This is a genomic window from Rossellomorea sp. RS05 (assembly GCF_039822645.1).
Taxonomy (GTDB): Bacteria; Bacillota; Bacilli; order Bacillales; family Bacillaceae_B; genus Rossellomorea; species Rossellomorea marisflavi_B.
On record NZ_JBDKWY010000001.1, the window covers coordinates 1,203,570 to 1,259,956 of the forward strand.

General features: G+C 49.3%; 61 protein-coding genes and 1 other annotated feature (2 of these 62 cut by a window edge). Of the genes, 13 read left to right on the forward strand and 48 right to left on the reverse strand.

Features of this window, described 5'->3' with window-relative positions:
- From ABJ225_RS06285 to ABJ225_RS06295, 3 genes are all read right to left on the reverse strand, one after another.
- On the reverse strand, positions 1-705 hold the 5' portion of the coding sequence (locus ABJ225_RS06285) for a D-alanyl-D-alanine carboxypeptidase family protein (RefSeq protein ID WP_373921191.1). 453 nt of this gene lie to the left of the window's left edge; only the first 705 of its 1,158 coding nucleotides appear in the window; the start codon lies at positions 703-705; the stop codon falls past the left edge of the window.
- A gap of 123 nt (positions 706-828) precedes the next feature.
- On the reverse strand, positions 829-1,413 hold the full coding sequence (scpB, locus tag ABJ225_RS06290) for an SMC-Scp complex subunit ScpB (protein WP_056535605.1): 585 nt from the start codon (positions 1,411-1,413) through the stop codon (positions 829-831).
- On the reverse strand, positions 1,400-2,164 hold the full coding sequence (locus ABJ225_RS06295) for a segregation/condensation protein A (RefSeq protein WP_053426690.1): 765 nt from the start codon (positions 2,162-2,164) through the stop codon (positions 1,400-1,402). Before ABJ225_RS06295 ends, scpB begins: the two co-directional genes overlap by 14 nt.
- A gap of 156 nt (positions 2,165-2,320) precedes the next feature.
- Between ABJ225_RS06295 and ABJ225_RS06300 the strand changes: the two genes are divergently transcribed.
- Positions 2,321-2,845 (forward strand): DUF309 domain-containing protein, encoded by a 525-nt coding sequence (locus ABJ225_RS06300; RefSeq protein WP_218246123.1) that lies wholly within the window; start codon positions 2,321-2,323, stop codon positions 2,843-2,845.
- Positions 2,846-2,867: 22 nt separating this feature from the next.
- Here the strand turns inward: ABJ225_RS06300 and ABJ225_RS06305 are convergent, their stop codons facing one another.
- The 18 genes from ABJ225_RS06305 to ABJ225_RS06390 all read right to left on the reverse strand — a co-directional run bounded on the left by ABJ225_RS06305 (position 2,868) and on the right by ABJ225_RS06390 (position 17,904).
- Entirely contained in the window at positions 2,868-3,221 is a 354-nt protein-coding gene (locus ABJ225_RS06305) for a GNAT family N-acetyltransferase (protein ID WP_053426688.1), read from the reverse strand.
- A 331-nt stretch (positions 3,222-3,552) separates the two neighbouring features.
- On the reverse strand, positions 3,553-4,857 hold the full coding sequence (lysA, locus tag ABJ225_RS06310; protein ID WP_148984524.1) for a diaminopimelate decarboxylase: 1,305 nt from the start codon (positions 4,855-4,857) through the stop codon (positions 3,553-3,555).
- Positions 4,858-4,940: 83 nt separating this feature from the next.
- Positions 4,941-6,410 (reverse strand): spore germination protein, encoded by a 1,470-nt coding sequence (locus ABJ225_RS06315; protein WP_347319017.1) that lies wholly within the window; start codon positions 6,408-6,410, stop codon positions 4,941-4,943.
- Complete coding sequence (gene spoVAEA / locus ABJ225_RS06320) at positions 6,403-6,975, reverse strand: stage V sporulation protein SpoVABEA (RefSeq protein ID WP_347319019.1); 573 nt, start codon at positions 6,973-6,975, stop codon at positions 6,403-6,405. Before spoVAEA ends, ABJ225_RS06315 begins: the two co-directional genes overlap by 8 nt.
- Positions 6,976-6,999: 24 nt before the next feature.
- Positions 7,000-7,422: a stage V sporulation protein AB gene (locus ABJ225_RS06325; protein WP_056535587.1), complete on the reverse strand. Its 423-nt coding sequence runs from the start codon at positions 7,420-7,422 to the stop codon at positions 7,000-7,002.
- On the reverse strand, positions 7,412-8,032 hold the full coding sequence (locus ABJ225_RS06330; protein WP_079516762.1) for a stage V sporulation protein AA: 621 nt from the start codon (positions 8,030-8,032) through the stop codon (positions 7,412-7,414). The genes ABJ225_RS06325 and ABJ225_RS06330 overlap by 11 nt, the downstream gene beginning before the upstream one ends.
- Before the next feature lie 139 nt (positions 8,033-8,171).
- Positions 8,172-8,939, reverse strand: coding sequence for an RNA polymerase sporulation sigma factor SigF (gene sigF, locus ABJ225_RS06335; RefSeq protein WP_053426683.1), 768 nt, complete (start codon positions 8,937-8,939; stop codon positions 8,172-8,174).
- A 12-nt stretch (positions 8,940-8,951) separates the two neighbouring features.
- On the reverse strand, positions 8,952-9,395 hold the full coding sequence (spoIIAB, locus tag ABJ225_RS06340; protein WP_048005938.1) for an anti-sigma F factor: 444 nt from the start codon (positions 9,393-9,395) through the stop codon (positions 8,952-8,954).
- Entirely contained in the window at positions 9,396-9,746 is a 351-nt protein-coding gene (spoIIAA, locus tag ABJ225_RS06345; protein WP_053426682.1) for an anti-sigma F factor antagonist, read from the reverse strand.
- A gap of 107 nt (positions 9,747-9,853) precedes the next feature.
- Positions 9,854-11,020: a D-alanyl-D-alanine carboxypeptidase family protein gene (locus ABJ225_RS06350; protein ID WP_056535584.1), complete on the reverse strand. Its 1,167-nt coding sequence runs from the start codon at positions 11,018-11,020 to the stop codon at positions 9,854-9,856.
- Positions 11,021-11,159: 139 nt separating this feature from the next.
- On the reverse strand, positions 11,160-12,467 hold the full coding sequence (locus ABJ225_RS06355; RefSeq protein WP_079516329.1) for a pyrimidine-nucleoside phosphorylase: 1,308 nt from the start codon (positions 12,465-12,467) through the stop codon (positions 11,160-11,162).
- Between the two features lie 27 nt (positions 12,468-12,494).
- Positions 12,495-13,310: a purine-nucleoside phosphorylase gene (locus ABJ225_RS06360; protein WP_056535578.1), complete on the reverse strand. Its 816-nt coding sequence runs from the start codon at positions 13,308-13,310 to the stop codon at positions 12,495-12,497.
- A 76-nt stretch (positions 13,311-13,386) separates the two neighbouring features.
- Positions 13,387-14,574 carry a phosphopentomutase gene (gene deoB, locus ABJ225_RS06365; protein ID WP_347319023.1) on the reverse strand — a complete coding sequence of 396 codons (1,188 nt, stop codon included), beginning with the start codon at positions 14,572-14,574 and terminating at the stop codon, positions 13,387-13,389.
- Positions 14,575-14,761: 187 nt separating this feature from the next.
- Positions 14,762-15,655 (reverse strand): site-specific tyrosine recombinase XerD, encoded by an 894-nt coding sequence (gene xerD, locus ABJ225_RS06370; RefSeq protein WP_053427755.1) that lies wholly within the window; start codon positions 15,653-15,655, stop codon positions 14,762-14,764.
- A gap of 6 nt (positions 15,656-15,661) precedes the next feature.
- Complete coding sequence (locus ABJ225_RS06375) at positions 15,662-15,889, reverse strand: YqzK family protein (protein ID WP_048005944.1); 228 nt, start codon at positions 15,887-15,889, stop codon at positions 15,662-15,664.
- 150 nt (positions 15,890-16,039) lie between these two features.
- Positions 16,040-16,486 (reverse strand): ferric iron uptake transcriptional regulator, encoded by a 447-nt coding sequence (gene fur / locus ABJ225_RS06380; protein WP_048005945.1) that lies wholly within the window; start codon positions 16,484-16,486, stop codon positions 16,040-16,042.
- A gap of 111 nt (positions 16,487-16,597) precedes the next feature.
- Entirely contained in the window at positions 16,598-17,251 is a 654-nt protein-coding gene (gene spoIIM / locus ABJ225_RS06385; protein ID WP_053426677.1) for a stage II sporulation protein M, read from the reverse strand.
- A gap of 104 nt (positions 17,252-17,355) precedes the next feature.
- A complete protein-coding gene (locus ABJ225_RS06390) occupies positions 17,356-17,904 on the reverse strand; it encodes an NUDIX hydrolase (protein ID WP_079516331.1) in 549 nt (182 codons plus the stop codon).
- Between the two features lie 85 nt (positions 17,905-17,989).
- On the opposite strand from ABJ225_RS06390, the gene mciZ reads away from it, so the two are divergent.
- Positions 17,990-18,115 carry a Z-ring formation inhibitor MciZ gene (gene mciZ / locus ABJ225_RS06395; RefSeq protein WP_222115160.1) on the forward strand — a complete coding sequence of 42 codons (126 nt, stop codon included), beginning with the start codon at positions 17,990-17,992 and terminating at the stop codon, positions 18,113-18,115.
- Between the two features lie 66 nt (positions 18,116-18,181).
- A complete protein-coding gene (locus ABJ225_RS06400; protein WP_053426674.1) occupies positions 18,182-19,102 on the forward strand; it encodes an aldo/keto reductase in 921 nt (306 codons plus the stop codon).
- A gap of 42 nt (positions 19,103-19,144) precedes the next feature.
- Here ABJ225_RS06400 and ABJ225_RS06405 read toward each other — a convergent pair whose 3' ends face one another.
- The 4 genes from ABJ225_RS06405 to ABJ225_RS06420 form a co-directional block, all read right to left on the reverse strand.
- The gene (locus tag ABJ225_RS06405; protein ID WP_079516333.1) at positions 19,145-19,381 is read right to left on the reverse strand and encodes a YqkE family protein; all 237 of its coding nucleotides are present in this window, start codon (positions 19,379-19,381) and stop codon (positions 19,145-19,147) included.
- 175 nt (positions 19,382-19,556) lie between these two features.
- Entirely contained in the window at positions 19,557-20,219 is a 663-nt protein-coding gene (locus tag ABJ225_RS06410) for a CoA transferase subunit B (protein ID WP_053426673.1), read from the reverse strand.
- Between the two features lie 17 nt (positions 20,220-20,236).
- A complete protein-coding gene (locus ABJ225_RS06415; RefSeq protein ID WP_053426672.1) occupies positions 20,237-20,926 on the reverse strand; it encodes a CoA transferase subunit A in 690 nt (229 codons plus the stop codon).
- Between the two features lie 17 nt (positions 20,927-20,943).
- Entirely contained in the window at positions 20,944-22,134 is a 1,191-nt protein-coding gene (locus tag ABJ225_RS06420; protein ID WP_347319028.1) for an acetyl-CoA C-acetyltransferase, read from the reverse strand.
- A 169-nt stretch (positions 22,135-22,303) separates the two neighbouring features.
- Between ABJ225_RS06420 and ABJ225_RS06425 the strand changes: the two genes are divergently transcribed.
- The 4 genes from ABJ225_RS06425 (at position 22,304) to ABJ225_RS06440 (ending at position 25,837) form a co-directional block, all read left to right on the forward strand.
- Positions 22,304-23,194 (forward strand): hydroxymethylglutaryl-CoA lyase, encoded by an 891-nt coding sequence (locus ABJ225_RS06425; RefSeq protein WP_053426670.1) that lies wholly within the window; start codon positions 22,304-22,306, stop codon positions 23,192-23,194.
- Between the two features lie 120 nt (positions 23,195-23,314).
- Positions 23,315-24,232, forward strand: coding sequence for an alpha/beta hydrolase (locus ABJ225_RS06430; protein ID WP_079516335.1), 918 nt, complete (start codon positions 23,315-23,317; stop codon positions 24,230-24,232).
- A complete protein-coding gene (locus tag ABJ225_RS06435) occupies positions 24,229-25,134 on the forward strand; it encodes an aminoglycoside phosphotransferase family protein (protein WP_290032308.1) in 906 nt (301 codons plus the stop codon). The genes ABJ225_RS06430 and ABJ225_RS06435 overlap by 4 nt, the downstream gene beginning before the upstream one ends.
- Positions 25,135-25,153: 19 nt before the next feature.
- The gene (locus ABJ225_RS06440) at positions 25,154-25,837 is read left to right on the forward strand and encodes a YjjG family noncanonical pyrimidine nucleotidase (protein ID WP_056535566.1); all 684 of its coding nucleotides are present in this window, start codon (positions 25,154-25,156) and stop codon (positions 25,835-25,837) included.
- A gap of 42 nt (positions 25,838-25,879) precedes the next feature.
- On the opposite strand, the gene ABJ225_RS06445 is transcribed toward ABJ225_RS06440, so the two are convergent.
- Positions 25,880-26,209 carry an iron-sulfur cluster biosynthesis family protein gene (locus ABJ225_RS06445; protein WP_056535564.1) on the reverse strand — a complete coding sequence of 110 codons (330 nt, stop codon included), beginning with the start codon at positions 26,207-26,209 and terminating at the stop codon, positions 25,880-25,882.
- A gap of 115 nt (positions 26,210-26,324) precedes the next feature.
- Between ABJ225_RS06445 and ABJ225_RS06450 the strand changes: the two genes are divergently transcribed.
- Positions 26,325-26,540, forward strand: coding sequence for a CDGSH iron-sulfur domain-containing protein (locus ABJ225_RS06450; RefSeq protein WP_048005959.1), 216 nt, complete (start codon positions 26,325-26,327; stop codon positions 26,538-26,540).
- On the opposite strand, the gene ABJ225_RS06455 is transcribed toward ABJ225_RS06450, so the two are convergent.
- The 6 genes from ABJ225_RS06455 to ABJ225_RS06480 all read right to left on the reverse strand — a co-directional run bounded on the left by ABJ225_RS06455 (position 26,541) and on the right by ABJ225_RS06480 (position 31,669).
- Positions 26,541-26,873, reverse strand: coding sequence for a YolD-like family protein (locus ABJ225_RS06455; RefSeq protein WP_056535561.1), 333 nt, complete (start codon positions 26,871-26,873; stop codon positions 26,541-26,543).
- Between the two features lie 20 nt (positions 26,874-26,893).
- The gene (locus ABJ225_RS06460; protein ID WP_056535558.1) at positions 26,894-28,156 is read right to left on the reverse strand and encodes a Y-family DNA polymerase; all 1,263 of its coding nucleotides are present in this window, start codon (positions 28,154-28,156) and stop codon (positions 26,894-26,896) included.
- A 456-nt stretch (positions 28,157-28,612) separates the two neighbouring features.
- Positions 28,613-29,164 (reverse strand): ribonuclease FAU-1 family protein, encoded by a 552-nt coding sequence (locus ABJ225_RS06465; protein WP_148984528.1) that lies wholly within the window; start codon positions 29,162-29,164, stop codon positions 28,613-28,615.
- 82 nt (positions 29,165-29,246) lie between these two features.
- Positions 29,247-29,771 carry a hypothetical protein gene (locus tag ABJ225_RS06470; RefSeq protein WP_347319032.1) on the reverse strand — a complete coding sequence of 175 codons (525 nt, stop codon included), beginning with the start codon at positions 29,769-29,771 and terminating at the stop codon, positions 29,247-29,249.
- A gap of 141 nt (positions 29,772-29,912) precedes the next feature.
- Positions 29,913-30,707 (reverse strand): SDR family NAD(P)-dependent oxidoreductase, encoded by a 795-nt coding sequence (locus tag ABJ225_RS06475; protein ID WP_347319034.1) that lies wholly within the window; start codon positions 30,705-30,707, stop codon positions 29,913-29,915.
- A gap of 14 nt (positions 30,708-30,721) precedes the next feature.
- Positions 30,722-31,669, reverse strand: coding sequence for an MBL fold metallo-hydrolase (locus tag ABJ225_RS06480; RefSeq protein ID WP_347319036.1), 948 nt, complete (start codon positions 31,667-31,669; stop codon positions 30,722-30,724).
- Between the two features lie 188 nt (positions 31,670-31,857).
- Positions 31,858-32,067 (forward strand) — a binding site (T-box leader).
- A gap of 54 nt (positions 32,068-32,121) precedes the next feature.
- On the opposite strand from ABJ225_RS06480, the gene proC reads away from it, so the two are divergent.
- Together proC and namA are read left to right on the forward strand one after the other, a co-directional pair.
- Positions 32,122-32,937 carry a pyrroline-5-carboxylate reductase gene (gene proC / locus ABJ225_RS06485; RefSeq protein WP_347319038.1) on the forward strand — a complete coding sequence of 272 codons (816 nt, stop codon included), beginning with the start codon at positions 32,122-32,124 and terminating at the stop codon, positions 32,935-32,937.
- A 103-nt stretch (positions 32,938-33,040) separates the two neighbouring features.
- The gene (gene namA / locus ABJ225_RS06490; protein ID WP_347319040.1) at positions 33,041-34,057 is read left to right on the forward strand and encodes an NADPH dehydrogenase NamA; all 1,017 of its coding nucleotides are present in this window, start codon (positions 33,041-33,043) and stop codon (positions 34,055-34,057) included.
- A gap of 106 nt (positions 34,058-34,163) precedes the next feature.
- On the opposite strand, the gene ABJ225_RS06495 is transcribed toward namA, so the two are convergent.
- Both ABJ225_RS06495 and rnz read right to left on the reverse strand, forming a co-directional pair.
- On the reverse strand, positions 34,164-34,916 hold the full coding sequence (locus ABJ225_RS06495; protein ID WP_056535538.1) for a GNAT family N-acetyltransferase: 753 nt from the start codon (positions 34,914-34,916) through the stop codon (positions 34,164-34,166).
- Positions 34,913-35,854, reverse strand: a complete 942-nt coding sequence (rnz, locus tag ABJ225_RS06500; protein WP_347319316.1) for a ribonuclease Z — start codon at positions 35,852-35,854, stop codon at positions 34,913-34,915. The genes ABJ225_RS06495 and rnz overlap by 4 nt, the downstream gene beginning before the upstream one ends.
- Positions 35,855-36,102: 248 nt before the next feature.
- On the opposite strand from rnz, the gene zwf reads away from it, so the two are divergent.
- Together zwf and ABJ225_RS06510 are read left to right on the forward strand one after the other, a co-directional pair.
- Positions 36,103-37,599 carry a glucose-6-phosphate dehydrogenase gene (gene zwf, locus ABJ225_RS06505; RefSeq protein ID WP_347319042.1) on the forward strand — a complete coding sequence of 499 codons (1,497 nt, stop codon included), beginning with the start codon at positions 36,103-36,105 and terminating at the stop codon, positions 37,597-37,599.
- Between the two features lie 27 nt (positions 37,600-37,626).
- A complete protein-coding gene (locus tag ABJ225_RS06510) occupies positions 37,627-38,247 on the forward strand; it encodes a cyclase family protein (protein WP_309516581.1) in 621 nt (206 codons plus the stop codon).
- 602 nt (positions 38,248-38,849) lie between these two features.
- Here ABJ225_RS06510 and ABJ225_RS06515 read toward each other — a convergent pair.
- From ABJ225_RS06515 to mce, 5 genes are all read right to left on the reverse strand, one after another.
- Positions 38,850-40,100, reverse strand: coding sequence for a DNA polymerase IV (locus ABJ225_RS06515; RefSeq protein ID WP_290032307.1), 1,251 nt, complete (start codon positions 40,098-40,100; stop codon positions 38,850-38,852).
- 15 nt (positions 40,101-40,115) lie between these two features.
- On the reverse strand, positions 40,116-40,583 hold the full coding sequence (locus tag ABJ225_RS06520) for a chemotaxis protein CheW (protein WP_056535521.1): 468 nt from the start codon (positions 40,581-40,583) through the stop codon (positions 40,116-40,118).
- A gap of 141 nt (positions 40,584-40,724) precedes the next feature.
- A complete protein-coding gene (locus tag ABJ225_RS06525; RefSeq protein ID WP_218246142.1) occupies positions 40,725-41,849 on the reverse strand; it encodes a tripeptidase T in 1,125 nt (374 codons plus the stop codon).
- 292 nt (positions 41,850-42,141) lie between these two features.
- Positions 42,142-43,689 (reverse strand): acyl-CoA carboxylase subunit beta, encoded by a 1,548-nt coding sequence (locus ABJ225_RS06530; RefSeq protein WP_347319045.1) that lies wholly within the window; start codon positions 43,687-43,689, stop codon positions 42,142-42,144.
- The gene (mce, locus tag ABJ225_RS06535; protein WP_347319047.1) at positions 43,689-44,108 is read right to left on the reverse strand and encodes a methylmalonyl-CoA epimerase; all 420 of its coding nucleotides are present in this window, start codon (positions 44,106-44,108) and stop codon (positions 43,689-43,691) included. Before mce ends, ABJ225_RS06530 begins: the two co-directional genes overlap by 1 nt.
- 176 nt (positions 44,109-44,284) lie before the next feature.
- Between mce and prli42 the strand changes: the two genes are divergently transcribed.
- Positions 44,285-44,380 carry a stressosome-associated protein Prli42 gene (prli42, locus tag ABJ225_RS06540; protein WP_148795406.1) on the forward strand — a complete coding sequence of 32 codons (96 nt, stop codon included), beginning with the start codon at positions 44,285-44,287 and terminating at the stop codon, positions 44,378-44,380.
- A gap of 17 nt (positions 44,381-44,397) precedes the next feature.
- Here the strand turns inward: prli42 and ABJ225_RS06545 are convergent, their stop codons facing one another.
- The 9 genes from ABJ225_RS06545 to ABJ225_RS06585 all read right to left on the reverse strand — a co-directional run.
- Positions 44,398-45,387, reverse strand: a complete 990-nt coding sequence (locus tag ABJ225_RS06545) for an aromatic acid exporter family protein (protein WP_347319049.1) — start codon at positions 45,385-45,387, stop codon at positions 44,398-44,400.
- A gap of 173 nt (positions 45,388-45,560) precedes the next feature.
- Complete coding sequence (locus ABJ225_RS06550) at positions 45,561-46,277, reverse strand: amino acid ABC transporter ATP-binding protein (RefSeq protein ID WP_218246146.1); 717 nt, start codon at positions 46,275-46,277, stop codon at positions 45,561-45,563.
- Positions 46,270-46,929, reverse strand: coding sequence for an amino acid ABC transporter permease (locus tag ABJ225_RS06555; RefSeq protein WP_218246147.1), 660 nt, complete (start codon positions 46,927-46,929; stop codon positions 46,270-46,272). The genes ABJ225_RS06550 and ABJ225_RS06555 overlap by 8 nt, the downstream gene beginning before the upstream one ends.
- Positions 46,930-46,977: 48 nt before the next feature.
- Positions 46,978-47,754, reverse strand: coding sequence for a transporter substrate-binding domain-containing protein (locus tag ABJ225_RS06560; protein WP_218246148.1), 777 nt, complete (start codon positions 47,752-47,754; stop codon positions 46,978-46,980).
- Between the two features lie 175 nt (positions 47,755-47,929).
- Positions 47,930-48,367, reverse strand: a complete 438-nt coding sequence (locus tag ABJ225_RS06565) for a BrxA/BrxB family bacilliredoxin (RefSeq protein ID WP_053426643.1) — start codon at positions 48,365-48,367, stop codon at positions 47,930-47,932.
- Between the two features lie 70 nt (positions 48,368-48,437).
- Positions 48,438-49,463, reverse strand: coding sequence for a methylmalonyl Co-A mutase-associated GTPase MeaB (gene meaB, locus ABJ225_RS06570; protein WP_218246149.1), 1,026 nt, complete (start codon positions 49,461-49,463; stop codon positions 48,438-48,440).
- Complete coding sequence (gene scpA, locus ABJ225_RS06575; RefSeq protein ID WP_347319053.1) at positions 49,463-51,619, reverse strand: methylmalonyl-CoA mutase; 2,157 nt, start codon at positions 51,617-51,619, stop codon at positions 49,463-49,465. The genes meaB and scpA overlap by 1 nt, the downstream gene beginning before the upstream one ends.
- Entirely contained in the window at positions 51,603-53,342 is a 1,740-nt protein-coding gene (locus ABJ225_RS06580; protein ID WP_347319055.1) for a methylmalonyl-CoA mutase family protein, read from the reverse strand. Before ABJ225_RS06580 ends, scpA begins: the two co-directional genes overlap by 17 nt.
- 152 nt (positions 53,343-53,494) lie before the next feature.
- Positions 53,495-56,387, reverse strand: the 3' portion of a protein-coding gene (locus tag ABJ225_RS06585; protein ID WP_347319317.1) for a S8 family serine peptidase. It continues 1,433 nt past the right edge of the window; 2,893 of the gene's 4,326 nt are visible here — the last part of the coding sequence; its start codon lies beyond the right edge, outside the window; the stop codon is at positions 53,495-53,497.

The following is a 56,387-nucleotide window of genomic DNA, read 5'->3' on the forward strand; positions in this document are numbered from 1 at the left end:
CCGTTTCGCCCTCTTGGTGAAGCCTGTTTTTCCTCCCGTGCTGTATTTATAAAGCTCCGTCAAAAGCCTGTTCTTGTTCTTCCACTTCCTGTCCCATTTCTCTTCGGGATTGGGCGCTGTATGGAGCTTGGTCCCGGCAATCTCGGCATAGCGCTCATTTTTCATGGCGTACCTGGTCAGGATGGCCATATCCCTTGCGGTGGAATAGTGGTCCTCATGATCATCCAACCCATGTGGATTCGCAAAATGGGTGTTTTCCATACCAATTTCACGGGCTTTTTCATTCATCATATAAACGAAGCCATCGAGACTGCCGCCTACGTAATCTGCAATGGTAACGGCCGCATCATTCCCCGATCTCAGCATCAGCCCGTACACGAGGTCTTCCAATTTGATTTTTTCCCCCGCTTTCAGGTACAGCGAGGATCCTTCTGTTCTGACGGCATCATCCGGCACCGTTACATCGCGGTCAAGCTTCCCAGATTCCACGGCCAGGATCGCTGTCATGATCTTGGTGATACTCGCAATCCTGCTTTTCTCATCTGCATCTTTTTCATACAGGACCCTGCCTGTTTCCTGATCCATCAGGATCGCCCTCTGCGAGCTCACAGATGGAGCAGCCTGTACCTTTCCTGAAACCAATGAGAACAAGAGGACAACGATCAGGAGGCTGTATATGTAGACTTTCCGATTATTCCCCTTCACCTGCATCTACTCCTTGTCATGACTATTTGTACAAGTTTATGCGGGACAACGGGTAATATGATTGAATACTCCCTTGCGCTTGCCATAAAAAAACACCGCCCACTTCAGGACGGTGTTTCAGAATCATTCATTGTTATCCAGCGTTTCCTGGAATTTTTCAAAAAACAGATCTGCTTCCTCATCTGCAAATTCTTCTTGTACATGATCGGGCAGGGGTGGAAGCTCCTCTATGCTCTTCAACCCGAAATAATCGAGGAATTCTTTGGTCGTACCGAACAGGTAGGCCCTGCCTGTTCCCTCGGCGCGCCCCACTTCTTTTACCAGCCCTTTCGATGTGAGGGTTTGTACTGGACGTTCCGTCTTGACCCCCCGGATCTGTTCGATCTCAGCACGTGTGATGGGCTGCTTGTACGCGATGATAGCCAAGGTTTCAAGTGCCGCCTGGGAAAGGAGGCTCACATTTGGTGATTCCACCAGCTTTTTAAGGTATTCAGCATGTTCTTTTTTAGTAGCGAGCTGATAGGCACCCGCAATTTCAACGACTGCGATCCCGCGGTCGTCGTACCATTCTTTCAGTTCATTCATTCTGTTCAATGCTTCGTCTTCTGGTATCTCCAAAACCGAACAGACCTGTTTCAGGGAAAGACCTTCGTCTCCGGCTGCGAAAAGCAGGCTTTCGAGGATGGCTTTCCAATTACGTTTGTCCAACTAGTCCTACCTCCTCACTTGCTTCCACAAAAATTTCCGTGAAATTCTCTTCCTGGTCGACGATGATTTTTTGACGTTTCATCAATTCAAGGACGGCCAGGAATGTGACAACCAGATGATCTTTTTGATTGGAGGGGAAAAGGCTGGTGAAGGTAGTTCGCTTCCTCAAACTTTGCAGGCTCACTAAAATTTCATCCATTCGTTTTTCTATGGAAATCTCCTGCCTGGTAATTCTCGTTGACACAGGCTTCTGGAGCTTTTTGCGTCGCAATAATTTATTGAATGCACCGAGCATATCATAGACTGTGACCTGGCCGATGCTGTCTTTCAGGTTTGAATCCTCTATGTATTCAGATAGGTCGCTTGGCGGCTTCGTAAAGACCTGTCCCCGCTCTTCTTCCCTGCTCCGTAGTTCTGTGGCAGCTTCTTTGAATTTGCGGTATTCAATCAGTCTTTCCACCAGTTCGTCCCTCGGATCCTCTTCCTCGAATTCGATTTCTTCATCGAGGGAATCTTCATCGTATTTCGGCAGGAGCATCTTGCTCTTGATCGCAAGGAGCGTCGCCGCCATCACAAGATATTCACTCGCAACGTCGAGCTTCAGATCCTTCATGGCGTGCACATAGATCATGTATTGCTCGGTAATCTGTGCCATGGGGATATCATAGATATCAATTTCAAGTGAATTGATCAGATGCAGTAGAAGATCCATCGGACCTTCGAACGCTTCAATTTTCACGTTATATTCCATTTCATCACCAATTTCCATTGTACAGACTTAAAAAAGAGCTACTTATTAGTATAGTAGATTGACTACCATTCTCCAATAGAAATTTTACCCCCTGCTCAATTCGTTTCACCACACGGGTGAGTATGCTACACTAACCCTATTGAAAGGAGCGGTTGAATGACACAACATCCCATCCCCTATATCGAATTCCTCGCCCACTTTAATGGGAGCAGGGATTACTTTGAGTGCCATGAGGTCCTAGAAGAATACTGGAAAGACATCGATCCCGGCAACAGGGACTCCCACTGGGTCGGCCTCATCCAGATTGCCGTCGGGATGTATCATTATCGCAGGGACAACCTGAAGGGTGCAGGACGAATGATCCGTAAGGGTACGGAGAATCTGAAGCGTCACCGTTCGGTCATGAGAGATTTAGGTCTAGATGAAAGCAGACTGTTTTCCATCCTTTCAGAAACAGAGGAAAGCATTGTGAAAGAAATGCCCTATCGCAGTGTCAGCCTCCCAATACAGGATCCAGACCTTCTCCGATCTGTTCAGCAGTGGTGCACTCATAACGGATACGGCTGGTCTCTCCCGAGTGACTTGACCGATCACGAGCTCATTCATCGCCATTCACGCAGGGATCGCTCCCAAGTGATCCAAGAACGTGAAGAAGCCCTTCTCAGAAAAAAAAGAAACTAGCCTCAGGGCCAGTTTCTTTTTTTCATTCATTCATTTCCCCTTCGCATCTTTCAAAAAAGGAAGCGGTTTCTTCGTTGGGTTTGACGTCTAGCTCAGAGTACATGTCCTTCAGATGTTTCACCATCGCCTTTCCGATTCCCTCATGACGATGTGACGGATTGACGGAAATGTGATGGATTTCCATGGCGCCTTCTTCTTTCTGCACTCCGATCAGTCCAACTATGTCTTCTTCTTTCCATAAAAAAAGCTGCCAATTTTCATCCGTTTCATACTGCTTCATCGTTTGCTGAAGCTTCTTCAGATCTTTTTCACTTGGCATGAAAGATAATAATCCCATTGCGATCTTTTCAAAAGCCTTTTTATATCGGATTAACATATTTACCCCTCGTTACGTTTATATCCAGATACTTGTATCATGGACAAAACAATCATTTTAATAAGCGAATGTTTTACTATCTTACTAAAACTGTTCTTTTTTATCAACTACCGTTTAGTTTCCCGCTAAGAAGAGCCAGTAAACCACTCCCCACGCCAAACCAACTGCCAAAAGAAGGAAAAATAAGCGCGTGTTATTTTTCGACATAGCATCCCCCCCCGATTCAACACCCGATCTATGAATGTATCTGGTAGACTCGCACTCTATCAAGTATAACAGGTCATGGGAATATCCGGCACCTTCGGCCAGGAGATTCCCATGAACGTCACATTCAATCGAGTGGGAGGTCAAGGGAGAGGATATCCTCATAGGTTTCCCTTTTCACTACAAGGCGATCCTTCCCTCCTTCCACGAAAACGACGGGCGGACGTGGAATACGGTTATAGTTATTCGCCATGGAGTAACCGTATGCGCCTGTGCAGAAGACGGCCAGGAGGTCACCAGGTTCTGAAACCGGTAACGGCAGATCCCAGATCAGCATGTCACCTGACTCACAGCATTTCCCTGCAATGGATACGGTCTCTTCCACAGGTGTTCCTGCCTTATTGGCAAGTACCGCCTCGTATTTCGCGCGGTACAGAGCAGGGCGGATATTATCACTCATCCCTCCGTCGATGGCGACATATTTCCTTACTTCCGGTACGACCTTGGTCGATCCGATGCTGTAAAGGCTCGTCCCCGCATCGCCCACCAGTGAACGACCCGGCTCGATCCAGATTTCCGGCATGTCCAGTCCATGACGCTCCACCTCTTCCTTCACCACTGTGATCATGTCTTTTACATACTGTGCAGGTGGGATCGGCTGATCTTCGTTCGTGTACCGGATACCGAAGCCTCCTCCAAGATTGATGACCTGAGGAACGAACCCGTGCTGCTCCTTCCACGATGCCACGGTGTCGATGATCTTCCTTGCGGCCAAGATGAAGCCAGTCGTTTCAAAGATCTGCGACCCGATATGACAGTGGAGTCCAAGGAGTTCGATGCCCTCCATGGCCACTGCCTTTTTCATCGCCTCTTCGGCTTGGCCGTTTCCAAGATCGAAGCCGAACTTCGAATCCTCCTGACCCGTCAGGATATAATCATGGGTATGGGCCTCGATCCCAGGAGTGACACGGAGAAGCACCCTCGTCGATCCTCCACGTTCAGCGAGTATGGCGCCAATCAGCTCAAGCTCGTGGAAGTTATCGACCACAATGCAACCGATCCCAAGTTTGAGTGCCATTGCAAGCTCTTCATACGATTTGTTGTTTCCGTGAAAATGAATCTTCTCGACAGGAAAACCCGCTTTGATTGCCGTATGGAGTTCCCCTCCGGAAACCACGTCCAAGGATAACCCTTCTTCTTTCATCAATTGAAAGATCGCAATGCTTGAAAAGGCCTTGCTCGCGTAGGCAACCTCCGCTTTGACGCCCAGCTCTTCAAACGTATCCTTAAAGCCGCGTGCGCGTTCCCTGATCAGTGATGTATCATATATGTACAGGGGGGTACCGTATTGTTCCGCGAGCTTTACGGTATTGACCCCACCTATGGTCAGTTGACCCTGTTCGTTAATTTCCTGAGATCCATGAAGTTCCATTCTCTGCTCATTCCCCTCTTTAATCCTTTACTAATTAAAAGTAATTTACCATAGAATGAGGGGGCTTGCAATCCTTCCAGGATTCAGCTCGGCTGTTTGTGCCGGTTCCGTGCATGGACGATGCTTGGTCTGATTTTGGCACCCGGCACCGAACGCCTGATGAGGATCTGTAGGAACGCTCTCGGACTGAATGGCAGCAGGGGCCACATATAAGGAGTATTCAGTGACTTGATATTGGTGACGAATAGGACGTAAAGGGTACATCCAATCACGAGTCCCGGAATATGGAACAACGCCACGAAAATTAAAATGACCAATCGTGCCATCTTGTTGGCGACGCTTAATTCATAACTCGGGGTGGCAAAGGTACCGATCGATGCAACCGCTACATAAAGGATGACCTCCGGTTGGAAAAGCCCAACATCGATGGCAATCTGACCGATCAGGACCGCCGCGATCAGACCCATTGCCGTTGATAGCGGCGTTGGCGTGTGTATGGCCGCTATCCTGAACATCTCCACCCCTAGATCTGCGATGAAGAGCTGGGCGATCACCGGGATATTGGTCTGTTCATCGGGACCGACATACTTGATAGCTTCCGGCAATAATGATGGATCCAAGACAAATAGATACCATAAAGGCAGAAGGAATAACGACGCCAGGACACCCAGGAATCTCGTCCAGCGGACAAATGTCCCCACTGCTGGAGATTGGCGATATTCTTCCGCATGCTGGAGATGATGAAAATACGTGGTCGGGGTGATGATCACACTCGGTGAGGTATCCACGAAGATCAGGACATGGCCTTCCAAAAGGTGAGTCGCCCCGACGTCCGCCCTTTCCGTGTACCGCACGAGGGGGTACGGATTATATCCTTGTTTGACAAGGAATTCCTCGATTGTTTTATCGGCCATCGTCAGGCCGTCGATTTTTATGCTTTGAAGCTCCTGTTTGACGATTTCGATCAGGTTCGGATCGGCCACGTCTTCGATATAGGCGATGGAAATGTCCGTTTTGGACCGTTCACCTATCCTGAAGATCTCAAACCGGAGTCTCGGATCTCGGATCCTCCTGCGGGTCAGGGCTGTGTTGACGATGATATTTTCCACATAGCCATCACGTGAACCCCTTACCACCTTTTCTGTATCCGGCTCCGACGGTTGCCTTCCGGGATAGCTCCTCACATCAACGATCAGGGCTTCCGGGGCCCCTTCCACAAAGACGGCAATCAACCCTGATAGGACTTCATCCACCGCTTCCTCCACCGTTTTGACAGGTTCGACGGACTGGTGGACCAGACGATTGTGTACAATATCATAAATCTTACTGGTTGCCCGTTCATTATCATTCACTTCAACGAGTTCTTCAACGATATGAATGACATACGATGCATCAGTCAATCCATTGATATAGTAGATATGGACACCTTTCTTCAGGATCATCAGCTTACGTACGCCCAAGTCGAAGCTTTTATTCAGTCCAACATGGTTTTGCATATACTCTTCGAGTTTCCCCAAGTCCTTTGGAATCGGGGTCTTCCTGATTTCACCCATTGTACCCACTCCTCTCTAAGATGATTTCCACTGCTTTTTTCGTGATGGGACTGCCTTGGGAGTAGTGATCCCGCTTCGCCATTTTCCCTATGTCCCCTACACCGACGATTACCGGCACGTCCAGTTCATCCAGACAATACACCGTATCACCCGTCAATCTTCCCATTTCCATTTCCGGCACGCCGAATTTATCGACTCCATAGGGGGTGAGCTCTCCGAATTTATCAATGCACACGTCGACCCTCGTCCACTCCGCATGCCTTGTATGACTGGCAACAGCTATAACACCCAGCACTTCAATATCATCATGCTGCGCTACGTACTTCATGGCCCTCTCTCCCGACCCTTCCCCAAGGAAGCCGCTATCATCGAACATGACAAAAACAGGGTCGCATTTGGCCTTTTTGATCAACTTGACCACTTCCGGCCCGGAAAGGACGGTCGGATTCCCCTTCGTACTGGAAATACAACGTCCCCCGAACTCCTTGGCCACGCATTCAACGGCCTTTCTCGCATATTCGTCACCGTCGGTTACAAGGATGACCTTCCGTTTCGTGTCTGTCATTTCAACGACCGCCTCTGCTTATGATTACGGCTGTACCAAGTACAGCCAATGGAATAGGGACCCTGCAATCTTGCCCAGGACAATGGCCATGATGAGCGTGATGATCTGGCTTTCGATCCCGATCCTTTTTGCCAGGATGGGAAATACATTGAGCACCTCCGTCAGAGCGGCTGCCATCAGACCGATGAAAATGCCACTTGCTGCACCGATGGGAATCAGGATGATGGCCGCTGTGTGAAGCGTAAAATCATTCAATGAGATGAACGTGCCTGAAAGCGCCCCCGTCACGACTGCCCATTCATAGGAATGGATCATTTTCATCGTTTTCGTCAACTGTGTAAGCCTCGGGATGATTCCAAGAACCGTCAAGAATGCCACCAGCCCCGATCCTACTGCAAGTCCCCCTCCGAACCCCACAAACAGTGCCAGGAGGATTTTAATGGTCATCGAGCTTTTTCTGACTTTCTTTGTTTTCATGCATGATGACATACTGATCAAGGTCCTGCTGGTAGTTGAACATCTCTACTTCTAAGGGGCTTGGCTCTTCATTGATCCGTTTTTTGAACACATGATTGAAGAACAGAATCATCCCGAGTCCCAGACCGATGGAATAGGGGATCTGATAGATCAACGGATGTGGATCTATTCGGCCTGTAATGAAAAAATACATGCGCTGATGTACTTCCCTCATGCTCACATCTTCATGGAAGTTGATGATAGCTAGCGCCGTTCCGATGAATAAGAGGAGCCAGACGCCTGCGAAAAGGGGAAGGGATACCTTTTTCTTTTCATACACCACTTCGATGATTGTTTGGACTGGACCGATCGTTTGGATATCGAGAGAGGGATGGACGGCGTTAATGCGCCTGATGGCCGTCATCACATCCACGACGATGATGTTTTTATCTTCCACGGTAACATGATGGACAGGTATGTCTCTTATGCTTTCCAAAATCGGCTCCGGTGCGATGAGCTGGGCGATCTGCCCCAATTTCACTAAACTCTCTTCCCTCACTTGGATCCGGTGGCGCAATCGGATATACAGAACGTTCTCCAACATACTCACTTCCTGATTTCCTTGATTTTCACCTTGTTACACATAGTATGGATGTTCAAAAATTATTTATGTAAACGCCCTGTATCCTCTCCACACCAAAAAGCCCGCAGGCCCCTTTATTCAAGGGTCCTGCGGATTTTCATTCTGTATTCATTTGTTCCTTCATCGACTTGAGGATTTTCTTTTCAAGCCGTGATACTTGCACCTGTGAAATGCCGAGCCGCTCGGCCACCTCCGACTGGGTTTGATCTTTGTAATAGCGCAGGTACACGATCAGGCGCTCTCGTTCATCCAGTTCCAATATCGCTTCTTTTAGGGCGATTTTATCAAACCATTTATAGTCGGTCTGATCGGCGATCTGATCCAGTAATGTGATGGGATCCCCATCGTTTTCATAGACCGTTTCATGGATGGAAGAAGGAGCCCTGCTGGCTTCTTGCGCCATGATGACTTCTTCCGGGGAATACTCCAGATGTTCGGCCAGTTCGTTAACAGTCGGCACCCTTCCGAACGTCTTTGAAAGCTCGTCTTTTGCCTTGCGTATTTTATTCCCCATTTCTTTTAGGGAGCGGCTTACCTTGACGGTGCCATCGTCCCTGATGAAGCGCTGGATCTCCCCGATGATCATAGGGACCGCATAGGTGGAGAATTTCACATCATAACTCAAGTCAAATTTATCAACGGATTTAAGAAGGCCGATGGAACCGATTTGGAACAGATCATCCGGCTCGTACCCCCGATTGAGGAACCGCTGGACGACAGACCAGACCAGCCGCATATTCTTCTGGACAATAATGTCCCTCGCTCCCTGATCACCATCTTGACTGAGTTTTATCAGTTCCTTGACCTCGTGATCCTTTAAGAATGGCTGCGCCTTTTCCTTTTCATTTTTCACTTCGACATCCATGGGCACGACTCCTTAATTGCATAGCGTTTTACTATTGGTTAAGTGCTTTTTCAGCCTTACCGTGGTGCCTGTACCTGGGTGTGAGGATATTTCGATTTCATCCATGAAGTTTTCCATGATTGTGAAGCCCATGCCAGAGCGTTCAAGTTCCGGCTTTGATGTATATAAGGGCTGGCGTGCTTCATCCACATCCCCGATTCCGATCCCTTCATCGCGGATGGTCATATCGATGTAGCCATCTTCTTCCATGATGACAGAGATGAATACCTGACCCGTCGGTTTGTTTTCGTAGCCGTGGATGATGGCATTTGTGACGGCCTCGGAGACGACGGTTTTAATTTCCGTAAGTTCATCCATCGTCGGATCAAGCTGTGCGATGAAAGATGCCACGGTTACACGGGCAAAGGATTCATTCTGACTCACTGAACTGAACTGGATACTCATTTCATTCCTCATTCAAGCGACCCCCAATCGTTGCAATGCATTTTCTTCAGATGGTTCAAGACGAATGATCTTGAATAGACCTGACATCTCAAAAAGGCGGTTGACTGAATGAGAAATGGCACAAACGACCATCTCTCCATGTTTTTGCTTAATTTGTTTGTAGCGGCCAAGGATCACACCCAAGCCGGAACTATCCATGAAGCTCAGTTCTTCAAGGTTCAGGATGATATGGCGGATATTTTCATTCTCGATCAGGGCGGATGCCCTTTCCCTTAATTCATCGGCGGTATGATGATCCAACTCCCCGCTCAGACGGATGCACAGGACGTCACTCTTCACTTCTAGGTCAATAGCAAGACTCACTATAGAAAGCCTCCTTCTCTGTCTTATAGTGAGTGATTTCGCTATTCTTTTTCAAGAATCCTTCCTGATGACAAAACTAGAAGGAATTCGTCATAATTAGTCAATGTTTATTGATCGGTCTTGGTGAACATGCTCATGCTTCGTTTGTAGAAATCCCACCAGCTTGCCTTCTTCACATCGCTCTTTGCCACAAGTGGTGTTTCAAGTACCTTCTTCCCTTTGTTCATGATGACGAGCTTACCGATTTCGTCCCCTTTCTTGACCGGGGCCTTCACCTCATCTGCGATGCTCACCTTCTGCTCTACCTTATCAAGTTTCTCACCTTTTTGAGTCAGGATTGACACAGGCTCTTGTGTGACGGCTTGGAGTTTGCGATCCTTCCCTTTCGACACTTTGGCTTCGCCTATGTCGTCACCCTTTTTGTAGAGGGGCTTGGTTTGATATTGATTGAAGGCGTAATCCAGCATGGTGCTCACTTCGTTGTTGCGGTCCTTAGGTGACGGCGCACCGAACACGACGGCGATGACCCTCATATTGCCTTTTTTCGCCGTGGCGGTGAGACAATATTTCGCCTCATTAGTGAAGCCGGTTTTGAGACCGTCCACTCCATCATAGAAACGGACAAGTTTATTGGTATTCACCAGCCAGAACTTCTTATCTGTATTCTCCCTGAGATACGATTCATAGCTTCCGGTGAACTTCGTGATCCCTTCATATTTCAGTAATTCCTTTGCCATCATGGCCATATCATGGGCAGAACTATAATGGCCTTTTGACGGAAGTCCGGTCGGATTTTTAAACTGGGTGTCCTTCAAGCCCAGTTCCTTTACCTTGGCATTCATTTTCTCAACGAACCCTTTTTCACTGCCTGCGAGATGCTCCGCCATGGCAACGGATGCGTCATTGGCAGAACCTATGGCGATTCCTTTCAGCATTTCCTCCACAGACATTGTTTCACCTGGCTCAAGGAAGATCTGTGACCCACCCATCGATGCTGCATGTTCACTGGTTCGAATCTTGTCTTTCCAGTCGATCTGGCCATTCTCGATCGCCTCCATGATCAGGATCATGGTCATGATCTTTGTCATGGATGCCGGAGCCAAGCGTTCATGACTGTTCTTATCGTAAAGGACAGAGCCCGTATCCCTTTCGATCAGGACCGCTGATTTTGCTACTTCAGCAAGTTCGGACTTCTTCTCCTCAGCAAATCCCGATACGGGGGTCAATGAAAAAATAAAGAAACATAGCGTCAGGATAGACAGTACACGTTTCATGTTAAGATCCTCCATTCATCTTCAATATTCAAAACTTCTATCACCATTTTTTCCAACATAGACCTTTTTATACAAAGGCTTCCGAAAATTCTCTGCACAAAAAAACCACCTTCCGTTTTCAGGAAGGTGGTGCTAGTAATCAATGTGTGATTTCTGTGTGGATCAGGGTAGGTGCTGCTACTTTCTCAGGAGAAAGCTTGATGCTTTCATATAGCTTTTCTTTCACTCGTTCCAGTTCAGTTTCATCATTGCTGTATATGGTCACCAATGATTCCCCTGCCTCTACGCGATCACCGATCTTTTTCCTGAGCTCGAGCCCGACGGCAAGGTCGATGACGGAATCCTTCGTCGCCCGTCCCGCTCCGAGCCACATGGCTGCAGTTCCGACGGCATCTGCGATGATCTCGGATACATATCCTGATTCCTTGGCAAGCAGTTCACTCACGTGAGCAGCCTGAGGGAGTTTTGACGGTTCATCCACGATGGATGCGTCCCCTCCTTGAGAGGCGAGGAAGACCTTGAAGCTCTCAAGTGCGGATCCATCCTTCATGGCTTTAATCAATCTTTCCCGTGCTTCTTCAATGGAATTCGCCTGTTCGGCCAGGTAGACCATGTGACTTCCAAGGGTCAAACAAAGTTCAGTCAAGTCTTCCGGTCCTTCACCCTTCAGCGTATCGATTGCTTCCTTCACTTCGAGGGCATTCCCGATGGCAAACCCGAGTGGCTGACTCATATCAGAGATGACGGCCATCGTTTTCCGACCAACATTATTCCCGATATTGACCATGGCACCAGCGAGCTCTTTGGAATCTTCAAGGGTCTTCATAAAGGCGCCTGCTCCGGTTTTGACGTCGAGTACGATGGCGTCGGCTCCTGCTGCGATCTTTTTGCTCATGATGGAGCTTGCGATCAGCGGGATGCTATTCACCGTCGCCGTCACGTCACGAAGCGAGTACAGCTTTTTATCGGCAGGGGTCAGGTTTCCACTCTGTCCGATGACAGCCAGCTTGTTTTTGTTCACAAGACGGATGAATTCGGCATTTTCAATTTCCACATGGAAGCCTTCGATGGCTTCAAGCTTATCAATGGTCCCTCCGGTATGCCCGAGTCCGCGGCCGCTCATCTTCGCCACAGGTACTCCAACGGCCGCTACAAGGGGGCCGAGTACGAGGGTCGTCGTATCACCGACGCCACCCGTCGAGTGTTTATCCACTTTGATGCCTTCTATGGCGGAAAGGTCGATCTGATCCCCCGACTCCACCATCGCCATGGTTAAATCGGCACGCTCCCTTTCGGTCATATCCTTGAAGAAGATCGCCATGGTCAAGGCGCTAACCTGATAATCCGGAATGGATCCTTCTGTATATCCATTTACGATGAAGTTGATTTCCTCCGTCGTCAGTTCTTTTCCATCACGTTTTTTCTCTATTAGGTCAACCATTCTCATCACTTTCACCCACTTATACGTATTAGCTTACAATGACTTGACGATTTCTTTTACATAAGAAAGGAAGTTGGCACGGACCATTTCGGTTGTCTCCATGACCTCATCATGGGACAAGGGTTGATCCAGGATTCCTGCAGCCATATTAGAAATACATGAGATTCCGAGAACCTTCATACCGCCGTGACGGGCCACAATGACTTCGGGAACGGTGGACATTCCGACTGCATCGCCTCCTAGAACGCGTGCAAGGCGGACTTCTGCTGGTGTTTCATACGTAGGACCTGTATTGCCAACGTACACTCCTTCCTGCACATCGATGGAAAGCTTACCTGCAATTTCCTTGGCAAGCTGGCGAAGATCCCTGGAATAAGCTTCCGACATATCCGGGAAGCGGGGACCCATGCGGGAGTCATTCGGGCCGATGAGGGGATTCCCACCCATATTGTTGATATGATCCGTAATGATCATAAGGTCGCCTGCCTTGAAGCTCTCATTGACACCTCCAGCCGCATTCGTCACGATCAGAATCTCGACTCCAAGCTCCTTCATTACGCGCACCGGGAAGGTTACTTTATCAAAGTCATATCCTTCGTAGAAATGGAAGCGTCCTTGCATCGCCACGACTTCCTGACCTGAAAGTCCGCCGTACACGAGCTGACCCGCATGTCCTTCCACTGTGGAAACAGGGAAGTCGGGTATTTCGTTGTAGGGGATCTTAACGGGCTCTTCGATCTCATCTGCCAGGACTCCGAGTCCGGAACCCAAGATCAAGCCGATTTTCGGTGTCTTGGTGAATCGTTCGTTCAGGTAGCGTGCGGCTCTTTCAATTTGTTCGTATTTCATGGTCACCTCTCCTTTACCTCTCTATATTGGTGGCGGCAACTGCTGCCCCGCCATCTACCATTTGACGTGTTGAACCTTATTTAAGTGATGTCAGGAAGCTTTCCCCGAACTTTGGATGTTTCACATTGAAGTTATCGGCAACCGTAGCACCGATATCGGCGAATGTCTTCCTCACAGGAAGCTCTTCACCCTCTCCGCTGAATCGCTTTGAATAAACAAGAAGCGGCACATATTCACGCGTATGGTCCGTTCCAGGGGCCGTCGGATCATTCCCGTGATCAGCCGTGATAATCAGAAGATCTTCCTCGGTCATTTTCTCAAAAACCTCTGGTAGCCTGGCATCGAATTCTTCCAATGATTTCCCATAACCTTCAGGATCGCGTCGATGGCCGAACTGGGCGTCAAAGTCGACTAGATTCAGGAAGCTTAAGCCGGTAAACGGCTGGTCCATCGTGCGGAGGAATCCATCCATTCCGTCCATATTGTCCTTTGTCCGAACTGAATCCGTGACCCCTTCCCCGTTATAGATATCGGAGATCTTCCCGATGGCGATCACATCATATCCTGCATCCTTCAGTTCGTTCATGACGGTGCGATTGAATGGTTTCAATGCATAATCATGTCGATTCGATGTTCTTTTGAAAGCACCCGGCTCACCGATGAACGGGCGGGCGATGACACGTCCAACGAGGAATTCATCATCCTTCGTGAGTTCCCTTGCAATTTCACATATGCGGTATTGTTCTTCAATGGGAATGATGTCTTCATGTGCAGCAATCTGAAGGACGGGATCGGCGGATGTGTACACAATCAGGGCACCGGTCTCCATATGTTCTTTCCCCAGCTCATCAATGATGGCCGTTCCGCTTGCAGGTTTATTCCCGATGACGGTCCTGCCCGTTTCCGCCTCCAATTTCTGGAGGAGTTTTTCCGGGAAGCCTTCCGGATAGGTTTTGAACGGCGTATCAATATTCAAGCCCATGATTTCCCAGTGGCCTGTCATCGTGTCTTTCCCTACGGATGCCTCCTGCATTTTCGTGTAGTGGGCAAGGGGCTTTTCAGCCTTGTCGATCCCCTTGATTTCACGGATGTTGCTCAGACCCAGCTTGGCCATATTGGGCATATGAAGCCCATTCATATGTTCCGCGATGTGACCGAGAGTATCGGCCCCTTTATCATTGAATAGGTCCGCATCGGGTGCTTCCCCTATTCCCACTGAATCCATCACAATCAGGTGGACCCTTTTGTATGTATAGCTACTCATATTATCTGCCTCCTGTAAACAACCGTCTTTAAAACGGTTACATTTTCATCAATGCTAGTAGTGTACCCTCTGCCACTGAGCGTGAATCAGAACGATACAACGTCAGAAGTCTGACATCTATATTCTACTTTCCCCTTCAAAAAAATACAAGGGAGATCCCGCAAATTTTGCGGGATCTCCCCCTACCCTAAGCCCTTGGGTGGAATTTCGTATACACATCCTTCAGGCGGGTCTTTGTCACGTGCGTATAGATTTGTGTGGTGGAAATATCGGCATGTCCGAGCATTTCCTGAACCGCCCGCAGATCGGCTCCATTTTCAAGGAGATGCGTGGCGAATGAATGCCGTAATGTATGAGGCGTGAGTTCCTTCTCAATATTGGCCTTTTTCTGTAGGGCCTTGAGATTTTTCCAGAACCCCTGCCTGCTCATCCCGCGGCCATGATGGTTCAGAAAAAGGTGATCATCCCGTTCTCTCCCCGACCTGAGCTTCAGACGAGAATGTTCTAGATAATCCCCGAGTACATTCATGGCCGTCTGGCCTATTGGGATGATCCTTTCCTTATTCCCCTTTCCTATACAGCGGATGAAGCCCATATTGAGGTGAAGATCATCGAGCTTCATACCAATGAGTTCACTTACGCGGATACCCGTTGCGTACAAGAGCTCAAGCATGGCCTTATCCCTCATGCCGAGAGGGGTCGAGGCATCGGGCGCCTCCAGGAGCGCTTCCACCTCGGATAAGCTCAGGATCTTGGGAAGCTTGCGTTCGGTCCGCGGTGTTTCGAGATGGACCGTCGGATCCTGCTCCACGGCCTTCTCCCTTAAAAGGAACTGGTGGAATGAGCGGATCGAAGCGACATGCCTTGCCACAGTCTTCGACGATTTCCCCTGATCACCAAGATGACCGAGGAACTGGACGATGTTCACACGTGACACTTCATTCCAGCCTTCCATCCCTTCTACATTCTTAATATAGAGGGAGTAGCTCTTCAGATCGCGCTTGTAGGAATCGATCGTGTTCTTCGAAAGCCCTTTTTCCACTGTTAAGAAATGCATGTAATCTTCTATATGGTCTTCCAACATCCATTACTCCCCGTTCGTATAAAAAAATAATAATCGATCATACCAGTGTGCTTCCTCGTCTGCAACCGCCGAGGAAACTTTCACGGCCGACCCCTCCGGTTCATCGTATCGGTGATACCCTTCGTATTCTTCACCGATCCACATGATGCCATAATAAAAAAGGATCGTCGATCCCGTAAAAAGGATAAACACCTTCAGCGTCTGCCAGATCATCCGGACTCCTTTACCCATCTTCCATCCTCCCCGTCATCTATTAATACAAGCTATGACGGTTTTCCTTCATTTTATACCTGAACGGATGAAAGTTTAGGGGGTTTCCCGGCAAAAAGCCCCGAAGATTATGTATATCGCATGCTTGCGACGGGATCCCCGGGGCTTCGATTACTCTTCATTATCCTGGCATCTTGAGCAAATGCCATGAAAGGTCAATCTGTGGTCTTTTATTTTAAACTTCCAGTCACGTTCCACAATGTTTTCAACGTCTTCCAATAGATCTTCCTGAATTTCATCCACTGCTCCACATTCAATGCATACGAGATGATGATGGAAGTGGGCAGCTCCTTCTTGGCGAAGATCATAACGTGATACTCCATCGCCAAAGTTGATTTTATCCACAATTTTCAGCTCGGACAACAGCTCCAGGGTGCGGTACACCGTGGCAAGTCCGATTTCCGGAGATTTTTCCTTAACGAGGAGGTATACATCTTCGGCACTGAGGTGGTCTTCTTCATGTTCGAGCAGCACCCGCACAGTCGCTTCACGCTGGGGTGTAAGCTTGTAACTGGCTGAGTGAAGGTGCTTTTTAATTCGTTCGATACGGCTTTCCATGGTCCCTTCCTCCCCCGTCAATATCTAGTTTATTATAACAAAAAGGGAGGAATAAGCAAAATAAAATTATTACAAACAAAAAAGTAGAATGATTCTTATATAAGAATGGATTTACTTAATTTTTGAAATAACCGTTTCCATCAGACTCGGAGAAAGGTACGCCTCCACTCCCGCTGCCACCGTAATGACGGCGATGGCTGCCACAAGGAATACCACGTATCGTGAAAAGAACGGGATCATGGGCAACTGCATGGACGTTTGTCCCCTCATGAAAATCTTCCTGATCAACGTGATGGAAAAACTTGCGCTCACTGCTCCTATGAAGATGAAAGCCGGGATGATGATGATGTTTTGTGGAAGGATGCTGACGAATGACAGCAGGAAGCCACTCCAGCCCATCTGGTTCACGAGAAAGCCTACGGAAAAACCGACCACGACCCCCTTCATGAACACGAGAACGAAGATCAGCGGAAGTCCGATGATCGAAATCCCGAGCAACCAAAGGATGCCAAGCGACTTCACATTATGAAGGAAGCTTTGCCTGAACATATCTTCGGAAGAAGTCATCCTCCCCCCTTCTATCTCGGTGAAGAATTTCCCCAGATAAAGATACAGATCTTCTTTCTGGGCGAAAGACAGGGAATTGACGACGATGGCACCGAAGATCACACCCATGAGGAATAATGTAATCATGAATAAATAGATCGAGGAATGGGCTTGTACATGTTGGATTAGTGGATTGGATTGGGAAAATTTTTTACGCATCACTGTGCTCCTCCTAGACATCGATTACTAATCTATATGAGGGAGCACCCAGACATATGACAAGATCCCTCCCGGATGACCGAAAGGGACCTGTATGGAAAGGATCAGCGCGCTGCCGCCTGTAGTTCGAGATACTGAATGGCGTACGCCGTCTTGGCGTCATAGATTTTCTTTTCCTTCATGAGTGCCTTCGCTTCCTCCAGCCCCACTTCCAAGAGCTCGACGAATTCATCTTCATCCGGACCCTTCGCATCTTCCATTTTATACAGATCCTTTGCGACGTACATATGCACTAGTTCATCAGCGAATCCCGGGGAAGTGTAGAAGGAAATCAAATGCTCAAGCTTTCCGCATCCATATCCCGTTTCCTCTTCAAGCTCCCTCTCTGCTGTAAGGGCAGGCTCTTCACCAGGCTCAAGCTTACCTGCAGGGATTTCAATAATGGCTTTCTCCAAGGCTTTGCGGTACTGCTCGACCATGACGATCTTTCCTTCTTCCGTGAGGGCGATTACTGCCACCGCGCCAGGATGCTTGATCAGTTCACGTTTGGAGGTCTTTCCGTTCGGGAGCTCCACTTCATCAATCTGAAGGTTGATGATCTTTCCTTCGTATACGGTTTCCGACTGGATCGTTTTTTCTTCGAATTTACTCATTTGCGACTCTCCTGTTCTTTCAACGCTGGATTCTTCATACATTCTACCATACTTCCGAATCGGGGTGGAATTCTTGGAGATTCTGGTGGATAAAGATCGTGTCATCCTTAAAGGCAAGGCGTGGGAGATCAGAAGGAAGTTGAAGGAATACAGTCTCCGGTTCGATACGGTCCATGATTGGATCAAAGCGATGCATTCCGAGTCCCGTTAATTGTTTATCCCGTCCCCCATCCGTTAATATAATAGAGGAAAGAGTATCGGAAGGGATGGATGAATAGTGGATAAGAGAGAACTTGGAAACTCCGGTCTATATGTATCAAAACTCGGACTCGGATGCATGTCCCTCGGGACGGAGGAACAATCGGCGGTGGAGATCGTCCGCTATGCACTGGACCATGGCGTGAACTATCTAGATACCGCCGATTTATATGATTTTGGACAGAATGAAAAAATTGTGGGACAAGCCTTGAAGGGGCGCAGGGACCAAGTAATCCTCGCGACCAAAGTCGGGAACCGCTGGGACGATGTGGATGATGGGTGGCGCTGGGATCCTTCCAAAAGCTACATAGAGAAAGCCGTAAAGGACAGCCTTCGCCGCCTGGGTGTCGACTATATCGATCTGTATCAGCTTCACGGTGGCACGATCGAAGACCCTTATGAAGAAGCCATCGAGGCTTTTGAAACGCTGAAAAAAGAAGGCTTGATCCGGGCGTATGGAATTTCGTCCATCCGTCCGAATGTGATCAAACGTTTCCTTTCACACGCCGATATCCAGAGCATCATGATGCAGTACAGCCTCCTCGACCGCCGCCCTGAAGAATGGATGCCCCTCCTTGAGGAGCATGGTGCAAGCATTGTGGCGAGAGGGCCCCTTGCCAAAGGGATGCTTTCAGAGCGGATGCTGGCAAAAGCCTCGGAGAACGTCCGGGAGAAGGGCTATCTGGACTATTCTTACGGTGAACTGGAACAAACGCTTTCGTCCATTAAAGAGAGACTGGACTCTAGAAGCATGAATGAACTTGCCCTTCAGTACGTGCTCTCCCACCCGTCGGTCGCTTCGGTCATCGCAGGAGCAAGCTCAAAGGAGCAGCTCGCTCAAAACATCGACGCGGTGAATGCTGATCCGCTCACGGATGAAGAAGTCAAGCTCCTGAAGGATTTGACCACATCTTCTAGATATGATGCCCATAGGGACTGATCCATAGGAAAGGGACGGCTATCCATAGCCGTCCCTTTCTCTTTATCCTCGATCTTTGAACTCTTTCCAATTCATGCTGCTCTCATTCAAGAGCTCCTCGAAGCTTTTATTCTTTTCCCGACGCTTTTCCTCTTCTGCCTTCAAGCGCCGTTCTTCGGCTTTCTTGTCGGCCTCTTCGTTCTCAAGCTCCTGCTTCTTATGTTTAAGCTGCTCGAATAGATCGGCATTGATGGAATGTTTGAGCGTCAGTTCTGCTTCCTGTTTCTTTTTCTTTGACATCTCGATCCCTCCCCACCCCTTAGTTATAAAACGTCCGACCTCATAAGTCCACTATCTTGCAACAATTCGTTCAGGAAAAGGGGGTTCGGGTGTCAATTAAAAAAAGACCGGGTATCGAAAACCCGGTCTTCCTAATCCACGACTCTCTTTCATTCGGAATCTCTTTCATTCGGAATCAATAGGCCTCAAGCTTTACATCATCATGGACGATGAGGTCCGCAGCCGTTGATGACTTGATGTCGTCCACGCTGAACCCGTTGGCCACTTCCCGGAGAACCAGCCCTTCATCTGTGACGTCCATCACGGCACGATCGGTGATGATGCGATCCACGACGCCCCTGCCTGTAAGCGGAAGGGTGCATTCCTTGAGGATCTTGCTCTCCCCGCTCTTATTCACGTGCTCCATGATGACGATGATGCGTTTTGCCCCGTGGACAAGGTCCATGGCTCCGCCCATCCCTTTGATCATCTTGCCGGGGATCATCCAGTTGGCGAGATCACCATTTTCCGCCACTTCCATTCCACCGAGGATGGCGATATTGATATGTCCTCCCCGGATCATGGCGAAGGACTCCGCACTATCAAAGTACGCTGACCCGGGAATGGCCGTCACGGTTTCTTTCCCTGCGTTGATGAGATCTGCATCTACTTCCTCTTCTGTCGGATACGGTCCTATACCGAGTAATCCATTCTCTGATTGAAGGACCACCTGTTTATTCTCCGTGATGTAGTTGGCTACGAGCGTCGGCATCCCGATGCCCAGGTTGACGTAGAAGCCATCCTCGATTTCTTTTTCCGCACGTCTGGCAATCCGCTCCCTCATACTTCCTCGATCCATTTCCTCCACTCCCTTTCTTATGATTTTACCGTTCTTCGCTCGATCCGCTTTTCTTGATCGGCTTGAATGAGCCGTTGGACGTATACGCTCGGCGTATGGACCTCCGCCGGGTTCATGCTGCCCGTTTCCACAAGCTCTTCCACCTCGGCGATGGTCACCTTACCGGCAGCGGCAATCATAGGATTGAAGTTTTGGGCGGTTTTATTGTAGATGAGATTCCCCATCTTATCTCCCTTCCAAGCACGGACAAGTGAAAAATCGGCGGTGTAGGCCTCCTCGAGGAGGTATTCCTTCCCATTGAAGGTGCGCGTCTCCTTGCCTTCTGCCACAGGGGTACCGACGCCTGCCGGAGTGTAGAATGCCGGGATGCCGGCTCCGCCCGCACGGATTTTCTCAGCAAGGGTCCCCTGCGGGACGAGCTCTACTTCCAGCTCTCCAGAAAGGACCTGACGTTCGAACTCTTTATTCTCGCCTACATACGAACCGATCATCTTGTCGATCTGTTTGTTCTTCAATAGTAAGCCTAGTCCCCAGTCATCCACCCCGCAGTTATTCGAGATGACAGTCAGGTTCTTGACACCTTTCTTTTCAAGGGCCAGGATCAATTTCTCCGGGATCCCACACAGGCCGAAGCCTCCTACCATCAATGTGGCCCCGTCCTGGATATCGGCCACAGCTTCATCATACGATGTGTATACGGTTTTCATCTCGTTCCCTCCTTATTCTATTGATTCAGCTCAACGATCGTCGCGACGCCCTGTCCTCCACCGATGCAAAGCGTGGCAAGACCGTGGGTGACATTTCTCTTCTTCATCTCGTGAATGAGGGTCACAAGGATCCTGGTCCCGCTCGCACCGATCGGGTGGCCGAGGGCAATCGCCCCACCATTCACATTCAGGCACTCCTTATCGAAATGAAGCTCTTTATCAACAGCGAGCGATTGGGCCGCGAAGGCTTCATTCGCTTCGACGAGCCCCATACCTTCAAGGCTCATCCCTGTCTTCTCCATAACCTTCTTCACCGCCGAAACCGGTCCGATCCCCATCACACTCGGATCGACGCCTGCACTGGCATTCCCTTTGATCACGACAAGGGGGCTGATTCCGAGCTCATCCGCCTTCTTCTTCGACATGACCACCACTGCTGCTGCACCGTCGTTGATTCCCGATGCGTTTCCTGCCGTGACCGTCCCCTCTTTTTTGAAGGCCGGACGGAGCTTGGATAGTCCTTCGGCCGTCGAGCCTTTCCTCGGAAACTCATCCTGACGGAATACGACTGCTTCCCCTTTTCGCTGCGGAATCTCCACCGGTACGATTTCATCGTCGAATCTTCCTTCTTCGATGGCTGACACAGCTTTTTGCTGACTCCATGCGGCGAATTCATCCTGCTCTTCCCTCGTTAACCCATACCGATCACACAGATTCTCAGCCGTGACGCCCATATGGTAATCATTGAAGGCACACCAGAGGCCATCAGAAATCATGCTGTCGACCACTTTTTGATCCCCCATCTTATAGCCGTCCCTTGCCCCTTTTAATAAATAGGGGGCCATGCTCATATTCTCCATCCCTCCGGCAACGACGATATCCGCATCCCCCGCAAGGATGGCCTGCGTTGCCAGGTGGACGGTTTTAAGGCCGGAGCCGCATACTTTATTGATGGTCATGGCGGGGACGGTTTCCGGCAGTCCCGCCTTGATGGAAGCCTGACGTGCTGGGTTCTGCCCAAGGCCGGCCTGAAGCACATTCCCCATGATCACTTCATCAACCTGATCGGGATTCACCCCCGCTTTATTCAATGCTTCTTTGATCACAATGGCGCCAAGGTCCGGCGCCGATACGCCCTTCAGTGAACCGTTGAATGTCCCGATTGCTGTCCGGACTGCACTGACGATGACTACTTCATTCGACATCATTCTTCCTCCCTTTCTTACAATCTGGTGTGTTTTTAAGAGAGTTCGACCATAAAAACATTCCCATCATACAGTTTTCGATGAAAGCGCTTAAAACCCTCTAAATTTGACGAAAAATTTTTAGTTGATTTATATATTAGAATATTTCTACAATAGAAGCAGGAGGGAGATTATGAAACTACCTAAACAAGTGACCATCATCGAAGTCGGTCCCCGGGACGGACTTCAAAACGAACAGAACTTTGTGCCGACTGAAGTAAAAGCCGCCTTCATCCGAAAGCTCAAGGCAGCAGGGATCAAGGAGATGGAGCTGACTTCATTCGTTTCCCCGAAATGGGTGCCACAGATGCGTGACGCATATGATATTGTGGAAAACTGTCTGACGGAGGATTCTCGTGACATCGTATTGGCACCGAACCGGAAAGGGGTCGAACGCGTCTATGAAACAGGATGCCGTGCCATCGCCGTATTCGTGGGCGTGAGCTCGGGGTTCAATCGGAAGAATATCAACAAGTCGACGGAGGAGGCCTTGGAGGAGACCTTGCCTCTGGTCAAGGAAATGAAGGAACGGAACTATTTCGTCCGTGCCTGCATCTCGACGGCATTTCACTGTCCGTATGAAGGGAAAGTTGATCCCTATGAGACCCTTGCCATCTGTAAGGCGTTCCGTGATGCCGGGGTGGATGAACTGAGCGTCGCGGATACAATCGGGCAAGCCAATCCCCTCGAGGCATTCTCCCTCTTTTCCCTGTTGAAGCGTGAATTGCCCGACGTGCTCATGACGGCGCATTTCCATGACACACGGAAGATGGCCCTGCCCAACATCCTCGCTTCCATGCAGGCAGGCGTCACCAGGTTCGATGCATCGGCAGGTGGTCTCGGAGGTTGTCCTTTCGCACCGGGTGCAACAGGAAATGTGGCCACGGAGGACGTCGTCTATATGCTGGACTCCATGGGGATCTCCACCGGGATTGATCTTGAAAAACTGACCGGGGCCATTCGGGAGGTCTCTTCCCACATTTCACGAAAAATTGAAAGCGGTTACTATAATCTGAGTCTTTGATATCCTTTTAGCGCTCCCTTTGGGTGGCGCTCTTTTTTTATCTGTGGAGTGCTCTCCGTTTCTCTTTTCAGCCCGATTTGCTACTATGGAAGAAAATGATGTTTCGAGGTGAGCCATGAGATGAAGAAGAAGTTAGCCGTACTGGGAGGCGCCGTCTCCACATTGGGCCTGCTCGGCCTCTACATAACCAACCGCTTCATGTATTTGCCGAAAAAAGATGAGAAGGACATTTACGAACGGGAGATCGAGGCAAACCGCCTGATCGAACGTGAATACAATACCCTTCCGAAAGAGGAGGTCACCATCACCTCTCCCTTCGGTTATTCCATCAACGCCGTTTTCATCACCCCGTATCCAGAGGGCAAATTTATGATCTTCTGCCACGGTGTGACGGAGAACAGATGGAACTCAGTGAAGTATATGAATCTATTCCTAAAGAGGGGTTACAATGCCGTCATCTATGACCATCGACGCCACGGGAAGTCCGGCGGGAAATCGACGAGCTATGGATATTATGAGAAGCAAGATCTGAAGGCCGTGGTGGACGAGTTGATCCGTCGCGAAGGAGAAGATATCCAATTCGGGATCCACGGGGAATCCATGGGGGCCGCTACCCTCCTTCTATATGCAGGGAGCGTCGAGGACAGAGCAGACTTCTATATCGCGGATTGTCCTTATTCCGACTTCGGCCAGCAGCTGACCTACCGGATGAGCGCAGAGGCGAAGCTTCCATCCAAAGCGGTCCTCCCCCTCATCAACGGGATGCTGAAGCTCCGGGAAGGCTATACCTTGAAGGACATCGCACCACTTGCCGTCGTGGACCGGATCAAAAAACCCATCCTCTTCATCCATAGTGCCGATGATGATTTCATCCTGCCCCGCATGACAGAGGAGCTTTTCGAAAAGAAAAAGGGGCCCAAGCAACTATACATGGATTTCAAAGGCGCACACGCCCAATCATATAATGATAATCCAGAGAAATATGAAGAGGTCATCGACGAGTTCCTCCACCATTTCACCGGAGGCGGCACGTCATGATCCCTAAGGAATTTGCTGAAAGGATGGTGACCATGCACGGGGAGCGTGGTCCGGAATGGATTCACCGTACGGAAGAGCTGCTCGCCTCCATCAAGGAAGAACGCAATCTCACATACGGGGAACCATTCGACCTCAGCTACCATTTCGTCGTCCCTGCATCTGATGGCAATCACGACTACGTGTTGAAGACAGGGTTTCCCGGTCAGGAATTCACCCATGAATACCTGGCTCTCAAAGCCTTTGAAGGGCCGGGTGTGGTCAAGTTGATAGAAGGCAAACCGGAAGAAGGCTGGATGCTCCTTGATCTTGTAAAGCCCGGAACCCCTCTCTACACCATAAAGGAGGAAGCGGACGTGCTCGGCATCTGGTCTGAATGCGCATGTGCGCTTTGGCGTCAGCTTCCAGACGACGATGCAGATTTCCCGACGGTCTCAGATTGGTCTAGGGGCCTCTCCAGGCTCCGTGAGCGCTACGGTGGAGGAACCGGCCCCATACCGGAGTATTTGCTTGAAAAGGCTGAAACCCTTTTCCCCGAGTTGCTTTCAACAGCCGGTCCCCTTTATCTTTTGCACGGTGATCTGCATCACGGCAATATCCTGTATTCAGACAAGGACGGCTGGACCGTCATCGATCCGAAAGGACTGATCGGAGAGCGGGAATATGACTGCATCCAGTTCATGCTCAATCATTGGCAGGACCACCCGGAACCCCTTTCGCTCCTCGCTTTGAGGGCCGGGACGCTTGCATCTTCCCTTTCCCTTTCCTACGGGAGACTGATCCGCTATGGTCTTTGCCACGCTATACTCTCTGCCAGCTGGTGCACGGAAGACGGCGTCGGCGACCCATCCAACGGCATTGAACTGGCCAAACTATTCGACACACTCATCCAAGACGAACACTGACAGAAGGAGACACGACATCATGACATTCTATAAGACTTTATTTTTTGACGTGGACGACACGCTACTGGACTTTAAAGCAGCAGAAGAAGAGGCCATCACCCTTCTCTTCACGGAACATGGGATACCCCTTACGGAAGAGACAAGGACCCGTTATTCAATCATCAATCAATCACTGTGGCGAGACCATGAACAAGGAAGATTGGATCGGGATACGCTGCTCAACACCCGATTCTCTCTCTTCTTCAAGGAACTCGGACAAGAAGTCGATGGAAAGGCTCTCGGCGAACAGTATCGCTCCTATCTTGAAAAGGGGGATAAGCTCATGGACGGCGCCCTTGAAACCATCACAGCCCTGAAGGAAAATCACGATCTTTACATCGTCACTAACGGGGTATCGAAAACTCAATATAAGCGCCTCACTTCTTCCGGGCTTCATCCCTTATTCCTAGAAACCTTCGTATCCGAAGACACCGGCTATCAAAAGCCGATGAAAGAATTCTTCGACCACGTCTTTGCACGGATCCCGGGCCTTGACCGGTCAGCGAGCCTCATCATCGGCGACTCCTTGACGGCAGATATCCAAGGGGGATCCATGAGTGGGATCGATACCTGCTGGTACAACCCTTCCGGTAAGCCGAATGACAGCGGAATCGTGCCTACCTATGAAATTCGCGACCTCCGGGAGCTTCTGAAGCTTCTATAAAAAACGCCCCGCATCCTCTTGAAGGATACGGGGCGTTTCGTTTCATTCCGGGAACAACACAAAGTTCATTCGTCCGTTGATGATCTGACCGGGGCTTTTCAGTTGGAAGGTGTTGCTTGAAGGTGAAAAGTCAATTTTCAGCTGTTCGTCAAGGAAGACCATCTTGGACTTCTCCACAAGGATGGGACCTTCATTCGTCTCGATCACAAGATCCTCGCCTTCTACCGGTTCATGTACATACCAAAGCGTCGGAATCCCGCTGACAACACACCCGCATCCCTCTGTGTCATATTTTAATTTTAAATGGCCTTCCCGGCCGGAAATTTTCTGATTGATGATTTCACTTGCTTTTTCGGTCCACTCGATTTTCATCTTGTCTGCCTCCTTTACCCTTCCATACTATCATAGTTGGAGAAGACGTATTGCAATTTCGGCTCAGTCCCTATACTATCAAAGAGATTACACGATTTTGAAAGGGTGGATTATGATGTCAAAAGCACAGATCAAAGTGAACGATAACGGGTCTTTCCGGGTCAGCGGGGATGTCGAACTCGTAGATGCCGACGGAAATGTATTCCCAACCAAACCAGTCTTCACCCTATGCCGATGCGGCATGTCTGCGAATATGCCGTTTTGCGACGCATCCCACAAAGGGAAGTTCGATTCCTGCGTGCGCGCCGAAAAAGTCCTGGACGAGGAATAATCACTCATCGATCCGGATATCTGCTATGTCAGCTAGCCGGATCGCATGGACCTCACCGAAACGATCCACTACACGAAGCTTCCCCTCAAGGGAATCTGCGTGCTGAATTTCCCCGATGAGGAGACGGTGCTGCTTCCTTTCATAATGAGTAATCATCACACTCCTGCTATATTCCATCGCTTCTGTCACCACTTCATTCATCATTTCGAACTCCTGTTCATCGAGCTCCCTCCGCTTTTCAAATGAGTCTTCCTCCGCCCAGTCCCTCAGCATTTTCACATGCTCGGGAAGCATCATCGATGTCCACTTGATTTTCCCACGATCTCGAATCATTCCGTTCACCTCTCATCCCTTTACGATTTGTGACCGCCGACCAGCTTGGCCCGGTGGCGTGCCGTACCGGCCGCCGTGTAGGATACCGCCCTCAGAAGGGATGAAGATCCATATTTACTCCGGATCCCGTCCACCACATAGCCGAGTCTTTTCAGTTCCGGACGCTTCAAGTCGAAAAGCGACATTTGAAGCGGGCCATCTTCCACGATATTGGATAACGTAATGGATAATTTCCGGACGGTTCTTCCGCTGTAATTCTCTTCGAACAGTTCCAGGCAGGTCCGGTAAATTTCCATCGTGATGTTTGTCGGCTCTTCCACCGTCCTGGAACGGTGGAATCCACCGCCGAATTCTTCATGACTGTATCCGAGGCCGAAGCTGATGGTCCTTCCCGCCTTTTTATGGGAACGGGCGCGCCGGGCAACCTCCTCGCACATCTCCAGGATGACATGTTTGATTTCTTCCTTCTCTTTATAATCCCGAAGCAGGATCTGACCTTTACCGAAGCTCACCTGTCCATCCATGATGGGGGCCCCGATTTCTGACAGGTCGACTCCCCATGCATGGTGGTAGAGCTGATTTCCCATGATCCCGAATTTCGCTTCAAGTTTCCCGAGCTCATATTGGGCAAGCTGGCCCACCGAAAAGATCCCCATTCGGTTCAGCGTTTTTTCAAGGCGTTTGCCAATCCCCCACATCTCGCTCAAAGGAGAAAGCGGCCATAATTTATCCGGGACATCTTCATACGTCCACTCTGCGATCCCCTTGGATTTTGCATCAAGGTCAAGACAAAGCTTGGCCAGGAGCATATTCGGTCCGATCCCGATAGCACATGGAAGCTGAAACTCCCTCTCCATGTCATCCTGGATCTTACGGGCGACTTCCTCCGCTCCGCCCCACAGTCCCATTGCCCCATCGATCTTGATGAAACTCTCATCCACACTGTACGTATGAATGGCCTCCTTCGGGACGTAACGGTGGAACAGCTTCGTGATCTCCATGGATATCCGGACATAGGTCGCCATCTTCGGCTCCACCAGGCATATCCGGTCGTCCCGGGGAATTTCGTACATCCTCGCCCCGGTCTTGATCCCAAAATCCTGCTTCAGCTTCGGTGAAGCAGCCAGCACGATGCTCCCCTGACGGCTTTGATCGCCGACGACCGCCAGATAGCAATCCAGTGGATCCAATCCCATCATCACAGCCGAACAACTGGCATAGAAGCTCTTCATATCGATGCACAAGATCTTTTGATGCGGAAGCCCGCTGTAATCGACACTCATCTCTCCCACCCCCAAACCAGAACATCCGTTCCACATAGTATATGATGATTGTATACGAATATACGTTCCTATTTCAACAAAAATTATTGGTAAAAAGAAAAGCGGAGGGGGCTTGCTCTGAGGCGACAAGCATAAGGCGAAGACACCGGAAAGGCGTTCTGTGCCTTTTTGGGTTCTCTGGCTTATGACCTCGAGCCTCAACCCGCCGGAGCTGGACAAAGAAAAGCGGAGGGGGCTTGCTCTGAGGCGACAAGCATAAGGCAAAGGCACCGGAAAGGCGTTCTGTGCCTTTTTGGGGGCTTTGACTTATGACCTCGAGCCTCAAGCCCCCGGAGCTGGACATGAAGAAAAGCGGAGGCGGCTCGCACTGAGGCGACAAGCAAAAAGCAAAGAACCCAGAAAGGGTCCTTACCCTTTTTGGGTTCTTCGCTTTTCGACCTCGAACTTCCACCGCACTCAGCAGCTATTGTCCTTAAGGAAAGCAGAGAGCCTGACGCGATCCTCTACCGCCTGTTTCAATAAACTGAACTGCCCGAGGATCACGGCATCCTCTATTCTTTTCAGTACGATCCAAGCTTGATCATAGACATCCTTGTCGATGATACCGGATTCCATGGCATCATCAAGTTCATCCGCATCGAGGATTTCCCTTTCACCGGTAGGCAGCACCACCAGGTCAAGGTATAGGTCGTCCATCCAGGGCACCCCGTCCTCCTGACCCGTTCCCCGGCAAACGTCGATGTACCACTGAACGATTTCCCCTTCTCCATTGAACATCGTCGTAAGAGTGTAAGCACCGTGGGATGGAAAATGTTGAAGCCACTGATACCCATTGTCCACAAGGCACACTCTCCGCTCTCCATAGCTTTTCCAAAGCGGCTCTCCCACTTCCTTCATCTCTACCAGCGTAATGTCTCCTTCGAAACCTTCCCGTTTGACAGAGGTCATGGCATACCGCTTTGTCAAAACCCGTTTCCACCCTCTACGATCGCCAAATTTCCTTTTCATCCTGCACTTCTCCCCTATACTGAAAATACCCTTTTTTCCTATGAAACGTAAAAGGATCGGTCACAGTGACCGATCCTCCCAATCAATTTGCAACAGGCCGCGCAGGAACCATCACCCGCTCATGCTGAAGATTCACCACGACCTTCACGTCCATTCCGATGGAAGGGTCCGTGAACCGCACATCATAAACCCCCGGCACCTCCTTGGTGACAGAACGAAGCATCACTTCTGAAAATCTAGGATCTTGGAGGACGAGACGGACGGCATGGCACTCCTTCATACTCCCCTCATCGGAAAGGAGGCTCATTTTTTCCGCCTCCGCCCTGCGCGGATGGGACTCGGATATCTCTCCGCCTGCTTCTACCTTGACTTTATCCCCGAGACCTACGTCCTCAACCGGGATTTCATCCCCGTTCCCATTTATCAAGACTGTCTCTTGTACAGAAAACCATATATCATTGATTAAAAGTTCTTTTGCTTCCACCTGGGTGACAAAGCCTATGTATGATCCACTGGACTGTCTATGTTCCACCGCGTTCCCCATTCCGCAGCCGGTCAACAGGACCATGGCGGTGACAAGCATCACAGCGATCGTATAATTCTTCATAGACTCCCTCCCCTCCCTACTTTAGACGGATGAGCAAGGGAAAAGGTTTCATGAAAAATGAAAATTCCGAATAAAACGACCGACTATTGGTCCCGTTTACAGTCCGAGTGAATTTCCTGACCAAGGTGGGAAAGAACCCGATCATTTTTTGAAAAAGAATCGATTCCCGACGGTTTCGATCAGGCCTGGGAACAGCTGGTAGAACAAACTTCCTGCGTTCATCCATCGCGGAAGATTGATTTCCCTCCTGGAAGTGAACAAGGCATGAATCACTTTATCTGCCACTTTATCTGGGTTCAGCATGAACTTTTCGACATTTTTCACATAGGTGCCCGACTCATCCGCAATGGTAAAGAAGTCGGTGGCAATCGGACCCGGATTGACAGCCGTCACCAATACGCCGTACCGCTTTGCTTCCATCCTCAGACCGTTCGTGAAGCCGAGGACCGCATGCTTCGACGCCGAGTAGGCACTTGATTTGGGCGAAGCGAACTTCCCTGCCTGGGAAGCGATGTTGACAATATGACCATAGCCCTGCTCCTTCATGATCGGCAAGACTTCGCCGGTGCAGGCCATCAGTCCCAGGACGTTGACATCGATCATCCCCTTTACTTCCTCAAAGGATACCTCATGGGCTTCTTTGAAGATTCCGAAGCCTGCATTATTGATCAACACATGGATAGGCCCGAACTCTGCCTTGATTTCCTTGAATGCCTTCGCTACTGCTTCGTGGTCCCGTACATCAAGGGGATAGCCCACTACCTTGACACCGTATTGATCCCGAAGTTTTGCGGCCAACCCTTCGATGAGCGGGGTTCGGCGTGCGATGAGGGCAAGATTCGCGCCGGACTCGGCGGCCCTAATCGCCATCCTCTCCCCGATTCCCCCGGAGGCACCGGTGATGATGATGGTTTTTCCTAGTATCTTAGAATTCATTGAGACTCCCTCGCTTAAGAAAAATAGTAGTACACCCCATGTTGTATCTCTACTTTTATTCTATCCGATGCCTCAAGATAATCAAGCTGCCCGATTGTTTCGGATAAAGTGAGACCGAGCTCCTTCTTGTACACGGCAGGGAACAGCCTTTTGCAGATCTCGAAAGCCGTCATGGGGCGGGCCTGGATCATCGTCTGGACAGAAGCGGCCCGTTCTTCCTGCTTCCGCTTCCTTCTGACGATGAGTCCCTGTACATCCCGGACGTCCTCTCCGTGCCCTGTATATGCCACCGAAACCGGCAATTTTGTCAGTTTATCGAGGGATTCATTATACTGCAGCATGGGCTTCGGCCTTCCCCCACCATTGAATAATGGTTCAATCAACGGGTTCGGGGAAATATGCGCCAGGATGTGGTCGCCGGCGATGAGGGTACCATCCTCCTCACGATAAAATGACAGGTGACTCTGAGCATGTCCAGGGGTACCGATGATCGTCCAGCCTGAAAGACCGGGCAATTCTCCCCCTTCTTCTACACAGCGGTCAAGGGGACGATTCCCCATCAGTGTAAGAAGATGTTCAAACGATGTGATCTTCGAAAGGATTTCTTCATCGACCCCCGATTCCCGGGCAAGGTTGAAAAAGAACGTACCGTACTCGTCAAGAAAATCCGCATCCCTGTGCAGCCAGTGACGGTTATACGGATGCCCGATGATCTCAACCGAAGGGGCGAATCGCTCGACCATGCCTGCATGATCAGGATGATGATGGGTCAATACCACCTGGTCGATGTCCTCCAGCCCGTATCCCGCTTCCCCTATCTGTGCATTCAAACGCTCCCACGCTTCCTCCGTAAGGGGACCCACATCAACTAAAGTCAATGCATCCCCTTTCAATAGATAAACATTCACGTCCCCTACAGCATACGGTGTGGGTAAAGTGATTTTGGTTATGATATCCTTCAATGTCTTTCACCTACAGTTAGATAATTTATTGGACCGGAGGACTTTGGCTGCCCTTAAAAATGAATGGCCCTTCATTTTAGTGTACCTTGTAATCCCGTCTGTGTCATTTTTCTTTTTTTCAGAATAAACTGAAATAAACCTTGACAGACAGGTTGCCTATCGAAGATAATCACCTATAATACGAATCGGCCAAAGCGATGAGAAGGACCAGTAGCATGCTGACGATGCAAGAGAGCGGTATTCACCGGCTGCAAGATACCGCCATCCCCTCTGCATGCGAACCTACCTTTCGAGCGTCTTTAATAAAGAACGTGTTCCAGCGTTATTGGAAAATGAGTGTGCCCGCTTATCGGGCAAAACAAGGTGGTACCACGGGAGCAGATCCTTTCGTCCTTTTTCTGGATGAAGGGTCTGTTTTTTTATTTTTGTACACCCAGGAGGGGAATGAATAGATGAACACATTATTTATTGGAGCAGGCTCGATGGCTTGTGCGTTGATGAGAGGGGCATTGAAATCCGGGGCGTTGAAAAAGGAAGATACTTACGCGCTCAATCGTTCGAATGACGTGCGCATGAAGGAACTTGATCAATGGTTTGGGGTGTCGAGACCAGGTGGTGGCGAATCATTTGACCTGGTGGTACTCGCCATGAAACCGAAGGATTTTGACGAAGCGACAGATGTGATCCAGAACCATCTTTCCAGCAAAACGGTCATCTTGTCGGTCCTCGCAGGAATTCCGGTCTCATATATTCGCGAAAAGCTCGGGTTCCACGGGGGGATCGCCAGGGCCATGCCGAATACGAGTGCCGCCCTTGGGAAATCAGCGACCGCCGTGACCCTTGATCGCTTTGACGATCGAGTCATGAAAGAGGCCGTCGTGCACCTGCTAGACTCGGTGGGTCTGACCGTGGAGGTGGAAGAACATCAGCTCGACCTTATCACCGCCTTATCGGGGAGCGGCCCGGCCTATATTTACTATATGGCGGAAATGATGCAGGCAACGGCCGTTGAACTCGGCCTTCCATCGGAGCTTGCGCGGGATTTGACCATCCGGACGATCACCGGCGCAGGGGCCATGCTTGAAGAATCGGGACTGGACGCCGAGGAGCTGAGGAAGAATGTCACGAGTCCTGGTGGGACGACGGAAGCAGGAATCGAGGCGTTGAAGGCACACGGAGTGGAACACGCCATGTTCGAATGCATTTCTTCCGCCCGCAATCGCTCGGAGGAACTTGGCAGGCAGCTCATCAGGACAGAAAAGGACTGAAGCATCCCGGAGCAGATTTCTTTCCCATCCTCATGCCGCGTTGATATAATCTTGTGCATCGGGAAAAATAAAATCCTGAATTGGCAGAATGGAGGGAAAAGAATTGAATCGAAAACTATTTCAACCATATACGATCAAGAATGTAGAATTGAAAAACCGCATCGTCATGGCGCCGATGTGCATGTACTCTTCGCATAATGAAGACGGAAAGATTGAAAACTGGCACCGAACGCACTACACAAGCAGGGCTGTAGGAGGAGCGGGGCTGATCATACAGGAAGCTACCGCCGTCACACCTCAGGGCCGCATCTCCCCTCAAGATCTTGGAATCTGGAGTGATGATCACCTTGAAGGCCTGACGGAGCTTGTCACTCTCATGAAGGAACAAGGGGCCAAAACCGGCATCCAACTTGCCCACGCCGGAAGGAAAGCCGTTCTTGAAGGGGATATCCTCGCACCGTCCGCCATCGCCTTCAACGACGACATGAAAACGCCTGTTGCCATGACGATCGAACAGATCAACGAAACGGTCACAGCGTTCATACATGGTGCTGAAAGAGCCAGAAAAGCCGGATTCGATGTGATTGAAATCCATGGCGCCCACGGCTATCTCGTCAACGAGTTCCTATCCCCCCTCTCCAATAGGCGGGAAGATGAATACGGAGGGAGCGCAGAAAACCGCTACCGCTTCCTGAAGGAAATCATCGACGGGGTCAAAACCGTATGGGACGGTCCCCTCTTCGTCCGTGTGTCGGCGAAGGATTACCATGAGGACGGCCTCGACGTGGACGATTATATCATCTTTTCCAAATGGATGAAGGAGCAGGGAGTCGACCTTATCGATGTCAGCTCCGGAGCCGTTGTTCCGGCACGGATTCCTGTCTTCCCCGGCTACCAGGTGAAACCGGCCGAACGCATCAAGCATGAGGCCGACATCGATACAGGTGCTGTTGGACTGATTACCTCGGGTCTTCAGGCAGAAGAGATCCTTCAGAATGAGCGCGCTGATCTCATCCTTCTCGGAAGGGAGCTGCTTCGGGATCCATATTGGCCGCGTACGGCAGCAAAAGAACTCGGTCACGAGATCACCCCACCCGTTCAATATGAACGTGGATGGTAAGGCATACGCAAACCAAAGAGGGCATGTCATCGACATGTCCCTTCCTTTTGTCTCCGCTCACTCAGAAAAACCGGCTTTCCTTTGGAGGGAAGCCGGTTTTTCTGGATTATTCGGTGTAGATCTTTTGGATTTCATATTGAAAACCCTGATACCGGTAATTTTGCTTTTGATACATCTCCCGGGGTGTATCTTCCCCGTCCGCTACAAGGATCACGGTGCGATCCGGATACAGCTCCATAACCTTTTGCTGCAGTCTGGAAGCTATCCCTTTTTTGCGATAATCTTCATGAACCATGAGGCCGTCGATTTCAGCCGTCCCCTCTTTCAGGATCACGTCGACCGACCCTGCAGGATGTCCTTTGTAATAGGCGAGGAGCTGGGTAACGTGGTCATCTTCGAAATGTTGTCGGTGAACAGCCACCTTTCCTTTGGCAAATGATTCACCGTAGATAAGGTCCTGTTCATATTGAAACACAAGGTAATCGTCGAGGTCGCTGATGACTTCAACCCTTATATCAGGATCTTCCTCCATCCGGGGGAAATCGTTCGGGTGGATCGCGTACAACTCTGTGAAGCTGATCTCAAATCCCTTGGACGCCAGATGATCAGACAATCCGTCAATCGGCTTTTTATTCTCAGGGAGGTGGAACTTCACATGCTTTTGTCCCCTTGCGGCATGATAGTCTTTCAAGTAATCCGCCGTTTCCCTGAATTCCTCGAGGCGGGGCGCCCGCAAAAATTCAATATAATTGCTGCTGTACCTTTCAAGGAACTCCTGGTCATGGACATGTTTGTAAAGTTCATTTTCTTTCACTAATCGTCCATCGCGATGGATGTTTTTATAGGTGATATGCGTCATGATTGTTCCTCCATTGATTTCCGCGGTACGGTGAATTCCAACAGGTCATGGGCCATCATGGTTTCAGGGAAGATGACTTTTGCTTCCTGTTCCAGTTCCGGCCATGCTTCTTTCGCGTAGCGCGACGATATATGCGTCAGGAAGAGAGCCCTTGCCCCGGCATCACGAGCCGTAGCCGCTGCCTGTGCAGTGGTGGAGTGGAAATAATCCCTCGCCATCTTTTCCTGATCCTTGTTAAACGTGGCTTCATGAATGAGAAGGTCTGCCGATTCAGCGAGTGCCCTTGAATTCGGACAGACCCGGGTGTCACCGAGTATGCTTACGGTGCGGCCCGGGACAGGGGGACCAAGGAAATCCGTTCCATTGATGACCCTGCCATCTTCAAGGGTCACAGTCTCACCTGCCTTCAATCGTTTGTATATCGGACCGGGTGCGACCCCTGCCTCCCTCAGACGCTCGACCTGAAGGACACCTGGTGCATCCTTCTCCGTGATCCTGAACCCGAAGGATTCAATTCCGTGATCGAGCTTTCGGGCTACAACGGTGAATTGGTCATCACTGAAAATGATCCCTTCCCCGATTTCCACCACATGGAGGGGGTAGCGAAGATGGGTCTTGCTGACGGACAGGGAAACCTCGATGAACGATTTGATCCCTGTCGGTCCGTAAACCGTGAGGGGGCTCTCCCCTCCTTGGAAAGACCTGCTGCCTAGGAAGCCCGGGATCCCGAATATATGATCACCGTGCAAATGCGAGATGAAGATCTTTTCGATCCTTCTCGGCCTGATATTCGTATGTAAGATTTGATGCTGTGTCGCTTCTCCACAATCAAAAAGCCAGATTGCGCCCCTTTCTTCCAATAGCTTAAGGGCAACGCTTGATACATTACGGAATTTTGCGGGCACACCTGCACCCGTCCCTAGAAATTGCACATCCACGTTCTTCACCTCTATGTATTCTGTCCTTTCATCATAGCACATCTTTCCCTGTCCTTTTAGTAGTGGATATCGGAAAAGATCCAATCTTTCATACTTTTATCAAATTGAGCCATTCTAATCAAAGGAGCTCCTGCAGTCAGGCAAAAGACTTGCTTAATGAAGAATTAGTTTTTACAATGAAATCATTGTACAAAAGAGGAAGTACCATGCCGGATTTACCGGCAAAAAGATAAAGTGAGGTCATGACATTGAATAATCAGCAAACACCATCTTCTCTCATTACGATTTTCGGGGCGACTGGTGATCTAGCCAAGAGGAAATTATATCCATCCCTTTATCATTTATTTACAAAAGGAAAGATCTCCAAGCACTTTGCCGTCATCGGCATCGGGCGTAGGGAATGGTCGAACGAAACCTTCCAGGAGCACGTAAGAACCTCTGTACATAACGCAATCGGAAGTAATGAAAACATAGAAGAGTTTGTATCCCATTTTTATTATCAGGCTCATGATGTATCAAGCGATGAATCCTACAGGGAATTGAAAACCCTCTCGGATCAGCTGGATGAACAGTATCAGCTTGAAGGAAATCGCATCTTCTATCTCGCCATGGCACCTGAATTCTTCGGTACCATCACGGAGCAGCTCAAGAAGCAAGGCGTTACGGATGCAAAAGGTTTCCAACGACTTGTGATCGAGAAACCATTCGGTCACGATCTTCCGTCTGCTGAAGCACTGAATAAACAGATCCGCGAATCCTTCTCTGAAGACCAGATCTATCGCATCGATCATTATCTCGGTAAGGAAATGGTTCAAAATATCGAAGTTATCCGTTTCGCCAATGCCATGTTCGAACCACTCTGGAATAACCGCTACATCTCAAACATCCAAGTCACTTCTTCGGAAGAGCTAGGGGTGGAGGATCGCGGCCGGTACTACGAGAAAAGTGGAGCGCTCCGAGACATGGTGCAGAATCACTTGATCCAGATGGTGGCCCTCCTTGCCATGGAACCGCCAATCAAGCTGACTACCGATGAGATCCGCAGCGAGAAGGTCCGCGTTCTTCGCTCCCTACGTCCTATAGAAGGCGAAGAAGTGAAAGACTACTTCGTACGCGGTCAGTACGGACTAGGGAAAATGCACGAACAAGCTGTACCGGGCTACCGGGAAGCAGACAATGTGGATGATGAGTCCAACACGGAAACATTCGTGGCAGGTAAACTGATGATCGATAACTTCCGCTGGGCAGGTGTGCCATTCTATATCAGAACGGGCAAGCGCATGGAAACAAAATCGACGAAAATCGTCGTACAATTCAAAGATATCCCGATGAATCTTTACTACAATCCAGGGAAACCACTTGCGCCGAACCTTTTGGTGATCCATATTCAACCTGAAGAGGGCATCACCCTTCACCTCAACGTTAAGAAAACCGGTCAGGATATTGAAACGACTCCTGTCAAATTGAATTTTGCCAACCACGACTTGGATGGCATCAATACACCGGAAGCTTACGAAAAATTACTTCATGACTGCCTGAGGGGCGATGCGACGAACTTCACCCTATGGGACGAAGTGAAATTGTCCTGGGCATTTGTTGACAAGATCTCTGAAATTTGGGAATCTACTCAACAGGAAGACTTTCCTAACTACCCTGCCGGCTCCATGGGCCCAAAAGCAGCAGACGAGCTATTGGACAAAGATGGTTTCAACTGGTGGCCGATAGGGAAACTTGATGTAGAATAACAAAGATACTTGAAGGGTGAGGAAACAATGAAGATCTATGACGTAACTGCTCCAATCCACAGCGATATGCCGGTATACAAAAACAAGCCGGAGAAAAAGCCGTCCATCAAGACCGATACAAACGGACACGTAACGGAATCACGCATCTCCATCGACCTACATACCGGTACACATGTTGATGCTCCCCTCCATATGTTCAACGAAGGGGAAACAATCGAAACGATCGATATCAAACAGCTCGTCAGACCGGTGAAAGTATTCGATTTGACAGATGCAGAAGAAAATATTTCGTACGACGATATCAAGGACCTTGATATCGAAGAAAATGATTTTGTCATCTTCAAGACGAAGAACTCATGGGATGAAGAGTTCAACTTTGAATTCATCTATGTAGCAGCAGATGCCGCCAAGCACCTTGCAGAGAAGAAGATTGCAGGTGTCGCCATCGATGCGCTCGGCATCGAACGTGCCCAGGAAGGTCATCCGACTCACCGCACATTGATGGGGAATGGAGTGATCATCATGGAAGGTCTCCGACTCAAAGACATTGAAGCGGGCCAATACTTCATGGTTGCAGCTCCCCTCAACGTACAGAAAACCGATGCTTCTCCTGCAAGGGTCCTCTTGTTTGATGAAATGATCGGATAAGCAAAACACTAAAAAAGGTACCAAATCCATCAGATTTGGTACCTTTTTTGTATAAATCATTATTCAAATATATAGTAACCCACACATAACATGCATAGGGCTAAACTAATCAGTATTAAAAAAAGCTTTCTTATATACCACGGAAACAGATGAATCACATACATGATGATTTCCCCTATAATACTCCCGGAATCGGCATTTGACAATTCACTTTGATAAAACTCTTTACTCTTGACTGAGAAAAAAATCAGGCTTAGAAAAGAGAAAGCTGCTAATACCATCATTAGAATATCCATATAGACTCCTCTGTCACCCCTCATTTCACCTGACGATAGCCCGTGTGGTTGTGCGATTCGTTAACAACACACGAACAAGCTCATATTATCATACTAAATTTTAGCTTAGTGATAAAGGCAAAAGAAAAAACGTTGTGACAACAAGATACTGGAAGTTCCACTCTCCATTTTTGATGGACTGCATGATGGAATCCTTCCTTTCCTGCTATGTTCCAAGCCTATCATCACATCATATCTTAAGAGAAATGCGTTGTACAAAAGCAAAGGGTTCAAATCATATGCGATTTGAACCCTTAAAAGTTGCCCTTACTCCCTCAGAAAATCCTTATTAAAGCTTGTGTCGGTTTTCGTGTCGGTCCGAGAACCTTTGCTCCCCTTGATGCCCCTTGCAATGGAATCTTTTCCGTACTTGTCCTGGAGATCGGAAACGACTTTATACAGAGGCTCTTTTTCTGCTTCCTTTTTGTAGGAGAAAAGGTCAAGCTGTTCCGTTGCTTCGCTCTTTTCCACCACGTCCTGGGCTGTTACCCCCAGGAGCCTCACGGGTTCCCCGTTCCAATGTTTCATGAACAAGGCCTTTGCCACTGTGAAGATATCCTCTTTCTTCCCTACCGGGTTCTCAAGTTTCCGGCTCCTGGTGATGGACTTTCTGAACTTGTCCTTGATCATCACCTGAATCGTCATCCCGAGGACATCCTTCTGATGGAGCCTTGAGGCGACTTTCTCACTGAGTTGCAAGATCACGGCCAACAGATCGTGTTGATTGGTGGTATCTTTCGGAAGCGTAGTGGAGTTCCCCACACTTTTATAATCATAGATTGAATCGGGGTCGACGATCCGCCTGTCGATCCCATTGGCTTTTTCCTTGAGCCGAAGCCCGTTGATCCCGAGGCGGGACTTCAGTTGAATATCGTTGGCGAAGGCGAGGTCCCTGCAGGTCTCGATCCCCATCCCATTCAACTTCAATGCTGTTTTCTCTCCGATCCCGTGCATGTCAATGACCGGAAGCGGCCAGATTTTCGCGGGTAGATCACGCTTTCTCAGGACCGTGATACCCATAGGCTTCTTCATATCCGAAGCCGTCTTGGCCAGAAACTTATTAGGGGCGACACCGATACTGCAGGGAAGATCCAGTTGAGAAAGGATCTGTGATTGGATCTGACCGGCAATTTCTACCGGTGAACCCAGTTCAAACGAATCGGTGATATCCACATATCCCTCATCGATGGAAACGGGCTCCACGAGCTCAGAATACTGCCTTAAAATATCAAACATGCCTTTGGAGGCAGATCGGTAGCGCTCGAAATTCGGACGCATGACAATCAGCTCCGGACAGAGTCTTTTCGCCTCCCAGACGGGCATGGTGGTCTTTACACCGAAGCCCCTCGCCTCATAGCTGCAGGTGACGACGATCCCCCTCCGCTCCTCGGGGTTCCCGGCTATGGCCAGCGGCTTCCCTTTCAGGGTTGGGTCATATGCCATCTCCACGGATGCATAGAAGCTGTTCATATCGACATGGAGGATCACCCGTCCATTTTTAGGATAAAAATTTTTCATACGATCGCGTCTTTCTTAGTTGGATTGCACTTCTTGTTCCGTGACATAGGTTTGAATCTCAGTAATGCCCTTCAGTCCGGCCACCAATCGATCGGGATCGATCTGGGTGAGCATGCGGTCCTCGAGATTGATGATGCCCGAGAAGTAGTCAGCCTTCCCGTATGCAAGCAAACCGACCTGGGTGAGGGCCGCATCGGAAAACTCGAGGATTTCCTTGGCTTCTTTCACAAGGAGGCCAATCGTCATGATCTCACTCTTGACCACGATAAGAAACGCATCGGTTCGGTCGAGTGATGAAGAATAAAGGATTTCTGCAAGATCAAAGACAGGAATGAGTTCACCCCTTACTTTTGTAACCCCAAGCACAAATGATGGGAGATGGGGAATCGGGTTGATTCCCTCGGATTTTTCAATAGAAACAATGGTATCAACGGGAAGGGCATACTCTTCCTTCCCTGCGTGAAAAACAATGACTTTAGCCATGAACTGACTCTCCTCTCCGTCCGTCTTTTGACCTGGACGCTCGTCTTCCTTTTAATGTACCATAGATTGCCATGTAAGGGGAGTCAGAACAAAAGGTCCACCAGCAAGCGCGCTGATGAACCTTTCTCTTTGGAGCCGGTATTATTTAGATGCTGCTTCTTCCACGATGGCAATGACCATCTCAGCCAATTTGTACAGCTCTTCAACAGGCATTCTTTCATTTTTCGTGTGGATTTCTTCATATCCCACAGCTAGATTGACCGTCGGGATGCCGAATCCTGCGATGACGTTCGCATCACTGCCCCCGCCACTTGTTTGAAGCTCACTCGGGCGCCCCACTTTCGCTGCGGCACGTTTTGCCACTTCTACGACTTCATCCCCATCGGAGAACTTGAATCCTGGGTACATGACTTCAATCTCCACTTCCGCTTTGCCACCCATTTCGTCGGCTGCTGCATGGAATGCTTCTTTCATTTTTTCTACTTGCGCTTCCATTTTTTCAGGAACAAGGGAACGTGCTTCTGCCAAGATATCGACTTGCTCGCAAACGATATTCGTTGCCTTTCCGCCTTCGAAGCGTCCGATATTCGCCGTCGTTTCTTCATCGATACGACCGAGCGGCATCTTCGAGATGGCTTTTGAAGCGATGGTGATGGCGGATACGCCTTTTTCAGGAGCAACCCCGGCGTGTGCTGTAATGCCGTAAATCGTCGCTTTCACTTTCGCCTGGGTTGGCGCAGCCACGATGATATTCCCCACTTTCCCATCGCTGTCGAGGGCAAAGCCATACTTCGCCTTCACGAGTGAAGAGTCGAGGGCTTTAGCTCCGACGAGGCCCGATTCTTCCCCTGCCGTGATGATGAACTGGATGTCACCGTGCTCGATGTTGTTTTCTTTCAACACTCTTACGACTTCGAGCATTGTAGCAAGACCGGTCTTATCATCGGCCCCAAGGATAGTCGTACCATCCGAATAGATATAGCCATCTTCCTTCAGTTCAGGCTTGACGCCCTTAGCAGGAACGACAGTATCCATATGGGAAGTGAAGTAGATCGTGTCCGCACCTTCCTTTGTTCCTTTGAGGTTGCAGATCAAGTTACCGGCACCGTGTCCCGTTACACCTGTCGTATCATCCTCGAACACATCCACACCAAGTTCGGTGAATTTTGCGGTCAATACTTTCGCAATCTCCGCTTCGTCCTTTGTTTCAGAATCGATCTGGACCAATTCCATGAATTCATTCAATAAACGCTCTTGATTGATCATATTCGTACCTCCAACATTATGTAATCACTCTACTAGTATAGCGCTAATACCCCGGCGTCACAAATAGAGTGCTTTCATGCAGGCCGGAACTTTCCCCATTTGAGCGGATGGTGGCAGGATAACCTCTTTGATTGTCGGAATAGGGAAAGCCGCCTACGCTTTTCTTTCTGTCTAGCTCCGGCGGCTTGAGGCTCGAGGTCATAAGTCATTCAACCCAAAAAGCACAGAACGCCTTTGTGGGTTGAACGCCTTATGCTTGTCGGGTCAGCCCTCCCCGCCTCCGCTTTTCTTGTTACAGTGGGATGTTTCCGTGTTTCTTTTTGGGGCGGTCTTCTTTTTTGTTCCTCATCATGTCGAGGGCCTGGATGAGTTTGATCCTGGTTTCCCGAGGGTCGATGACGTCGTCGATCATGCCGCGGGATGCTGCAACGTACGGATTGGCAAATTTTTCGCGGTATTCTTCGATCTTTTGTGCCCTGACTGCTTCGGGATTGTCGGATGATGCGATTTCCCGGGCAAAGATGATGTTCGCTGCACCTTGTGGGCCCATGACGGCGATTTCGGCATTTGGCCATGCAAATACGAGGTCTGCTCCGATGGATTTTGAATTGAGTGCTACATAGGCTCCCCCATAGGCTTTCCGGAGAATGACGGTCATCTTCGGCACAGTTGCTTCGGAATACGCATAAAGGATCTTGGCCCCGTGTCGGATGATGCCCCCGTGCTCCTGTTTGATGCCAGGGAAGAAACCGGTCACGTCTTCGAAGGTGATGAGGGGGATATTAAAGGAATCACAGAATCGGATGAATCTCGATGCCTTATCAGATGAATCGATATCAAGTCCGCCTGCCATGACCTTCGGCTGATTGCATACAAGGCCGACGACTTCTCCCTTGATTCGTGCAAGACCGACGACGATGTTCTTGGCGAACTCTTTTTGAACCTCCATGAAGCTTCCTTCATCGACCACTTGATTGACGACCGTCCGCACGTCATACGGACGGATGGCATCGAACGGGATGATGTCGGTGAGATCCGGTCGATAATCATCTGATTCGCCTGAATCGATACGAGCTGGTCTCTCCTCATTGTTTTGTGGAAGGTAGGTGAGTAATCTCCTGACGTCGCTCAGCACTTCTTCCTCGGTTTTGCCCCTGAAATGGGCATTGCCACTGATCGAGTTATGAACTTTTGCCCCTCCGAGATCCTCGGCGCTGATCTTTTCACCGGTCACGGTCTCGATCACCTTCGGGCCGGTGATGAACATCTGACTCGTATCATCGACCATAAAGACAAAATCCGTGATGGCAGGGGAATACACCGCCCCTCCTGCACAAGGTCCCATGATGACGGAAATCTGAGGGATGACTCCCGAGTAGATTGCATTCCGGTAAAAGATGTGCCCGTAACCGTCGAGGGACACAACGCCCTCCTGGATCCGTGCCCCGCCAGAATCATTCAGTCCGATGAAGGGGGCTCCATTTTTAACAGCAAGATCCATTACATGGGAGATCTTTTGTGCGTGCATTTCACCCAGGGCTCCCCCAAACACGGTGAAATCCTGAGAAAACAGATAAATGGGCCGTCCATCCACCTTTCCATATCCAGTCACGACCCCGTCCCCCGGTCCTTTCATTCCTTCCAAACCGAAATCGATGCTTCTATGTTCAATGAAAGGGTTCAATTCCACAAAGGTTCCCTCATCAACGAGCAATTCGATCCGCTCACGTGCTGTCAGCTTTCCTTTACCATGCTGCTTGTCAATCCGCTCATCTCCGCCCCCAAGCTCGACTTCGCGCCTGCGCTCATATAGTTCGTCAATTTTCTCATAAATATCCATTATGTTGTCTCTCCCTTCGATGCCTTTTTCTCACAGAGTTCATAGAGTACGCCCTTGGACGATTTCGGATGAAGGAATGCAACCGAAGCCCCTCCAGCACCCGTTTTCGGGTTTTCATCTATCATCCGGACGCCTTTTTCTTTAAGCTCCTGGATCCTCTCTTCGATCGTTTCTACAGAAAATGCTATATGGTGAAGCCCCTCTCCCCTTTTCTCAATAAATCCTGAGACAGGGCTTTGATCAGAAATAGGCTCCAATAGTTCAATCTTAAGATTCCCGGCATCGAGGAAAGCCACTTTCACCCCTTGATTGGCTACCTCCTCGACCTTTAAAAGCGGAATGCCCAGCACACCCTCGTAGAAAGGAAGTACGTCTTCTATAGAGCGGACAGCCACTCCGATATGATCGACTTTCTTCATTCTCTCATCCCCTTGTTGTCACTATCACCACTATCCTATTTCCATAAATGTTGTCGAAATTCCTCCTATAAGCACAAAAAAAGTAAACGTTTTCCCAACTCGGAATCCTTGTTATATTGAAGATTTCACGATAAAATGATGAGTAACTACGCGAACAGATTGGAGCGAACCAGTACATGGGCAATAAGAAAATTCAACGAATCATCGTATTCATCATGTTATTCGCCATGATCGCATCCACCATCATGGCCGGATTGACATTCCTGCTATAGCCATACAAAAAAGTCCGCTACGACGTAGCGGACTTTTTTGTATGGAAGGTTCGTGATTTCTTGATTCCTTTGAAGGAGCTTTTCAACTGCAGATATTCCTCCATTTCACGGACGAACTGATAGAGAGCGGCTCTCGTCTCAAATTCTTCGCGCGTCTTGGGAAGTTCCATCTGTTCGAATTCGACTTTCATATCATAGAGCATTTTCAAGTAAAAGAGAGCGGTGTTCCCGGGATGGATATGATCCCGCAGTTCTTCAAGGAAATCAGCGATCCGGTGGCCCTGTTCCACGGTTTGTGACAGTGAAGCTGCAATGGGCAGGATCCGCTGAAGAATATAAAACTGCTTTTCCCTCATTTTAAAATACAGATAGTACAGATTTTCATGGCGCAGGAAGTGATTTTCCACGTCTTTGAATGCAAGGGTCTTCGCTTCCCTGAGAAGCTTCTCCGTTTCCGTGATTTCCTTACCGTCCCATTTGCCATCATTCGTTTTAAGATAATTGATCATTTCACAAAAGATCTTATAAAAGTTCTCTTCGATCCGTTCTTGATATTCCACCAGTTTGGTTTCGACACTGGGCATATAGAGATTCATCAAAAGCGCGATGCCGATCCCCGTCAAAATGATCCCCAGCTCATTTTCATATAATCCGAGGGAGACGTTCCCTGCGGAATACACATGAAGGATGATGACGGAACTCGTTACAATTCCCTCAGAAATGTTGAGCGCAACGGTGATTGGAATGAAGATGAGGAGTACGAGTCCGATCACGGCAGGATGATAGGAGATCAACTCAAAGAGGGCACCTGACATAAGCATGGCGATGACACATGCCAGAAACCGGCTCCAGGACGCATTGATGGATTTCTTCTTCGTATTCTGAATACATAGGATCGTGAGGATCCCTGCGGATACGAAGTTGTCCAGGTGAAGCCACTGGGCCACGCTGATGGCAAGCGCTGTCCCTATACCGGTCTTCAGGGTGCGGTATCCAATTTTAAGCATAGGTATTTTCAATCTATATGTCACAACCTTTTCTATCGATTGATTTTGGCTTCTTATAGAATACCACATTTCAAGTCGGGCGATGCCCGATTCAAAACCTTAATTGAATTAGAAATAGTGTGACAGCCGCTCCAAAAGAAAAACGGAGCCGCTCAGGCAGCTCCGTTTTGGCGTCACAGTATTTTTTCAAGGAAGACCTTGCCCCTTGTACTGGTTGGATTTGAAAAGAATTCTACAGGATTTCCTTCTTCCAGTATGGTCCCGTCATCCATGAATACGACCCGGTCAGCCACTTCCCTAGCGAAGCCCATCTCATGAGTGACGATCACCATCGTCATTCCTGACTGAGCGAGTGCTTTCATGACGTCGAGTACTTCTTTAACCATTTCAGGGTCCAGGGCAGAGGTGGGCTCATCGAAAAGCATCACTTTCGGCTCCATGGCCAGTGCCCTTGCAATGGCTACCCGCTGCTTCTGTCCGCCGGAAAGACGGTTGGGGTATTCATCACACTTCTCTTTCAACCCCACTTTAGTCAGTAGTTCCATTCCTGCCTTGGCTGCCTGATCCTTTGAGATTCCCTTCACACGGATAGGTGCATACGTCACATTTTCAAGGACGGTCAAATGGGGGAAGAGATGAAAGTGCTGGAACACCATCCCGACTTCCTGCCGTACCTTCCCGATATTCTTTTTGCTCACCAGCTGCTCTTCGAAATGAATATCACCGGATGTCGGCTCCTCGAGGAAATTAAGGCAGCGGAGAAGGGTTGATTTTCCCGATCCTGAAGGACCGATTACGGCTACAACTTCCCCTTTCCCGACGGAAAAGTCGATGCCTTTTAATACGTTTAATTGTCCAAATGACTTATGGATGGATTTCCCCTTAATCATTGCCTTTCAGTCTCCTTTCAATAAGCTTCCCTATGAATGTCAAGATGATGACGAGGACGTAGTAAATCAGTCCTGCGAACAGGAGAGGCTCGAAAAAGGAATATAGATCGCTCCCCACCATATACGAACGCCTCATGACATCTGCTGCACCGATCACCGTCACGATGGCCGATTCTTTCGTCAACGTGATGAACTCATTCACAAGTGCAGGCAGGATATTCTTGATCGCCTGAGGCAGGATGATGTCCATCATCATCCGCGGATAGGAAACACCCAGTGCAAGGGCCGCTTCTTTCTGACCCTTATCGACTGCATTGATCCCAGCCCTGATGATTTCAGAAATGTAGGCGGCTGAATTCAGTGAGAACGCCAGTATGGCAGCGACGGAGGCCTCAACCTGAGTTCCGAACAGCTGTGGAGACCCATAGAAGATGATCATAAGCTGGAGGACAAGCGGCGTCCCACGGAAAATGGACGTATATACGTCTGCCAGAATGATAAGCGGTTTGATCCGGCTGATTTTTAATAGTGCCAGGAGTATCCCGAATATGAAACCAAGAACCGCTGCAATGGCGACAATTTTTAATGTAACCTTCAACCCTTCAAGAATGAAGGGTATGGAAGGCGTGAGCTGTGCGAAATCAAGTGGCATGCTATCTCCTCCAAGTAACCAGGGAAGGGACTCTCCTTCCCTTCAATCTTATTCTTCGTTGTCGAACCATTTTTCGGCGAGCTTATCGAGCTCTCCGCTGTCTTTCAATTTTTTTAATTCGGCATTGAACTCTTTTGTAAGCTTACTTTCTTTCGGGAATGCGATGGCGTATCCGGATTCTTCCTCATCGACAGGCATCGTCACACCTTGAAGGCTGTCTTCTTTATCAAGGTACCCTTTGGCCACCGTATTCTCGATGATTAGGGCATCAAAACGGCCATTTTGCAGATCCTGGATGAGCTCTGGAATCCGGTCCCGGCTTTCGACCTTTACATCCATGCTTTCGGCAAGTGACTTCGCTGCCTCCTCCTGGATCGATCCGAGCTGTACACCTACTGTCTTCCCGTCAAGATCCTTTTCCGATTCGATTCCACTTTCTTTCGTCGAAATGATCATGTCTTCGGCAGTATAATATACATCACTGAAATCAACGTTTTTCTTACGCTCCGGTTTGACACTCATGGCAGACATAACGAAATCCACCTGTTTCGTCTTCAAGGCAGTGATCAGACCGCTGAATTCCATGTCCTTGAATTCCACTTCATAACCAAGCTCGTCTGCAATCATATTCGCTACATCAATATCGTACCCTACGATTTTGGAGCTGTTGGCCGTATCAACAAATTCAAACGGTTTATAATCTGCCGAAGTCCCCATCACGAGTTTCTTCGGATCTCCTGTTGTAGTCTCGTCTTTGTTCGTCCCGCATGCCGCCAAAGAGAAAGTCAGTGCGACAGCCGCTGCAGATAGTAATATCTTTTTCATGTGTTATGCCCCCTGTATTTGAATATTTATAAGTGATAATGAATAATTATTTCATAAAAGTATTTTAGCAAATTACGAGCGTTATGCAAGACTATTTTCACATATTTTAAGAAGTTTGTATATTCTGATATTTAACTTCTTAAAAAATCCCCATCTTTCTAGATGGGGATTTCGCTTATACTTCTTCGCAATATTCGTCAAAGTACGACTGCAGTTTCGAAACGACCGACATTGGATCATGTCCTTCAATTTCATGACGCTCTACCATCTTGAGGATCTGACCATCCTTCAGCAGAGCGAATGATGGAGAGGAAGGCGGGTATCCTGTGAAATAACTGCGGGCTTTCGCTGTTGCTTCCTTATCCTGACCGGCAAATACCGTAACGAGTCGATCCGGGCGTTTATCATAATGGATGGAATGGGCCGCAGCCGGTCGAGCAATCCCTCCTGCACAACCGCAAACAGAGTTTACCATTACGAGGGTGGTGCCTTTTGATGTGAGGGCCTGATCGACATCCTCTTCGGTTGTCAGCTGTGAATAGCCTGCCATCTCGATTTCCTGGCGTGCCTGCCGGACAACATCATTCATAAGTAAATTAAAATCTATATCCATGTGGATCTCTCCTTTTCCTTTTCAGCATATCCTTATCATACCAATGAACCTACTGTGGTTTCAATAAAATTCACCTGATCCCGCTCTTATACAGGGTCAATAGTTCTTCAATCGCCTTTGTCGTCGTTGTCTCCGAATGTTTCAGCCTCTCTTCCATCAAGGGAAGCGCTTCCTTGATCTTCTCATTGAACAGAAAGTCTGTCAAAACCCGCTCTTTCAGCATGGTATGGAACCATTCTTCTTTTTGCTTTTCCCTCCTGCTGTCAAAGACGTGTGACTTCTTCATCTTTTGCTCGAACGTACGGATCAGCTGCCAGAGTTCGCTCAGCCCCTCCTTTTTCAGGGCGGAACACGTGTGTGCGCCTGGAGTCCACCCTTTTGTGGCAGGCGTAAGAAAATGCAGGATCTGATTCAATTCTTTTTTCGTCTTCTCTGCAAGAGAGCGATTCTCTCCGTCTGCCTTGTTCACGACGATGGCATCGGCGAGTTCCATGATTCCCTTTTTCATCCCCTGAAGCTCATCACCAGCGCCCGTAATGACAAGAAGCATGAAAAAGTCCACCATTTGCCGGACAAGCACTTCACTTTGTCCGACGCCCACGGTTTCAATCAGGATGACTTCATAGCCGGCTGCTTCACACAGAAGGAGCGTCTCATTCGTCCGACGGTGGACGCCCCCGAGGGTTCCGGCCGTCGGTGAAGGCCGGACGAAGGCCAGGGGATTTTTTGAGAGGAGCTCCATACGGGTCTTATCCCCAAGGATGCTGCCCCCGCTTAAAGACGAGCTCGGATCGATGGCAAGGACCGCCACCTTCATGCCTTCCTCGCACAACATCTCTCCCAATTGCTCGATGAATGTGCTTTTTCCTGCTCCGGGTACGCCCGTGATACCGATCCGTAACGAATGGCCCGTATACCCGAGCAACTCCTGCAATAGCTGTTGACCTGCCGCATAATGCTTAGGGGAACTGCTCTCAATCAGGGTGATGCCCCTGGCAAGGGAGGCCCTGTTCCCTTGAAGGATGCCTTCTTTCATCTCCTCGGTCGGGATCGGCGCAACCTGTTTCTTGACGAACTTCTTTTTAGGAGGTGCCATCACTCCACCACTTCCTCGTATCCGAGAACACGGTAGATCTCTTTGATTACTTTTTGAGCGGCCACAGGGATGATGGTGCCCGGTCCGAAAACAGCGGATGCCCCGTTGGATAGAAGGAATTCATAATCCTTCGCGGGAATAACCCCGCCGATCACCACCAGGATGTCCTCCCTTCCAAGTGCCTTCAGCTCTTTCACGAGCTCGGGAAGGAGCGTTTTATGGCCGGCTGCGAGGGAGCTGAATCCGACCACATGGACATCATTCTCCACAGCTTGAAGCGCCGTTTCTTCGGGAGTCTGGAAAAGGGGGCCGATGTCTACATCGAAGCCGAGATCGGCAAAGGCCGTGGCAATGACCTTGGCTCCCCTGTCATGCCCATCCTGTCCCATCTTCGCGATGAGGATACGGGGTCTCCTTCCTTCATTTTCAAGGAATTCCTCTGCCATCCCCTGCACTTCGAAGATCTCCTGTTCATTGGAGAAATTGGAGCTGTATACCCCGCTGATGCTCCGGATCGTGGCTTTATGCCGGCCGCATGCCCTTTCTACAGCATCTGATATTTCTCCAAGCGTCGCTCTTGCACGTGCGGCTGCCACCGCACGGTCAAGGAGGTTCCCGTTCCCGGAAGCTGCTATTTCAAAGAGATCATGGAGTGCCTTTTGAACCACTCCCTCATCTCGGGTTTCTTTTAGCTGTCGGATTCTCTCCACCTGTTTCAGCCTGACCGCCGTGTTATCGATATCGAGGGTATCAATCGGATCCTCTTGATCGAGTCTGTACCGGTTGACCCCGATGATGGCTTCTTCTCCAGAGTCGATCATTGCCTGCCGCCGAGCAGCTGCTTCTTCGATCCTCATTTTCGGGAGGCCCGTTTCAATGGCTTTGGTCATCCCTCCCAGTTCTTCGATCTCCTCAATATGTTCCCATGCCCGCTCCATGAGTTCACGGGTAAGGGATTCCACATAATAGGAACCTGCCCATGGATCGATGACTTTGGTGATTCCCGTTTCCTCCTGGAGGTAGAGCTGGGTATTCCGGGCAATCCGCGCCGAGAAATCCGTCGGCAGTGCAATGGCTTCGTCCAGTGCATTCGTATGGAGCGATTGCGTATGCCCCATGGCGGCAGCATGGGCTTCAAGAAGGGTCCGGGTAACATTATTGAACGGATCCTGCTCGGTCAGACTCCATCCGGAGGTCTGGGAATGGGTACGAAGGGCGAGAGATTTTGGGTTGGCCGGTTCAAATGTTTTCATCATCTTGGCCCATATTCGCCTGGCTGCCCTCATCTTTGCGACTTCCATGAAGTAGTTCATCCCGATCGCCCAGAAGAAGGATAATCTCGGTGCGAATGAATCGATTCCAATGCCTGCCTTCAACCCTGTTCGCACATAGTCAAGGCCATCTGCCAGGGTGTAGGCAAGCTCGATATCCGCCGGTGCACCCGCCTCCTGCATATGATAGCCCGAGATGCTGATGCTATTGAACTTCGGCATATGCGTGGCTGTATAATCAAAAATATCCGCAATGATTTTCATCGACATTTCGGGAGGATAGATATACGTATTCCTGACCATATATTCTTTCAAAATATCATTCTGAATTGTTCCGGAAAGCTTCTCCCTGCTTACCCCCTGCTCTTCAGCTGTGACTATATAGAAAGCCAAAATGGGAAGCACGGCTCCGTTCATCGTCATGGACACAGACATCTGATCAAGAGGGATCCCGTTAAAAAGGATCTTCATGTCGAGGATCGAATCAATCGCCACCCCCGCTTTTCCAACATCACCCAGTACTCTCGGGTGATCGGAGTCATATCCCCGGTGAGTGGCAAGGTCGAAGGCGACGGACAACCCTTTTTGCCCCATGCTCAGATTCCTTCTGTAGAAGGCATTGCTTTCCTCGGCAGTGGAAAATCCAGCATACTGCCTCACCGTCCACGGACGGGATACGTACATGGTCGGATAGGGCCCTCTCGTAAAAGGGGCCATTCCCGGGAGATCATTCAAATGCTCGCTGCCGTCCAAGTCACGTTCGGAATAGCGGGACTTGACCTCAATGGATTCGTTTGTTGTATAAGAACGATCATGTTCGTTCCCTTTTTCACCGTTCCCGGAAGCAAACGGGTCGATGGCAGACCAATCAGGTTTGTTCATCATCATTCATTCCCTCCTCCCAGATGGATAGTAATCGGTCCAGCTTCTCCAGGGCATCCATTCCCTTGCGGATCGAACCATTTATCCCAGGAGCGGTTCTCGCCCCGGCGATGTCCAGAGTAATCCCTGGATCAATGGCAATGATCGATTCGGACGCTTCAGGCAGGAAATGGTCGTACTCTACGTCCGTTCCACAGATGACATAGTAGGAATACCTTGTTTCCTCTATGAATCTCAGGATCTCACTTTTTGTATGGCACGGACTGCTTTCCTTCGTGTATATGCCCCCGACGGCCAGGAATCCTTTTGTAAAATCGGCTCTCGCCTTATAATCCTTCCAATCCCCCAGACCGATGATGCCGGCAATCGGTTTTGATCCCCTCTCTGCAATCCGCTGTGCCCTCACCCGGAGACGTTCATATGGAAGGGAAAGGCGCCCGGGCAGATCGTCCTCCACAGATGAGAGCGTGTCCTCAGGATTTGCGTATGCATTTGTCCCGATCAGCGTGCTTTTACCTGAAGAAAGGTCATTCAATCGTGCGGTGTACACCGCTTCAAGATCACGTGCAAGGTCCCCGCTCTCGATATAAGGGATGACCCCTCCAGACTCTTGGATCCGCACGAACTCTTTCCATGCTCTCCGACCGACTTCCTCGGTCAGCCATTCGATATAATACGATCCGGCACCCGGATCAATCACTTTGTCCAGATGGGATTCCTCCCCGATGATCATGGGGATATTCCTTGCCATCCGTTCTCCGACAACACTTCCGCCACTCCCGTCAAACGGTTGAACATCGATATAGTCGACGCCTCCAAGCGTGGAGGCAAATGCTTCTCCACCGCTTCTGAGCATATTGACGTATGGATCCAATCGGGATTTATTCAGTGGAGACGTTTCGGCACTCATGCTTCCCCTTTCTGTTGAATCATCTCCGTATGTTTGAATGACGGTCTTCCAAAGGGATGAAAATGCCCTCACCTTCGCCACTTCCATGAAGAACTGACTGCCTACGGCGAAATGAATGTGGATTTTGTCTGCAATTTTGTCCATCGTCCATCCTTCCTTCAACAGGATGTCAATGTAGGCCACTCCTTCAGAAAGAGCCAGTGCGAGTTCCTGCACCGCATGGGCACCTTGACTATGATACGCTGAAAGATCTATTATGATGGGCTTTAAGGCAGGTGCAAAATCATGGATGGTTTCCAGATTCCTTATCCAAGCTGGAACATCCCAGTCTTCCCCAGAAAAGAGTCCTTGAGATACGGGATCCCAACCGAACACTCCCGAGAAGGCCCCGCCTTTTTCCGTCTTCCACGCATTCATCAATGAAAAATCCCGATCGGTGAGGAAGAATGCATCGGCATCTTTTCCCTTTTCAAGAATCTTCTCCATGAATGGAGGGAAGCCTTCGGGATCGAGGTCATCCCCTCTGAAGGAAATGCACTCCTGTCCTTTCTCCAGCGCCTCTTCCAATGCTTTGTACAACCCTTCCCAATTGTTGCGCCAAATGCGCGGGGCCACTTTTAGGCTCCTGCGCTGCGATGTTGCCGCTAACTTGGAAGGAAGATCATCTTTTGTATATAAAGGCTTAAGTGTTATGCCTTCGTAGGTTTCTGTCCGGAGGGAATCAACGGATTTCCCCTTCAAAGCCGATTCTGCGGCTGTCTTCCACTCCTCGACGGTACGTGCTTCAAATTCCTGCTCCTTCATCTCCCGCAGCATGAAACTCCCCCTATAATGTAATCGTTTACAAATATGAAGATTCAAAATGTTTTCTCTTTACTATTTTAGTATATAGAAAGAAGCCATCAGGTTCAATGCAGGCATATGAAAAAACGTCCCGGGAGACACCCCCGGGACGTTCCTTTTCATCATTACTTTTTCGCGTTGATATACAGCTTTCCTTCAGCGCGTTTCGTTTCTACATTTCCAAAATCATCTTCCACTTTCACTTCCACGACTGCTCCAGGAGCTTTCACGTTGGAAGTGGCTGTGTAATAGCCTTCATAATGACCTTCAGACGTTTCCCTCATTGGAAGTTCTGTCGCATTCGAGGTCATACTGCGGGCATTCGTTAATGGCATATGGAGAACGAATGTCGCATCGAGTCCAGGCTCACTGTCAAATTCGATCTTGACTGATTCACCAGATTTCAGTTCCTTATCTTCTCCAGGAAGCACGTTGGAAATCTCAAGATCCCCGTATTTAGCCTGGATGGTGACTTTCTTCGTTGTTTTGTTGCCTGCTTTGTCTTGTGCAACTACTTTAATGACGTTTTCACCTTGTTCAAGAAGGATTCTATGGCTGAATGCTCCATCCTTCACATCTGCTTTTTTGCCGTTCACCTTCACCCAATCAAGATTGTCGTCAGACACAGTCCCTTTGACGGTAACCGTTTCTTTATTGGTTTTGGATTTATCGGCAGGAGATGTGATGGAAAGCTCAGGCTTTTCTTGATCAAGGATGATGGTAACTGGTTCGGATGCCCCTGTTTGCCCCTGCTCAGTGGAAGCCTTGGCCGTCAGTACATTTTCCCCTTCCTGCAGGCTGACATCAGCAGCGAATTTACCTTGACTGTCTGCTGTTGTTGTAGCCGCTTCTTCATCACCATTCAAGATGATGACGTCTGTGTCAGGAGCCGATGTTCCTTCCACTTTCACCTGATCCTTATTCGTGAATGAACCATCTTCAGGTGATGTGATGACCGGCTCTTTCACTTCATAATTTACGGTTGCGCGGATCATATAGTTTCCTTCTTCTTCAGGAGACGGCGACCATGCCCCACTTACACGCTGCCAGCTGCGTGCAGCATATTCCCCGTCTTCATCTGTTGCAAGCCCAGGTGCGTTCGGGTTGGCTTTTGTCTGCGTGTAGACCATGTAGAAATCACCATCGACCATGATGCCTTCATCACTGAGATCAACCTGGGTCCACTGACCGTTACGCAGGGCTTCCCCTTCGAATGGTCCGGCAAGTTTCTTGCCTGGAGCACCATCTGTACCGCTTGCATCATAAACTTCCACTTCAAACTCAGTTCCACCCGGTACCGGCCATTCTGTATCCCAGAATCGGAACAGACCGCCAGTGACGAGGGCTGTATCGTTTCCTTCAGCAAGGGACATCTTCACAGCCCATGAATTTCCTGCTGCATTATAGGCACGTGCATTTTCAGCCGTACCGTCATCGTAGCCGATTTCTCCAGGATATCCGATGAATGGCTTCAGTGTAAAATCCTTCGTAGCGGATTCTCCACCTTCAACCGTGACCGTATCCTCTTGACTATAATAGTTAGGAGCAACCACTTTGACCGTATAATCACCTTCATATGCGTTCAGCTCATATCGCCCGTCAGCATCCGTTTGGACAGGTTGAACGACTGCATCTTCAAGAACCATGACCGTTGCATTTGCAACAGGATCCCCGGTCAATTGATTCGTGATCATACCCGTCACGGTTCCTTTAGGAATTTCTTCAAGGGTGAAGTTGGCAGTCGTTGTACTGTCTGCTTCAATCGTCACACTCTGAGTCTGGGAACGGAATCCGTAGGTTGATGCCTGCAGGGTGAAATCACCAGCTGCATGAGCGATCTCATAGGATCCTGTTGCCGGATTTGTATAGACACTTCGTCCAGTTTCCAAAACAGATACTTCTGCTTGAAGTGGAAGGAGGACAGGTGCCGGCGCTTCCTTGCTTTGATCTTTAGCCGCAGGCTTTTCAACCTGGATCTTTGCTGGATGTACTTTCGGCTTTTTGGAAACAGAAGAAGCGGCATCCTTCTTTGAATCCAATCCAAGGCTCATTTTCTTGGATGGCTGCAGGGATGAATCGGTCAGCTTGACATCATCCAAGTACCAACCTTGCTTCTGCACACTTCCATCGCTTGTCACATTGAATGCAATGTAGATGCGTTGACCTGCATATTCACTCAGATCCACTTCTCCATCGATCCAACCGTTCGTCGTTCCGTTGACGCGGAGCGCTTGTGTCCATTCCTTGCCGTCTGTAGAAATGAATACATGACCGAAATCATATCGGGTTTCAAGGTCATGCCACTGTTTGAACTGGAGGAAGCTATTTCCTTCAGGCAGATCAACCGGTGGCATCTGCAGGGACATGTTCGCGTTGTTTGCATAATTACCATCTAGCTTTGTAGCATACACTTTTTCACCGGAGGCTGCATTTCCCGGTCCGGAAGTAGGGATGCCCCATTCCCAGCTATTCCCGTTTCCATAAGAGAACCAGCCAGCAGGTTCAGATTCGAAGTCCTGCTCGTAACCGACCGAAATTCCAGGAAGAAGTTCCAGGGAATAGTCATCTGTGGAAACCTCATTCCCACCAAAGTCTACCGCTGTCCATTTATAAGTCACATTGTCTCTATTCAACGCATCAGCAGGGATGACTGCTTCGTAGGTGCCTTTAGTGAAGTCGCCGCTTTTACGCTTTGCGTCCACATCGACCCACTCACCATCAGCATTTTCATACGACAGCTTAACGGATGTGACACTGACGTTATCCGTTGCTTCAGCTTCCAATTTCAAATCCATACCTTGGTAGACATCTGTCGGTTGTTCATGGTTGATGGTCGGTGCTTCTGTGTCATCGCCTTCTTGCGCGACTTGACCACTCACCTTACCAAGACCATTCATGATGGAATTGACCGCATCGAATGCGTTTACAAGACCATTCCCGAATCCGTTGTTCGGCACATCAGGATACGTGCCGTTCGTCAATGGTACAGCAGTCGTGTTCAAGATTTCCTCAATCTGA

What these genes read in the sequence shown, in the direction of transcription:
- ABJ225_RS06295 (WP_053426690.1), bottom strand. Translation starts at nt 2,164, where the DNA reads ATGGAATATAACGTGAAAATTGAAGCGTTCGAAGGTCCGATGGATCTT.
- ABJ225_RS06300 (WP_218246123.1), top strand. Translation starts at nt 2,321, where the DNA reads ATGACACAACATCCCATCCCCTATATCGAATTCCTCGCCCACTTTAAT.
- ABJ225_RS06305 (WP_053426688.1), bottom strand. Translation starts at nt 3,221, where the DNA reads ATGTTAATCCGATATAAAAAGGCTTTTGAAAAGATCGCAATGGGATTA.
- lysA (WP_148984524.1), bottom strand. Translation starts at nt 4,857, where the DNA reads ATGGAACTTCATGGATCTCAGGAAATTAACGAACAGGGTCAACTGACC.
- ABJ225_RS06315 (WP_347319017.1), bottom strand. Translation starts at nt 6,410, where the DNA reads ATGGGTGAAATCAGGAAGACCCCGATTCCAAAGGACTTGGGGAAACTC.
- spoVAEA (WP_347319019.1), bottom strand. Translation starts at nt 6,975, where the DNA reads ATGACAGACACGAAACGGAAGGTCATCCTTGTAACCGACGGTGACGAA.
- ABJ225_RS06325 (WP_056535587.1), bottom strand. Translation starts at nt 7,422, where the DNA reads ATGACCATTAAAATCCTCCTGGCACTGTTTGTGGGGTTCGGAGGGGGA.
- sigF (WP_053426683.1), bottom strand. Translation starts at nt 8,939, where the DNA reads ATGGATGTCGAAGTGAAAAATGAAAAGGAAAAGGCGCAGCCATTCTTA.
- spoIIAB (WP_048005938.1), bottom strand. Translation starts at nt 9,395, where the DNA reads ATGAGGAATGAAATGAGTATCCAGTTCAGTTCAGTGAGTCAGAATGAA.
- ABJ225_RS06350 (WP_056535584.1), bottom strand. Translation starts at nt 11,020, where the DNA reads ATGAAACGTGTACTGTCTATCCTGACGCTATGTTTCTTTATTTTTTCA.
- ABJ225_RS06355 (WP_079516329.1), bottom strand. Translation starts at nt 12,467, where the DNA reads ATGAGAATGGTTGACCTAATAGAGAAAAAACGTGATGGAAAAGAACTG.
- ABJ225_RS06360 (WP_056535578.1), bottom strand. Translation starts at nt 13,310, where the DNA reads ATGAAATACGAACAAATTGAAAGAGCCGCACGCTACCTGAACGAACGA.
- deoB (WP_347319023.1), bottom strand. Translation starts at nt 14,574, where the DNA reads ATGAGTAGCTATACATACAAAAGGGTCCACCTGATTGTGATGGATTCA.
- ABJ225_RS06375 (WP_048005944.1), bottom strand. Translation starts at nt 15,889, where the DNA reads ATGGGTAAAGGAGTCCGGATGATCTGGCAGACGCTGAAGGTGTTTATC.
- fur (WP_048005945.1), bottom strand. Translation starts at nt 16,486, where the DNA reads ATGGAAAGCCGTATCGAACGAATTAAAAAGCACCTTCACTCAGCCAGT.
- spoIIM (WP_053426677.1), bottom strand. Translation starts at nt 17,251, where the DNA reads ATGCGTAAAAAATTTTCCCAATCCAATCCACTAATCCAACATGTACAA.
- ABJ225_RS06390 (WP_079516331.1), bottom strand. Translation starts at nt 17,904, where the DNA reads ATGAGTAAATTCGAAGAAAAAACGATCCAGTCGGAAACCGTATACGAA.
- ABJ225_RS06405 (WP_079516333.1), bottom strand. Translation starts at nt 19,381, where the DNA reads ATGTCAAAGAAAAAGAAACAGGAAGCAGAACTGACGCTCAAACATTCC.
- ABJ225_RS06410 (WP_053426673.1), bottom strand. Translation starts at nt 20,219, where the DNA reads ATGGATCGAGGAAGTATGAGGGAGCGGATTGCCAGACGTGCGGAAAAA.
- ABJ225_RS06415 (WP_053426672.1), bottom strand. Translation starts at nt 20,926, where the DNA reads ATGAAAACCGTATACACATCGTATGATGAAGCTGTGGCCGATATCCAG.
- ABJ225_RS06420 (WP_347319028.1), bottom strand. Translation starts at nt 22,134, where the DNA reads ATGATGTCGAATGAAGTAGTCATCGTCAGTGCAGTCCGGACAGCAATC.
- ABJ225_RS06425 (WP_053426670.1), top strand. Translation starts at nt 22,304, where the DNA reads ATGAAACTACCTAAACAAGTGACCATCATCGAAGTCGGTCCCCGGGAC.
- ABJ225_RS06430 (WP_079516335.1), top strand. Translation starts at nt 23,315, where the DNA reads ATGAAGAAGAAGTTAGCCGTACTGGGAGGCGCCGTCTCCACATTGGGC.
- ABJ225_RS06435 (WP_290032308.1), top strand. Translation starts at nt 24,229, where the DNA reads ATGATCCCTAAGGAATTTGCTGAAAGGATGGTGACCATGCACGGGGAG.
- ABJ225_RS06440 (WP_056535566.1), top strand. Translation starts at nt 25,154, where the DNA reads ATGACATTCTATAAGACTTTATTTTTTGACGTGGACGACACGCTACTG.
- ABJ225_RS06445 (WP_056535564.1), bottom strand. Translation starts at nt 26,209, where the DNA reads ATGAAAATCGAGTGGACCGAAAAAGCAAGTGAAATCATCAATCAGAAA.
- ABJ225_RS06450 (WP_048005959.1), top strand. Translation starts at nt 26,325, where the DNA reads ATGTCAAAAGCACAGATCAAAGTGAACGATAACGGGTCTTTCCGGGTC.
- ABJ225_RS06455 (WP_056535561.1), bottom strand. Translation starts at nt 26,873, where the DNA reads ATGATTCGAGATCGTGGGAAAATCAAGTGGACATCGATGATGCTTCCC.
- ABJ225_RS06460 (WP_056535558.1), bottom strand. Translation starts at nt 28,156, where the DNA reads ATGAGTGTCGATTACAGCGGGCTTCCGCATCAAAAGATCTTGTGCATC.
- ABJ225_RS06465 (WP_148984528.1), bottom strand. Translation starts at nt 29,164, where the DNA reads ATGAAAAGGAAATTTGGCGATCGTAGAGGGTGGAAACGGGTTTTGACA.
- ABJ225_RS06470 (WP_347319032.1), bottom strand. Translation starts at nt 29,771, where the DNA reads ATGAAGAATTATACGATCGCTGTGATGCTTGTCACCGCCATGGTCCTG.
- ABJ225_RS06475 (WP_347319034.1), bottom strand. Translation starts at nt 30,707, where the DNA reads ATGAATTCTAAGATACTAGGAAAAACCATCATCATCACCGGTGCCTCC.
- proC (WP_347319038.1), top strand. Translation starts at nt 32,122, where the DNA reads ATGAACACATTATTTATTGGAGCAGGCTCGATGGCTTGTGCGTTGATG.
- ABJ225_RS06495 (WP_056535538.1), bottom strand. Translation starts at nt 34,916, where the DNA reads ATGACGCATATCACCTATAAAAACATCCATCGCGATGGACGATTAGTG.
- ABJ225_RS06510 (WP_309516581.1), top strand. Translation starts at nt 37,627, where the DNA reads ATGAAGATCTATGACGTAACTGCTCCAATCCACAGCGATATGCCGGTA.
- ABJ225_RS06515 (WP_290032307.1), bottom strand. Translation starts at nt 40,100, where the DNA reads ATGAAAAATTTTTATCCTAAAAATGGACGGGTGATCCTCCATGTCGAT.
- ABJ225_RS06520 (WP_056535521.1), bottom strand. Translation starts at nt 40,583, where the DNA reads ATGGCTAAAGTCATTGTTTTTCACGCAGGGAAGGAAGAGTATGCCCTT.
- ABJ225_RS06525 (WP_218246142.1), bottom strand. Translation starts at nt 41,849, where the DNA reads ATGATCAATCAAGAGCGTTTATTGAATGAATTCATGGAATTGGTCCAG.
- ABJ225_RS06530 (WP_347319045.1), bottom strand. Translation starts at nt 43,689, where the DNA reads ATGGATATTTATGAGAAAATTGACGAACTATATGAGCGCAGGCGCGAA.
- mce (WP_347319047.1), bottom strand. Translation starts at nt 44,108, where the DNA reads ATGAAGAAAGTCGATCATATCGGAGTGGCTGTCCGCTCTATAGAAGAC.
- prli42 (WP_148795406.1), top strand. Translation starts at nt 44,285, where the DNA reads ATGGGCAATAAGAAAATTCAACGAATCATCGTATTCATCATGTTATTC.
- ABJ225_RS06545 (WP_347319049.1), bottom strand. Translation starts at nt 45,387, where the DNA reads ATGCTTAAAATTGGATACCGCACCCTGAAGACCGGTATAGGGACAGCG.
- ABJ225_RS06550 (WP_218246146.1), bottom strand. Translation starts at nt 46,277, where the DNA reads ATGATTAAGGGGAAATCCATCCATAAGTCATTTGGACAATTAAACGTA.
- ABJ225_RS06555 (WP_218246147.1), bottom strand. Translation starts at nt 46,929, where the DNA reads ATGCCACTTGATTTCGCACAGCTCACGCCTTCCATACCCTTCATTCTT.
- ABJ225_RS06560 (WP_218246148.1), bottom strand. Translation starts at nt 47,754, where the DNA reads ATGAAAAAGATATTACTATCTGCAGCGGCTGTCGCACTGACTTTCTCT.
- ABJ225_RS06565 (WP_053426643.1), bottom strand. Translation starts at nt 48,367, where the DNA reads ATGGATATAGATTTTAATTTACTTATGAATGATGTTGTCCGGCAGGCA.
- meaB (WP_218246149.1), bottom strand. Translation starts at nt 49,463, where the DNA reads ATGGCACCTCCTAAAAAGAAGTTCGTCAAGAAACAGGTTGCGCCGATC.
- scpA (WP_347319053.1), bottom strand. Translation starts at nt 51,619, where the DNA reads ATGATGAACAAACCTGATTGGTCTGCCATCGACCCGTTTGCTTCCGGG.
- ABJ225_RS06580 (WP_347319055.1), bottom strand. Translation starts at nt 53,342, where the DNA reads ATGCTGCGGGAGATGAAGGAGCAGGAATTTGAAGCACGTACCGTCGAG.